Source organism: Gilliamella sp. Choc5-1, from assembly GCF_001690595.1.
GTDB lineage: Bacteria > Pseudomonadota > Gammaproteobacteria > Enterobacterales > Orbaceae > Gilliamella > Gilliamella apicola_M.
The window spans coordinates 1-53256 of record NZ_LZHH01000029.1 but is presented as its reverse complement, the minus strand read 5'-3'; the positions used below and the strand labels follow the sequence as shown (position 1 = coordinate 53256).

At 33.4% G+C, this 53256-nt stretch carries 40 protein-coding genes and 1 pseudogene; 33 read left to right on the top strand and 8 right to left on the bottom strand.

Annotation, left to right across the window (positions count from 1 at the left end):
* Positions 1 to 262, top strand: a 262-nt coding sequence (locus tag A9G35_RS02920; protein ID WP_141672645.1) for an integrase core domain-containing protein, incomplete at its 5' end; no start/stop codon positions are given.
* A gap of 35 nt (positions 263 to 297) precedes the next feature.
* Positions 298 to 587: pseudogene (locus A9G35_RS14065) on the top strand (IS3 family transposase); the annotation flags it as partial.
* Positions 588 to 767: 180 nt separating this feature from the next.
* Here A9G35_RS14065 and plsB read toward each other — a convergent pair.
* Entirely contained in the window at positions 768 to 3188 is a 2421-nt protein-coding gene (gene plsB / locus A9G35_RS02915) for a glycerol-3-phosphate 1-O-acyltransferase PlsB (protein WP_065635608.1), read from the bottom strand.
* Positions 3189 to 3659: 471 nt separating this feature from the next.
* Here plsB and dauA point away from each other — a divergent pair, with 471 nt between their 5' ends.
* The 11 genes from dauA to relA all read left to right on the top strand — a co-directional run bounded on the left by dauA (position 3660) and on the right by relA (position 18346).
* Positions 3660 to 5339, top strand: a complete 1680-nt coding sequence (dauA, locus tag A9G35_RS02910; protein WP_065635607.1) for a C4-dicarboxylic acid transporter DauA — start codon at positions 3660 to 3662, stop codon at positions 5337 to 5339.
* A gap of 182 nt (positions 5340 to 5521) precedes the next feature.
* A complete protein-coding gene (gene trmB / locus A9G35_RS02905) occupies positions 5522 to 6223 on the top strand; it encodes a tRNA (guanosine(46)-N7)-methyltransferase TrmB (RefSeq protein ID WP_065635606.1) in 702 nt (233 codons plus the stop codon).
* Positions 6224 to 6396: 173 nt separating this feature from the next.
* The gene (locus A9G35_RS02900; RefSeq protein ID WP_081300092.1) at positions 6397 to 7560 is read left to right on the top strand and encodes a histidine-type phosphatase; all 1164 of its coding nucleotides are present in this window, start codon (positions 6397 to 6399) and stop codon (positions 7558 to 7560) included.
* A gap of 476 nt (positions 7561 to 8036) precedes the next feature.
* Positions 8037 to 9311 carry an MFS transporter gene (locus A9G35_RS02895; protein ID WP_065635605.1) on the top strand — a complete coding sequence of 425 codons (1275 nt, stop codon included), beginning with the start codon at positions 8037 to 8039 and terminating at the stop codon, positions 9309 to 9311.
* 45 nt (positions 9312 to 9356) lie between these two features.
* Complete coding sequence (gene galE, locus A9G35_RS02890; protein ID WP_065635604.1) at positions 9357 to 10373, top strand: UDP-glucose 4-epimerase GalE; 1017 nt, start codon at positions 9357 to 9359, stop codon at positions 10371 to 10373.
* A 44-nt stretch (positions 10374 to 10417) separates the two neighbouring features.
* Entirely contained in the window at positions 10418 to 11467 is a 1050-nt protein-coding gene (gene galT, locus A9G35_RS02885; RefSeq protein WP_065635603.1) for a galactose-1-phosphate uridylyltransferase, read from the top strand.
* On the top strand, positions 11468 to 12625 hold the full coding sequence (gene galK, locus A9G35_RS02880) for a galactokinase (RefSeq protein ID WP_065635602.1): 1158 nt from the start codon (positions 11468 to 11470) through the stop codon (positions 12623 to 12625).
* Positions 12616 to 13635, top strand: coding sequence for a galactose-1-epimerase (gene galM / locus A9G35_RS02875; protein ID WP_065635601.1), 1020 nt, complete (start codon positions 12616 to 12618; stop codon positions 13633 to 13635). The genes galK and galM overlap by 10 nt, the downstream gene beginning before the upstream one ends.
* A gap of 609 nt (positions 13636 to 14244) precedes the next feature.
* Positions 14245 to 14733, top strand: a complete 489-nt coding sequence (coaD, locus tag A9G35_RS02870) for a pantetheine-phosphate adenylyltransferase (protein WP_065635600.1) — start codon at positions 14245 to 14247, stop codon at positions 14731 to 14733.
* Positions 14734 to 14746: 13 nt separating this feature from the next.
* Positions 14747 to 16084 (top strand): 23S rRNA (uracil(1939)-C(5))-methyltransferase RlmD, encoded by a 1338-nt coding sequence (gene rlmD, locus A9G35_RS02865; protein ID WP_065635599.1) that lies wholly within the window; start codon positions 14747 to 14749, stop codon positions 16082 to 16084.
* A gap of 3 nt (positions 16085 to 16087) precedes the next feature.
* Positions 16088 to 18346: a GTP diphosphokinase gene (gene relA, locus A9G35_RS02860; RefSeq protein ID WP_065635598.1), complete on the top strand. Its 2259-nt coding sequence runs from the start codon at positions 16088 to 16090 to the stop codon at positions 18344 to 18346.
* 60 nt (positions 18347 to 18406) lie between these two features.
* Here relA and folA read toward each other — a convergent pair whose 3' ends face one another.
* Together folA and A9G35_RS02850 are read right to left on the bottom strand one after the other, a co-directional pair.
* Positions 18407 to 18910, bottom strand: coding sequence for a type 3 dihydrofolate reductase (gene folA / locus A9G35_RS02855; protein WP_065635597.1), 504 nt, complete (start codon positions 18908 to 18910; stop codon positions 18407 to 18409).
* 10 nt (positions 18911 to 18920) lie between these two features.
* Positions 18921 to 20003, bottom strand: a complete 1083-nt coding sequence (locus A9G35_RS02850; protein WP_218057181.1) for an MJ1255/VC2487 family glycosyltransferase — start codon at positions 20001 to 20003, stop codon at positions 18921 to 18923.
* A gap of 201 nt (positions 20004 to 20204) precedes the next feature.
* On the opposite strand from A9G35_RS02850, the gene A9G35_RS02845 reads away from it, so the two are divergent.
* The 5 genes from A9G35_RS02845 to mutT all read left to right on the top strand — a co-directional run bounded on the left by A9G35_RS02845 (position 20205) and on the right by mutT (position 26122).
* A complete protein-coding gene (locus tag A9G35_RS02845; protein ID WP_065635595.1) occupies positions 20205 to 20582 on the top strand; it encodes a hypothetical protein in 378 nt (125 codons plus the stop codon).
* A gap of 121 nt (positions 20583 to 20703) precedes the next feature.
* Complete coding sequence (locus A9G35_RS02840; RefSeq protein ID WP_065635594.1) at positions 20704 to 22248, top strand: multicopper oxidase family protein; 1545 nt, start codon at positions 20704 to 20706, stop codon at positions 22246 to 22248.
* 204 nt (positions 22249 to 22452) lie between these two features.
* Complete coding sequence (locus A9G35_RS02835; RefSeq protein WP_065635593.1) at positions 22453 to 22797, top strand: hypothetical protein; 345 nt, start codon at positions 22453 to 22455, stop codon at positions 22795 to 22797.
* Between the two features lie 77 nt (positions 22798 to 22874).
* Positions 22875 to 25601 carry a preprotein translocase subunit SecA gene (secA, locus tag A9G35_RS02830; RefSeq protein ID WP_065635592.1) on the top strand — a complete coding sequence of 909 codons (2727 nt, stop codon included), beginning with the start codon at positions 22875 to 22877 and terminating at the stop codon, positions 25599 to 25601.
* A 116-nt stretch (positions 25602 to 25717) separates the two neighbouring features.
* The gene (gene mutT, locus A9G35_RS02825; protein ID WP_065635591.1) at positions 25718 to 26122 is read left to right on the top strand and encodes an 8-oxo-dGTP diphosphatase MutT; all 405 of its coding nucleotides are present in this window, start codon (positions 25718 to 25720) and stop codon (positions 26120 to 26122) included.
* A 166-nt stretch (positions 26123 to 26288) separates the two neighbouring features.
* On the opposite strand, the gene A9G35_RS02820 is transcribed toward mutT, so the two are convergent.
* Positions 26289 to 26597 (bottom strand): hypothetical protein, encoded by a 309-nt coding sequence (locus A9G35_RS02820; RefSeq protein ID WP_141673747.1) that lies wholly within the window; start codon positions 26595 to 26597, stop codon positions 26289 to 26291.
* A 941-nt stretch (positions 26598 to 27538) separates the two neighbouring features.
* Between A9G35_RS02820 and tssB the strand changes: the two genes are divergently transcribed.
* The 14 genes from tssB to A9G35_RS02750 all read left to right on the top strand — a co-directional run bounded on the left by tssB (position 27539) and on the right by A9G35_RS02750 (position 46295).
* The gene (gene tssB, locus A9G35_RS02815) at positions 27539 to 28030 is read left to right on the top strand and encodes a type VI secretion system contractile sheath small subunit (RefSeq protein WP_065635589.1); all 492 of its coding nucleotides are present in this window, start codon (positions 27539 to 27541) and stop codon (positions 28028 to 28030) included.
* A 64-nt stretch (positions 28031 to 28094) separates the two neighbouring features.
* On the top strand, positions 28095 to 29576 hold the full coding sequence (tssC, locus tag A9G35_RS02810; protein ID WP_065635588.1) for a type VI secretion system contractile sheath large subunit: 1482 nt from the start codon (positions 28095 to 28097) through the stop codon (positions 29574 to 29576).
* An 11-nt stretch (positions 29577 to 29587) separates the two neighbouring features.
* Positions 29588 to 30016: a type VI secretion system baseplate subunit TssE gene (gene tssE, locus A9G35_RS02805; protein ID WP_065635587.1), complete on the top strand. Its 429-nt coding sequence runs from the start codon at positions 29588 to 29590 to the stop codon at positions 30014 to 30016.
* 15 nt (positions 30017 to 30031) lie between these two features.
* Positions 30032 to 31780 carry a type VI secretion system baseplate subunit TssF gene (gene tssF / locus A9G35_RS02800; RefSeq protein WP_081300091.1) on the top strand — a complete coding sequence of 583 codons (1749 nt, stop codon included), beginning with the start codon at positions 30032 to 30034 and terminating at the stop codon, positions 31778 to 31780.
* The gene (tssG, locus tag A9G35_RS02795; protein ID WP_065635586.1) at positions 31744 to 32727 is read left to right on the top strand and encodes a type VI secretion system baseplate subunit TssG; all 984 of its coding nucleotides are present in this window, start codon (positions 31744 to 31746) and stop codon (positions 32725 to 32727) included. The genes tssF (A9G35_RS02800) and tssG overlap by 37 nt, the downstream gene beginning before the upstream one ends.
* Positions 32728 to 32731: 4 nt before the next feature.
* Positions 32732 to 34009, top strand: coding sequence for a type VI secretion system-associated FHA domain protein TagH (gene tagH, locus A9G35_RS02790; protein WP_065635585.1), 1278 nt, complete (start codon positions 32732 to 32734; stop codon positions 34007 to 34009).
* Between the two features lies 1 nt (position 34010).
* Positions 34011 to 34541 (top strand): type VI secretion system lipoprotein TssJ, encoded by a 531-nt coding sequence (tssJ, locus tag A9G35_RS02785; protein WP_065635584.1) that lies wholly within the window; start codon positions 34011 to 34013, stop codon positions 34539 to 34541.
* Entirely contained in the window at positions 34541 to 35884 is a 1344-nt protein-coding gene (gene tssK, locus A9G35_RS02780) for a type VI secretion system baseplate subunit TssK (protein WP_065635583.1), read from the top strand. Before tssJ ends, tssK begins: the two co-directional genes overlap by 1 nt.
* A 2-nt stretch (positions 35885 to 35886) precedes the next feature.
* Positions 35887 to 36621 carry a type IVB secretion system protein IcmH/DotU gene (gene icmH, locus A9G35_RS02775; RefSeq protein WP_065635582.1) on the top strand — a complete coding sequence of 245 codons (735 nt, stop codon included), beginning with the start codon at positions 35887 to 35889 and terminating at the stop codon, positions 36619 to 36621.
* 15 nt (positions 36622 to 36636) lie between these two features.
* The gene (gene tssH / locus A9G35_RS02770) at positions 36637 to 39252 is read left to right on the top strand and encodes a type VI secretion system ATPase TssH (RefSeq protein WP_065635581.1); all 2616 of its coding nucleotides are present in this window, start codon (positions 36637 to 36639) and stop codon (positions 39250 to 39252) included.
* A 3-nt stretch (positions 39253 to 39255) separates the two neighbouring features.
* Positions 39256 to 39936: a type VI secretion system-associated protein VasI gene (gene vasI, locus A9G35_RS02765; protein ID WP_081300090.1), complete on the top strand. Its 681-nt coding sequence runs from the start codon at positions 39256 to 39258 to the stop codon at positions 39934 to 39936.
* 12 nt (positions 39937 to 39948) lie between these two features.
* On the top strand, positions 39949 to 41355 hold the full coding sequence (gene tssA, locus A9G35_RS02760) for a type VI secretion system protein TssA (protein WP_176701372.1): 1407 nt from the start codon (positions 39949 to 39951) through the stop codon (positions 41353 to 41355).
* Between the two features lie 16 nt (positions 41356 to 41371).
* Positions 41372 to 44884, top strand: coding sequence for a type VI secretion system membrane subunit TssM (tssM, locus tag A9G35_RS02755; protein ID WP_065635578.1), 3513 nt, complete (start codon positions 41372 to 41374; stop codon positions 44882 to 44884).
* 52 nt (positions 44885 to 44936) lie between these two features.
* A complete protein-coding gene (locus A9G35_RS02750) occupies positions 44937 to 46295 on the top strand; it encodes a VasL domain-containing protein (RefSeq protein WP_065635577.1) in 1359 nt (452 codons plus the stop codon).
* Between the two features lie 84 nt (positions 46296 to 46379).
* On the opposite strand, the gene A9G35_RS02745 is transcribed toward A9G35_RS02750, so the two are convergent.
* Complete coding sequence (locus A9G35_RS02745; protein WP_065635576.1) at positions 46380 to 46898, bottom strand: Hcp family type VI secretion system effector; 519 nt, start codon at positions 46896 to 46898, stop codon at positions 46380 to 46382.
* A 197-nt stretch (positions 46899 to 47095) separates the two neighbouring features.
* Between A9G35_RS02745 and A9G35_RS02740 the strand changes: the two genes are divergently transcribed.
* The gene (locus A9G35_RS02740) at positions 47096 to 47359 is read left to right on the top strand and encodes a PAAR domain-containing protein (protein ID WP_065635575.1); all 264 of its coding nucleotides are present in this window, start codon (positions 47096 to 47098) and stop codon (positions 47357 to 47359) included.
* A 205-nt stretch (positions 47360 to 47564) separates the two neighbouring features.
* Here A9G35_RS02740 and tssI read toward each other — a convergent pair whose 3' ends face one another.
* The 3 genes from tssI to A9G35_RS02725 all read right to left on the bottom strand — a co-directional run bounded on the left by tssI (position 47565) and on the right by A9G35_RS02725 (position 52639).
* On the bottom strand, positions 47565 to 49940 hold the full coding sequence (gene tssI / locus A9G35_RS02735; protein ID WP_065635574.1) for a type VI secretion system tip protein TssI/VgrG: 2376 nt from the start codon (positions 49938 to 49940) through the stop codon (positions 47565 to 47567).
* A 9-nt stretch (positions 49941 to 49949) separates the two neighbouring features.
* Complete coding sequence (gene tssF, locus A9G35_RS02730) at positions 49950 to 51716, bottom strand: type VI secretion system baseplate subunit TssF (RefSeq protein WP_065635573.1); 1767 nt, start codon at positions 51714 to 51716, stop codon at positions 49950 to 49952.
* Positions 51717 to 51871: 155 nt separating this feature from the next.
* Entirely contained in the window at positions 51872 to 52639 is a 768-nt protein-coding gene (locus tag A9G35_RS02725) for a hypothetical protein (RefSeq protein ID WP_081300089.1), read from the bottom strand.
* Positions 52640 to 53256 lie beyond the last annotated feature (617 nt).

Sequence of the window (53256 nt, the reverse complement as noted above, 5' to 3'; positions counted from 1 at the left end):
AGCGGATTGTTTTAAGACATTTAATATCACGCATTCATTAAGCAAGAAAGGATGTCCTTATGACAATGCGGTAGCGGAAGCGACATTTAAAACAATTAAAACGGAATTTGTAAAAGGCCAACGTTTTAACTCAACGGCTGAGTTACAACGCGCTTTTTCGGCTTATGCTTATTGGTATAATCATAAACGATTACATTCTTCGTTAGGCTACTTGCCTCCCGTTGAATTTAAAAAACACTTACCCCTTAATTTTTTTGTTTGAAAATGTGTTGCCATTCCAGTAATACATTAAAGTAGGCTTTGTTTCGGCGTCACTTTCCTAAAAATGTACTCATTCATAGTGACCAAGGAATCCGATACTGCAGTGCTGATTTCAATCAATTATTGTTACAATATGAACTAAGACAAAGCATGAGTCGAAGAGGCAACTGCTTTGATGATGCGATTGTTGAAAGTTTCTTTCATACACTCAAAATCCATATTATCCATGACTGTTACTACAAAACGGGAAGTTAGCTGATCAAGCACTATTTGAATATATTGGGATCTATTATAATCGTATACGTCATCATTCAGCCAACGGCTGGTATCGCCGCTGCAATATGAATAAAAATATTACCGAAACAACAAAATGGTAGCGATGGACACTGCCTAATATTTTGGCTAGGATCAACAAGGAAGATGCTCAAAAGGTGGTTAATCTGATTCTTAGTAATAAAAGTAGCTTATTAGCTAAATCAGATATCAGCCAAATTTTAGACTTTACTTTAGTAACTCAAATTAATCTCGTCAATAGTTTGCATTACCCTTGTAGTAATAAGCGGTTTAAGTGTTTCGTTCATTTTTTCAATTTTTGGTATATTTTCATCACCTTGGTCATCTAAATAACCTTGCTCACGTAATGATGCAACTAATATTGAAAACACACCTTTATCAAAAAATTCAGGCGCATTAATGCCGTGTAAGACAGATAATCGTTCAGCAATTAATCGACCTTCTTTTTCTAGCGTCGCACGGCTAATTGTTGGTTCTTTTTGTAATAAAGAAAACGCAATAGCATAACGTTGCAGAGTATCTTTAGATGATGCCGCAATTAATTGTAATCTGGACATTTTTAAATTATTTAATGTTAATTTATCGTGTGAATAGTTGATAAAGTTTAATTCAGCATACGCATTAATAATTTTATTTACATATTCAGTAAGTTGTTCTTCATTATGATAAAGAAATAACTCTGATTTAATTAAAGGGAAAAGTAATTTTACTTGTTGTAAAACTTCATCAGGTGAAATTTGGTTATGTTTGATCATAATTCTGGCTATGATGGCAGGAATAATCAGTAAATGCTGAATATTATTGCGATAATAAGTCATTAACACTGCTTGTTCGTTTGTAAGACCAACCATTTCCCCCGCTTCATCAGTAGTAATAATGAATTTGCCCATATCTTTGGCATGTTCAAATAATTCTTTTGCTGTTTGCTCTGGAATAGTAATTAAATTTGAATAAGGAATGGCATTTAATAATTTTATTAGATAATCAATATGTTCTAAAAGTCTGGCTTTGGTTAAAGCTCGCTGTTCAGCTGCTAATAAGATTGAACAACATAAGTTCATTGCATTAATTGCTGCTGATGAATTGATATGCTCCATAATCTGTTTAGCAAGTAAGTTGGTTGTTGGTGTTAACCATTGTGGACGTTGGGTACCTGTTGCTTCGATAGCATCTCGCCATTCTGGAACATGTTGGTTTAGAAATTGATTTAATGGAATAGGTTGACCAAAGTTAACGTAACCAAACCCTAATTTTTTTAGTTTTAAAAATGCTTTGATAGTTCGCCACAAACTCTCTTTTTCTTTTTTAGCGCCTCGTAGTTCATTGGCATAGGTTGCGACTTCTAGTACATGCTCATAACCAATATAAACAGGAACAACAGTAATTGGTCTTGCATCACCACGCAATAATGTTTGAATGGTCATCATTAACATCCCCGTTTTAGGATCGAGTAACCTACCTGTACGAGAGCGCCCACCTTCAACAAAATACTCAACAGCATAACCACGAATAAATAACTCGGCTAAATATTCACGAAAAACAGATGTGTAGAGTTTATTACCTCGAAATGAACGGCGAATAAAAAACGCGCCTAATCGTCTAAAAATAGGACCTGCAGGCCAAAAGTTTAGGTTAATACCTGCAGCAATATGTGGCGGAACTAAACCTTGTCGATAAAGCACATAAGATAATAATAAGTAGTCCATATGGCTACGGTGACAAGGTGCATAGACAATTTCATGACCATTTTGTGCCAATTCACGAACAGGATCGGCATTGGTCACTTTTAGTCCTTGATAAAGTCGATGCCACGCCCAAGTAAGGACAAAATCAGTCACTCTAAGCATACGATAAGAAAAACTAGCGGCAATTTCGTTCAAATTAGCTAATGCATTTTTTTTCGCTTTATCAAGAGTAATATTCTTACTTTTGGCTTCTTCTTGTATTGCTTCTGAAATTACTTGCTTTTTGAGTAAATTATTGAGCATTGCTTGGCGAACTGGAAGCTTAGGGCCAATTGAAGCCATACGTTGTTTGGCAAAATGAATACGCGCAACTCGTGCCAACTTATGGGCTAACATTGAAAGGTCTTGCTCTGCAACATCGATATCTTTAAACGAAACAGTACGAGAAAAGCGTGTATAACAGTCTCTTCCTGACGTCATTATTTTAAAAAATTTACTGGTTGCACCAAGCACTTGTAGTGATAACTTTTTTTTGCCTTCTTTATCAGGTCGACGCCCAAACATGACCGAAACGGGTAACATTTGAATATCAAGATCATGATTTTGTTGATGTGCTGAAATATAATCTCTTAAAATACCAATTGCTTTATTTTTTTGTTGATTTGATGCAAAAATGCCAGGACCTTTGTCAATATAGATATAAGCAGGAACGTTTTTTCCGTTGATGTCGATACCTATTAATGGATCGGGTAAATTAAATTGTAAACAAAGTGACCGAATTACCATCAAATCGATTTGAGAGTTATAAGGTAATACATATAAAATGGGTTTATCGATATCAAGGTCTAATTCTGTTATCGGATCAGTAGGAATCGGTTTACTTTTAACAAAAAGTTTTACCAGCATTTGGATAAGAAAAAAATAAACTTTACTCCACCAAGAAAACATAAAAAATAAACCTCATACTTTTGTATTATTGACATACTTAACTGATTTTAATTATTTAACTTATTAACTAAACAAAATATTTTACTTGTAAAGCTAGATAGTGTTTTGATAAATTAAAAAGCAATTAAGTATATACTTATTACCATTTGATTGTTAACAAATTTGCACAATCTTTAGACCATATGATTTTAGGTAAATAAAAACTTGATTATAACGTTTTATTTCTAGCAACGCCACGAATCTACTCGGCTTTTATTTTCAATATTAATTTTATAAATAAATTTGTGTATTGTACTTTGCATATAAAAAAATAAAAAAATGAATTATATTTATTAGATAGTAATGTAATTAATCTTTATCTACATAAAGATTCTATAAAAAGAGGTTTATTTTCATAACACACTTTTATTTTCTGTAAAAAAGATTATCTTATTAGACACTTAAGATAATTTTCCCCTAATTGATTAAAAAATGAAATTATATGGCCTTTCTAACACTAAAATTAGCTGTGCATTGATATCTGCATGTATAAGTACCCCTTACAACACTACTCGTTTTATAAAAGATTTAATTGCCGGAATAACTGTTGGTATTATAGCCATACCACTAGCAATGGCACTGGCAATCGCTAGTGGTGTACCTCCTCAGCATGGCCTATATACTGCAATTATAGCGGGATTTGTAATTGCATTAACAGGTGGTTCAAAGTTTAGTGTTTCTGGGCCTACAGCAGCCTTTGTAGTTATTTTATATCCTGTATCATTACAATATGGATTATCGGGGTTATTTATTGCAACATTACTGTCTGGTATATTTCTTGTATTAATGGGATTGATTCGATTAGGTCGATTAATTGAATATATCCCATTACCGGTTGTATTAGGTTTTACTTCAGGCATTGCTATCACTATCGCGACCATGCAAATAAAAGATTTTTTTGGTTTAACGCTTGAACATATGCCAGAAAGTTATATTAGTAAAGTTATTGAACTAATTAAAACGCTACCAACTATTAATATTGCTGACACTATGGTCGGTGTAGTAACACTGACTGTGTTAATCGTATGGCCAAAACTAAGGCTTAAAATATCAGGACATTTACCGGCACTGATTGCTGGCGTTATTGTCATGTTTATTTTTAATCAATTTGGCTATCAAATTGAAACGATTGGTTCACGATTTACCTATACACTAGCTGATAATACGATAGGTCATGGCATACCCTCTGTTCTACCAGAGTTTATTTTACCTTGGCAGCATGCTAAGTTTACTTGGGATTGGTCAACATTTACTGCCTTACTACCAATTTCACTGACCATGGCAATGTTATGCGCAATTGAATCATTACTCTGTGCTGTGGTATTAGATGAAATGACACACACTAAACACCACTCAAATAGTGAACTTATTGGTCAAGGTTTAGGAAATCTTATTGCACCATTCTTTGGTGGAATTTCAGCAACAGCGGCTATTGCACGGTCGGCGGCAAATGTCAAAGCAGGTGCAACTTCGCCTATTGCCGCTGTTTTGCATTCTTTAGTTGTTTTACTTGCTCTTATTTGCTTTGCACCAGCATTATCATTTATCCCACTTTCTGCTATGGCGGCATTATTACTTATCGTGGCATGGAATATGAGCGCGGTTCAACGCGTCATTTATATTATCAAATGCGCGCCTAAAGATGATATTTTGATTATGCTTATTTGCATGTCGTTAACAGTCCTATTTGATATGGTGATTGCCATTACACTTGGGATTGTACTTGCCTCAATTTTATTTATGCGTCGTATTGCTCGCATGACTCGCTTAGTTGAACTTAATCGTAGCGATAATAAAATCTTAGCATTACGCATTAATGGACCACTGTTTTTTGCTGCTGCTGAACGCACATTTTTAGAAATCTATCAAAAGATTAATGGATATAGACATATAGTACTACAATGGGATGCTGTACCTATTCTTGATGCTGGTGGGCTCAATGCTTTAATACATTTTATTGATGAACTACCTGAAGATGTTGATTTATCAATTTGTGAGTTACAATTTCAACCACTAAAGACACTAGCTCGTGCAAAAATAGTTCCTATTTCTAATAAACTGATGTTCTATTCAACATTAGATGAAGCACTGAAAGATAAAACTAAGCCTTAATAACTAATTCACTGTGCAGTGAAAGTTTGAATAAAACTAATTACTGTGCAGTAAATTGAGTCTTGACTATCTTTTTTCATTTCCTAAATTATTTTTGATATGTTGTGAACTTAAAATCGGGTAAACTAACAAATAAACTATCAATTAGCTGTAGAAATTCCATAAGCAAAGTAGATAATGTAATGAATGAACAATTAAAAACTAATAACCCAAATATCAATACCAAAAGAGCCATTCGTAGTTTTGTTTTAAGGCAAGGACGTTTAACCAAAGGGCAAGAGCAAGCATTAATCAATTTATGGCCTATCTTTAGTATTGAATATAATGCAAATTCCCCCATTACTTTTGACACAAACACACCTATAGTGCTAGAAATCGGTTTTGGCATGGGAGCTTCGCTTGTTGAAATGGCAAAACAAGCACCCAATAAAAATTTTTTAGGAATTGAAGTGCACAAGCCCGGTGTTGGTGCTTGTTTAATGGCAATTGAAGAAAACCAATTATCAAACTTAAAAGTAATGTGCCATGATGCTGTAGAAGTATTAGAAAATATGATTCCTAATCATTCACTAGATAAAGTACAAATCTTTTTCCCTGATCCTTGGCATAAGGCAAGACATAACAAACGTAGAATTATTCAGCCTAAATTTGTGCAGTTAATTTGCAAAAAATTAAAATTAGGTGGCATTTTGCATCTTGCAACAGATTGGCAACATTACGCAGAACATATGTTAGAAGTTTTAACCCAAGCGGAAGGATTTGAAAATTTATCACCAACGGGAGATTACATTCCTAGACCAGATGATAGGCCAATTACAAAATTTGAAAAACGAGGGAAAAATCTTGGTCATGGTGTTTGGGATTTGCAATTTATGAAAAAATAATGGATAACTAGCAATCCATTAAGGAACCATTATACAAAATGAAATAATTGATTTATTACCGTCGCCCTGTTGAAGCTTATAACTCAACCCCATTAACACAGGTAAAAATAATCGATTATTCAAGTAGCGTAGTTTTATTTTAGATTATCTACATAAATAAGGTTGATTCAAAAATGATAAACAAGCACTACCAATTAGATAAAGTTGTTATATTAAGCCGTCATGGTATTCGTACACCGTTACAAAATACACTTGAATTTCTTGAACAAGTAACACCATTTAAATGGCCTAAATGGCAACATCCTTATGGTTATTTAACAACCCGAGGAGGTGCTTTAGAAGTCTATTTTGGACACTATTTATCACAATGGCTTGAAACCCATGACATAAAACTTTCGGTAACTGCTCCAAAAATATTTGTTTATGCTAATAGCCTACAAAGAACTGTCGCAACCGCACAATTTATTATCGCTGGTGCTTATGCAGGTTATGATATTGCAATTAACCATAAATACCCAATCGAAAAGATGGATCCTATTTTTGATCCAAGCCTAAGAGATGATTCACCAGAATTAAAACAAGCAGTATTACATGACATTGAACAAACCAATCAAGCCGAGTCCATTTTTAAAAATTTAGCTCCCGCTTATGAAGTTTTATCTGATATTTTAGATTATCGACATTCAACATTATATGCTAAACACCAATGCCCATTAGCTGATATTCCGCTTAAGCTTCATCTGGAAAAAAATGAAGAGCCAGCATTACTTGGCGCACTAGCGATAGGGGCATCAGCGGTTGATGCCTTTGTATTACAATATTATTCAGCATTTCCTAAAGAACATATTGCATGGGGAAGAATAAATGACTTAGCCCAGTGGCAACAAATCGTTCAGCTTCGTAATCAATATATTAATTTAATATGCCACACTAAAACACTGGCAAAACATTCTGCTACGCCCATCATCAATACTATAGACAATCTTATGCAACAAGATAATACAGTAAACTTACTTGTAGGGCACGATAGTACAATTGTATCATTGCTAGGGGCATTAGAGTTTGAAACTTATCAACTACCAAAGCAATTTGAAAGCACACCAATAGGTGGAAAAGTCGCTTTACAACGTTTTCGTCACCTATCTACCGGAGAATACTTTTTTAAAGCTGAATATATTTATCAAAGCTTTGAACAACTCCATAATGGACAAGTACTGAATGCGGATAATCCACCACAGCATTATCAACTTCAACTAAAAAATGCAGCGATTAATAATGAGGGTTATTATAGTTGGTCAGATTTTGAGGAACGAATAAAATCTTTCAAAATTAACTAATTATCGTTAAATTATTCAATGTCGCCTAAAATTAAATAAGCTAATAACGATAAACAAACAAAGATTATAATAACAAAAATTTTGTTAAAAACTTTCAGGAAAGGTATCCGTTTCAGTATAAAACAAACACGAAATGTAATCGATTTTAAGAAAGATTGCGTTTTATTGGCTAAAATCTATTCTAATTAATTAACCTAAATCTTCTTTTTAAGTAAACCACTCATAAATCATGATGGTTATTATCATAAAAAGATTAAGATTATACATAAACACATACCTTTCCTGAAAGTTTTTGACAGAATCAATTATAACACTTAATGTAAACGATTTCATAAAATGTTATCTAGATCACTTTTTACAACCTTCTTTAATGTTATTATCGCTTTTAACAAATAACTTTCCTATTCTTAAAAAGAATGTAATCGATTTCTAAATGAGTGTGTTAATCATTTAAAGCCTAACAAAGGAAGTTCATTATGAATCAAAAAATAAAATTATCACTAAGTAATAAGAATTATTGGGTATTTAGTATCTACTTCTTTCTTTACTTTTTTATTATGGGCGCATATTTCCCATTTTTTCCTGTTTGGTTAAAAATGAATGGTCTAGATGAAGCAAATACTGGATACGTTTTTTCATTTATTTCATTATTTGCGCTTTTTTTTCAACCTTTGTTTGGATTGATTTCTGACAAATTAGGATTAAAAAAACATCTTCTTTGGATCATCACTCTACTTCTTGTGTTATTTGGACCATTTTTTATATTCGTTTTAGGACCTTTACTTCAATTTAATGTCACTTTAGGCGCCATTGCTGGTGGGCTTTATCTTGGTATGGTGTTTAGTGGGGGGGCTCCAGCTATTGAAGCACTTGTCGAAAAAATAAGTCGACGTAGTGGTTTTGAATTTGGTCGTTGTCGTATGTTTGGCTGTTTTGGTTGGGCCATATGTGCCTCGTTTGTTGGAATTATGATTTCTAAAGATGTCAATGCCGTTTTTTGGTTATGTTCTGGATTTGCATTGATTCTTCTATTTCTAGTCAAAATTGCCGATCCTGCCAAAACGTCAACGACCGAAGTTGTTGAGCAAATGGGATTAAACAAACCTGAACCATTTAATCTAAAACTTGCTATTAATTTACTTAAAATGCGTAAAACTTGGTTTTTTATGCTTTACATAATTGGTGTTGCTTGTACTTATGATGTATTTGATCAACAGTTTGCTAACTTTTTTACTTCATTTTTTTCTAGTGAACAAGTGGGTCGAGAAGCATTTGGCTATGTCACAACACTTGGCGAATTCTTAAATGCAACAGTAATGTTTTTTGCACCACTGATTGTCATGAAAATAGGCAGTAAAAATACCCTACTCATAGCTGGTACTATTATGTCTATTCGTATCACAGGCTCAGCATTTGCTAGCTCTGCAGTCGAAGTTGTTATATTAAAAACATTACATATGTTTGAAGCGCCTTTACTACTTGTTGGTGCATTTAAATATATTACCACGCACTTCCCTATTCGTTTATCCGCAACTGTTTACTTAATTGCATTTTGTTTTGCAAAACAACTATCGATTATGTTTATGTCCATATTTGCCGGCCTAATGTATGTTAAAATAGGTTTTGAAGGAGCATATTTAGTCCTTGGTTTTATCGCATTCAGTTTTACTCTGATTTCTTCCTTTACATTATCAGGGCGTGGACCATGGGATCTGTGGAAACATAAAAGCAGTGAAAGGTCTGAAGATTAGCAGACACTCACTATAACTATTATTGAATTAGATGAAGGTTTTATTATGAAAATATTAGTAACTGGTGGTTGTGGATATATAGGTAGTCACACATGTGTTCAATTAATTCAATCTGGTTATACGCCAATTGTGCTTGATAATTTATTCAACAGCAAGGCTTCGGTATTAGATAGAATACAAACAATCACAGGAAAAAAAGTCGATTTTTATCAAGGTGATGTTTGTGATGCACAATTATTAGCAAAAATATTTGCTGAACATAGCATTAGTGCAGTTATTCACTTTGCGGGTCTTAAAGCAGTCGGCGAATCAGTACACAAACCACTTGAATATTATGAAAATAATGTTTACGGCAGTATTGTACTAATGAAGGCAATGCGTAATGCTGGAGTTAAACAGTTAGTATTTAGCTCATCAGCAACGGTTTATGGTGAGCTTGCGCCAGTTCCTTATGTGGAAACTTTACCACAAGGTTTACCTACTAGTCCGTATGGAAAGAGTAAATTAATGGTTGAGCAATGTATTATGGACTTAGCCGTTGCTGAACCTGATTGGTCATTAACTTTACTTCGTTATTTTAATCCTGTTGGCGCTCACCCAAGTGGTTTAATGGGTGAAGATCCACTAGGTATTCCTAATAATCTTATGCCATATATCACTCAAGTTGCTGTTGGCAAACGTGAATCATTAGCCGTTTTTGGTAATGACTACCCAACAACGGATGGTACTTGTGTGCGTGATTTTATCCATGTTGTTGATTTGGCTGATGGACATATTGCGGCACTCAAAGCCGATCATAACCAACATGGCGTACATATTTACAATTTAGGTTCAGGTGTTGGTTACAGTGTATTACAAGTTATCACCGCTTTTGAAAAAGCATCAGGAAAACCACTCAATTGGCACTTTGCACCAAGACGTGCAGGGGATTTACCCGCTTTTTGGGCTGATGCAAAAAAAGCGGAACAAAAATTGGGGTGGAAAACCAAACTCACGCTTGATGACATGGTAAAAGATTCTTGGAATTGGCAATCAAATAACCCTCAAGGCTATCCTGATTAACAATACATTTTATAAAACATACAAAATTAACAGAAGAGGCAAAAATGGATATTTTTAACCCAGTTGACCATCCTCATCGTCGTTACAACCCATTGACCAATCAATGGGTACTTGTTTCACCACATAGGGCAAAACGCCCATGGCAAGGGCAACAAGAAGTATTAAACGAAGAGCAAAAACCAAGTTATGATCCGACTTGCTTTTTGTGCCCAGGAAATAAACGGGTAACAGGTGATATCAATCCCAATTACACTGGAACGTTTGTTTTTACCAATGATTTTGCTGCATTAATAGAAGATACACCTGAATCACCACAAAGTGCAGATCCACTATTTCAAATGCAAAGTGCAAAAGGAACGAGCCGAGTTATCTGTTTTTCACCTGATCACAGTAAAACGTTGCCAGAACTTGATTTAGCCGCTATTGAAGGAGTTATTAAAACTTGGATCGAGCAACTGCAAGAACTTAGTCAACGTTATCCTTGGGTACAAATATTTGAAAACAAAGGATCAGCAATGGGATGCTCTAACCCCCATCCACATGGACAAGTTTGGGCTAATAGCTTTTTACCGAATGAAATTGCGCGTGAAGATCTAAATATGCGTAATTACTTTGAAAAATACCATCGCAATTTATTGGTTGATTATGCCCAAAAGGAACTTATTAATCGTGAGCGAATCGTTGTAGAAACTAAGTATTGGCTTGCCATTGTTCCTTTTTGGGCAATATGGCCATTTGAAACCTTATTATTACCAAAAATTCACATTCCACAATTAACCCAATTAAATGACGAACAACAAAGTGATTTAGCTATTGCGCTCAAAAAATTAACGAGTCGCTACGATAATTTATTTCATTGCTCTTTCCCATACTCTATGGGTTGGCATGGTGCGCCATTTATGCAAGATAAAAATGATTATTGGCAAGTACATGCACATTTTTATCCCCCTTTATTACGTTCCGCCACAGTAAAAAAATTTATGGTAGGTTACGAAATGTTAGCCGAAGTACAAAGAGATTTAACCCCAGAGCAAGCAGCTGAAAGATTACGTAACGTTAGTGATGTGCATTATAAAGACAAAAAGGATAAATAGATGAACGCATTAATCAGAGCAACTACACAAGCATTTGAATCTAAATTTGATTATAAACCCGATACACTTATACAAGCCCCCGGTCGTGTAAATTTGATTGGCGAGCATACCGATTATAATGATGGTTTTGTTTTACCTTGTGCTATCGATTATCAAACGATAATAAGTTGTCACAAACGTTCAGATAATCTTGTTCGAGTTATTGCGGTTGATTATGATGATCAACAAGATGAATTTTCGTTAGACTTACCTTTTGAAAAACACACCAAATATCAATGGGCAAACTATGTGCGTGGCGTAGTAAAACACCTAAAAAAATATGCTAATAATATTTGCGGCGTTGATTTGGCAATCAGTGGTAATGTGCCTCAAGGTGCAGGATTAAGCTCATCAGCATCACTTGAAGTTGCTGTAGCAAAGATGTTTCAAGTTTTATATAATTTGCAATTAGATGGCACTAAATTAGCATTGATCGGTCAAGAAGCTGAAAACCAATTCGTTGGTTGCAATTGCGGTATTATGGATCAACTGATCTCCGCCCTTGGGCAAGCTCAACATGCATTGCTAATCGACTGCCGATCATTAGAAGTTAAACCAGTTTCAATTCCTACAGATTTCGCAGTTGTGATTATTAACTCTAATATCAAACGCGGATTGGTTGATAGCGAATATAATACCCGACGCAAGCAATGCGAGACAGCAGCTAAGGCGCTCGGCGTAAAAGCACTACGTGATGCATCGTTAGATGATTTAAAACATATTGAAAGTACGCTCGATCCAATTGCTTATAAACGTGCTCGCCATGTGATAACTGAAAACGAACGGACTATAAAAGCAGCTCAAGCTCTAGCTAATGGTGACTACAAATTGTTATCAAATCTAATGGCTCAAAGCCACAACTCTATGCGCGATGATTTCGAAATTACTGTACCTGCTATTGATTATCTAGTTGAAATAATTCACGGTGTAATTGGTGAACAAGGCGGTGTTCGCATGACCGGCGGTGGCTTTGGTGGTTGTGTGGTGGCTTTAGTGCCAAAAGCTAAAGTTGACGATGTTAAAACGATAGTTAACCACAATTATGTTAAAAAGTTTGGTATTAAAGAAGACTTCTATATCTGCCACCCAATTGAAGGAGCTAACGTGATATGCCTATAAAACAGATAATCACACTTTCAAACAAGCACGGTATGCAAATTAAACTATCTAACTGGGGAGCCACGTGGCTCTCTTGTATATTGCCTGTCGATGAACAAAACCGTGAAGTATTACTGGGTTGCCAAACTTTCGAACAATATGAAAAGCAAGATGCTTATTTAGGTGCTACAATTGGCCGATACGCTAACCGTATTGCCAATGCGACAATTGATATTGACAATAGACACTACCCACTTGTGGCTAATCAAGGTGTAAACCAGTTACATGGAGGCAAGTTAGGTTTTGATAAACAACTATGGCACATTCAATCTCAATCTGATCAACAAATCACATTTACTTTAACATCACCTGATGGTGATCAAGGTTTCCCTGGTGAACTTAATGTTGAAGCTACCTATCAATTGACTGATGACAATAAAGTCGTTATCAAATTTAAAGCAACAACTACCAAAACAACACCTGTTAACTTAACCAATCATGCTTACTTTAATCTAGATGGAGAAACTAGCAAAGATATTCTTAACCACACCTTGCAAGTTAATGCTAACTTATACTTACCTGTTGATAGCAATGGCATACCAAGTAATGATTTAGTTTGTGTCACCAAAAACGATATGGATTTACGTAAACCAAGGCTAATATCTGATAGATTATTAGCAAGTCTTGATCGACAAATTACAGGTGGTTACGATCATGCTTATTTATTGGATAAAAATCAAGCTATAGCCGCTAAGCTCGTTTCATCTGATAAAAAAGTGACAATGAATATCACAACGACCAAACCATCTTTACAAGTATATACAGGGAATTTTTTACAACATACGCCAAATCGCCATAACGGCGAATATGATAACTTTGCAGGGATCGCGTTAGAAACGCAGTTTTTACCTGATAGCCCTCATCATCCTAAATGGCCACAAGAAAGTTGTTGGTTGCAACCAAATCAGATTTATAGCCATCAAACAACTTATCAATTTACCTGTAGAAATTCCTCACATTGTTTACCGTAATTTGAGAAATTACGGTAATAAATATCCATAAAAAACAAAATTAACGCCCTATCACAGACACACGATAAGGGCTGATATCATAAAGAAAGCTAGAAAATATTTACCTTCCCACATTCATTTGATTTTTTTAGTTTTTTTACATAAACGTAGTGCACTCCTGAAACTTTTTGACAAAATGACGCTGTCTTTATTTATTTAAATAAAATATCTGTTTAGATAAACTGAGTAATAACCAGCATATCAACTAAAAATCGACAAAAATCACCTGTCCACAAACCAATGGAAAAACCGAAAGCGTGATGCGAGTTTGAATTGAGATGTGGTATAAGCAGCCAATATTAGCGATTGAAAAGAGATAAAACAGAAGCTTAAACACTTTATTAATTGTTGTAATACCGTTAAAACCTATAAAGCAATTTTAGGAAAAACACCTTATGCGTTTTTAGAAGGGTATTTTAATCATGAAATGTAACAACTCGATGTTTTCCTGAACCTGCAAAAAAGTAAGCATTTAAGAGCAAAACAATGCGGAATTTATAAGGTTAAACTAACATTCATTTATAAAATTAGGTATCATATAAGAATCAAACCTACTGGATAACATCACTCATGAAAAGTAAAGCTTTAACTGCAATATTCCCTGGCACGTTCGATCCGATCACTAATGGGCATATCGACCTTATTACTCGGGCTTCGTTACTCTTTCCTAGATTAATTATTGCCGTTGCTGAAAATCCTAATAAAAATACACTTTTCACATTAGAAAAACGTGTTAACTTAGCTTCAACCGCTGTTGAGCATTTACTTAATGTTGAAGTTATCGGTTTTAACAATTTAATGGCTAACTTTGCGTTAGCGCATAATGCCACGGTTATCGTTCGTGGAGTACGCACCACAAATGATTTTGAATATGAACGACAACTGGCTGAAATGAATCGGGCGTTAAAATCAGATTTAGATACAATATTTTTAATGCCATCAATCGCAATGGGATTTATTTCATCAACAATAGTTAAGGATGTCGCTTACCATGGTGGTGAAGTTTCAAACTTAGTTCCTTTGCATGTTCAAACAGAATTATTAAAGCGCTTAACATAAGTTAAAAACGGATATGGTTAATTTTTACACTCCACAGAAAAAGAAGCTCAAACCACAAAAATTGACAGTAACAGTATCATCCTTAGATACTTTTGGGCAAGGTGTTGCTAATCATAATGGTAAAACAATTTTTGTTAAATCTGCCTTGCCTAATGAAACCGTTGATGTTGAAGTAACTGAAAATAAAAAAAATTATGCTAAAGCCAAAGTTATTAAATATCATAATTTGAGTAAAGACCGTGTCAAACCACAATGTGAATATTATCAAAAATGTGGTGGTTGTGAATTGCAACATATTTCACCCCATTTACAACAACAAGCAAAGTATGATGCATTAATCAAACTGTTACAAAAAGAAACAGGACAACCATTAACCCATATTACTCAAAATCCCACACACATTATTGCCGATCAGCCTTATTATTATCGTCGACGGGCAAGACTGTCGATTAATATTGTAAAAGGCGAATTAGTGATTGGGTTTCGTCAAGCTGAATCAAACCAAATAACCAATATTAAACATTGTCCTATATTAGTTGTTGAGTTAGATTCCTTGCTAACACCTTTACAAAGCGTACTAAACCACATCAAACAGAAAAAAGCGCTTGGTCATATTGAATTAATTTCAGTCGATAGTGGCATAATTATCGTCTTAAGACACACCATGCCATTAACTGAACATGATAGTAAATTATTAAAACAATTTGCCGAAGATAACAATATTTCACTTTATTTTCATGGCAAAGAATTAGTGCATATTACAGGTAATACTGAACATTTTTATTTAATTAATAACCTAAAATTAACGTTTAGCCCTCTCGATTTTATTCAAGTAAATTGTAAAATAAATCAAAAAATGATTAATCAAGCGCTTGAGTGGCTAACGTTAAAGCCAACAGATCGGGTTTTAGATCTGTTTTGTGGAATGGGTAATTTTTCGTTACCTATAGCAAAATTAAGTAAAACTGTAACGGGAGTTGAAGGTGTTGATGCTCTAGTTGAAAAAGCAAAATTTAACACTATATTAAATAATACTGAGATTTGTGCGGAAACCAATTTTTTAACTAGCAATTTAGATGATACTCAACAATTTTCGATATGGAGTCAATCACAATATAATAAAGTATTATTAGATCCAGCAAGAGCTGGTGCATTTAATGCAACAATTAAAATCGCAAAATTAGCCCCTTCAAAAATTGTTTATATATCGTGTAATCCTGCTACACTTGCACGAGATAGCAAAGAACTTATCGATGCAGGATATCAAATTGCTCAAGTTGCTATTTTAGATATGTTTCCGCAAACCAAACACATTGAATCAATGTTGTTGTTAATAAAATCAGGGACATAAGTTATGGTATCGATTAGAGGCGCACACCAACATAGCGAAGAACATTATCCACTTACCCAGTTTGATGTTGAACGATGGGCAAAACAAGAGTTATTACTAACTAACCCCGCATCTTATACAAAATTTAGAGAAATCTGGGACTTTTGTTTTGAAAGTAGCGCAGGCGCACCTGAGCAAGTCTATTGTTTTCAAAACTCAATAGAAATGGTTGAAATATTAGCAACACTTAATATGGACATCAATAGCTTATGTGCTGCTTTATTACTTCCTTTTGTTGATAGCAAAATAATTCGTCGAGAAGATATTCCTGAAGATTTCGATCGTGAAATTTCTCATATTATTTCAAGCATTGTCAGAATGAAAGAAATTCGCCAACTACGCGCAATTCGTAGCGTCAGTGCAACCACTGAACAAATTGATAGTATTCGCCGCATGTTACTGGCAATGGCAAATGACTTTCGCAGTGTTATTATAAAATTGGCAGAACGCATTACCTATTTGCGCAATTTAATCAATGCACCGCAAGAAGAACAAGTGCTTGCGGCTAAAGAGTGTTTTAATATCTATGCACCTTTAGCTAATCGCTTAGGCATAGGACAATTAAAATGGGAGCTAGAGGATTTTTGCTTCCGCTATTTACATCCTAATGAATATCATTTTATTGCTAAAAAATTACATGAAAAACGATTAGATCGTGAATTATATATCAACCAATTTGTTAATCATTTACAAGATCTAATGAACCAAGATCACGTTCGTGCTGAAGTTTATGGTCGCCCAAAACATATTTATAGTATATGGCGAAAAATGGAACATAAACATCTTAAGTTCGAAGATCTCTATGATATTAGAGCTGTGCGTATTATCAGCGATAGTATCGAAGATTGTTATAATGCATTAGGCATTGTACACAGTCATTACAAACATATCGCCAAAGAATTTGATGATTATGTTGCCAACCCTAAACCGAATGGTTATCAATCAATTCATACGGTTGTTTATGGTCCACAAGATAAAACAATTGAAATTCAAATCCGTACTGAACAAATGCACAACGATGCAGAACTAGGCGTTGCCGCTCATTGGAAGTATAAAGAAGGCAGTACGGATAAAATGACCGCTTATGATCAGCGAATTTCTTGGCTGCGTAAATTATTAACATGGCAACAAGAAATGTCAGAAAGCGGCGAAATCCAAGAAGCGGTCCGTAGTCAAATTTTTGATGACCGAATTTATGTATTTACGCCTAAAGGTGATGTGGTTGACTTACCAGCAGGTTCAACTCCGCTTGATTTTGCTTACCATATTCACAGTGATGTTGGACACCGTTGTATTGGTGCAAAAGTTAGTGGACGAATTGTACCATTTACCTACCGCTTAAAAATGGGTGATCAAATCGAAGTTATTACTCAAAAACATCCTAACCCAAGCCGTGATTGGCTAAATCCTAACACAGGATTTATTAACAGTAGCCGAGCCAGAGCTAAAATTCAAACTTGGTTTAAAAAACAAGATCGACATAAAAATATTGCTGCTGGTCAACAAATTTTAGAGCATGAGCTTGAACCTTTAAATATTAGTATAAAAAGTGTTGAAAAAATCCTAATCAACAAATATAACGCACATTCATTTGACGAAGTGCTTGCTGGTATTGGTAGTGGTGATGTAAGAATTAACCAATTAGTTAACTTCATCAATGCACAATTTAATAAACCCACTGCTGAAGAAGCCGACGAAGCTGTATTAAAACAAATTGCTCAAAAATCAAATATACAAACTAAAAATACCAATAAAACTAATAATAAAAAAGGAAGTGAAATTATTATTGAGGGTGTGGGTAATTTAATGTACACCATAGCAAATTGCTGTCGCCCTATTCCTGGTGATCCCATTGTAGGATTTGTTACCCAAGGACGAGGAATCTCAATTCATCGTGCTGATTGTGAACAGTTGCAAGAGCTTAAAAATCATGCGCCTGAACGTATTACCCAGGCTGTTTGGAGTGATAATACCCTTTCAAGCTACACCATGGTCGTGCAAATTGTTGCAAACGATCGAAGTGGTTTATTACGAGATATTACTACTGTTTTAGCTAACGAAAAGGTAAATGTTCTAGGACTAATTAGTCGCTCAGATATGAAACAACAACTAGCAACAATCGATGTCGATATGGAAATATTTGACCAAGACTCGTTAAATCGAGTACTCAATAAAATCAAACAACTACCCGATGTTGTTGAAGCAAAACGTTTTCAAGGCTAACTAACATGAAAATCGCCACTTTTATAATATTAGTGGCAATTGAATGGTAATACTTAATCTTTATGACTTTCTTTCTAAAATTTCAAATCGGCATAAATAACGATTTTTATCATCAGGTTGATGGATTTCTTGATGAATAACTTGCCACTGTTCAGGTAAATAATCAGGGAAATAAGTATCACCCTGCAATTTAGCATCAATATGAGTCAAATACAGCCGATCGACTAAAGGTAATGCTTGATGATAAATATTACCACCACCAATAATAAATGCCTCATCAACATTCTGTTTTTGGGCTAACAGTATGGCGGCATCAATTGATTGAACCCAACTTACATTTTGAATTGAATTAAGTTCACTTGGTGCTTGCTTTGAAATAATAATATTATGACGATTTGGTAGTGGACGGCCAATAGACTCAAATGTCTTTCTTCCCATAATAACAGGTTTATTAAGTGTATTTTTTTTAAACCATGCCAAATCTGCAGGTAAATGCCAAGGCATTTGATTATTTAAGCCAATTACACGATTATTAGCCATGGCTACAATAATACTTAATATCATATTCAATCCTTTACACATACCCTAAAGATTTTATTTGCTGATTAACATTTTCAGGAAAAATAGTTTGACTCCAAAGTCGCTCACTTAAAGAAAGTAACGACTCTTTTTGTCCTGCAACGATCCAATTGGCTAGTTCGGTAGCAACATCAGGATAGATTATTGGCTTTGGCGAAGGTAACTCTAACCAATACTTAACTTTGGTACAATTTAAATGTTCCATAATTGTTGCCATATCAAGAGATCGTAAACATTGAGCATTATAAATTTGCTCAAATTGACCTGAAACGGGTTTAGTAAGAATCTTTTTACCTAGCGCTAATGCTTCAGATATCAATGCAAAACCTGTATTTGAAATAATGCCAGAGCAACTCACTAACGCTTTGGTGAAATTATCACGACCAAGGGGCTGAAAATGAATATTGCCTTGTTGTGATTCTAATTTTATATCAGGGTGAAAACAAATAAATTGATGATTTTGAAATTGTTTTAACATCACAGTGATTTCATCCAAGCCTTCAAAGGGTAAATAAACCACAATATTGCCATCTTCTGTTGGTGCAGCTTGAAATGAATCAATCATTGGCGGTAATAACTTATGCCCAAAATGAAACCAATGTAGACCAATTGGTTTAGTAACTGGTGCATAATATTTCATAATGACATTAGCGACTAATCCATATTCTTTAGGCTTAAGATATTGACATACAGCTTGATTGCTTATTCCTAAACATTCACGGTGTTGATGATGTGCGGCCCAAGCAGTGACTGGCTCAAAATCACTAATAATACAATCATACTTTGATAAATCGAGTTCCCGCACGTCTTTAATCAGCCTGAAAGCGCGAATTCGTTGTATGGTTTTACGAAAATTAATTTTACCGTTTAGTGTTGCAAAGGTGACACCTCGATAAGTCTTATAATCACCAAAAACTTGCATATCAAAATAGTCTTTAGGATCACGTCCACTAAAAATATAATCAACATCAGCTCCAGCTTTTTTTAATGCTTTAGCTAAAGTTCTACAACGACTGACATGGCCATTTCCTGTTCCTTGAACACCAAAAAGAATCTTCATATCAATATTATTTGCCAATTATTATTGTTAAATATCATACCAGAACACGTCATAATTATCTTATTTTTTTACACATTAACTTAAAATTTTAGTATTTTTAATATATTAATAGACAAGTCGACAAATCAATACAATTAAATTAAACTAGTTATATCAAGGTGATATTTAAACTTTAAGTAGGGCTATTATTTATTTTACAAAAAATAGCGAGATATCAAGATGCCTATAACACCCCAAAATAAACCAATTTGCCAAATAATTGTATTAGCATCAATACTATTTTTGTTTAGTTATTCTTCATGGCATTTATCTAACTTATTATTATCACCAGCTTTAACTTGTCATTCTGCTCATTCCGCATTTGAATTAACAACTAAACACGAACCTATTTCTCAAAAGCAAGTTTTGATTTTACCAAAAAAACCAGTTATGTCAGCTTGTGCTTTATTTCATCAGTGTTTAAATTACAATATTTTAGCTTCTAATTTTCCTATAAAACTTTATATTTCGTCTAGCAGTGAACGATATCTGCCCATTAAGCCTATTCTACAATATAACGAATTTATTCCAGAGTTAAGACCGCCGCAAGCTGTTTAATTGATTTATGTAAATAAAAGCAGTAAGTAACACAACACGTAATAACTGAATTATATTGATATTTGTTTTATCAGTATAACCAGCAGGTTATTGTTAAACTTAACTATTTTTGAGGAACATCATGAAACGTCGAAATTTTTTGATAAATATTACCACAGCTATCGGTGGATTAGTCGCAACTAAAGCTATAGCCCAAATGGGGCACAATAATATGCATGACACAATGTGTGATACTCATTCTGATGAATGTCAAAAGGGGGATAATATGCACCAACACATGAATATGGACATGAATCACAATCAAATGCCGCAAAAACTTTTATCAACTTCAGCACTACCACAAGGAATGAATTTACCAACTTTGGCTAACTTAAAAAATGAAAGTAACCAAGAAGGTGTTTTTGAAGCAACATTACATCTAAAATCAACCAAAATTACCTTAACGCCAGATTTAACCACAGAATTTTGGACCTATAATGGAATGATACCCGGCCCTAAAATCGAAGTATTTGAAGAAGACCATGTCAAAATCACTGTAAAAAATGAACTTACTCAACCAACGACGGTTCATTGGCACGGATTGCTCATTCCATCTGATCAAGACGGCAATCCACAAAACGAAATTCCAGCAGGAGGCAGTCGAACTTATGAATTTACCATTCCTAAAGGCACTGCTGGCACTTATTGGTACCATCCTCACGGACACAATACAGTAGCCGAACAAGTTTATCGCGGTTTAGCAGGTACATTTATTGTTCGCAGCAAACACGATCCACTAGCATCACTCCCTGAACAACATTGGTTCTTTTCAGACTTGAAATTAACTGATAAAGGCCAAATTGCTGATAACTCAATGCTTGATTGGATGAATGGACGTGAAGGCCAATTTGTATTGATAAATGGCTGTTACCGCCCAAAAATCAAAATAGACTCGGCCACACGAATCCGAGTATGGAATTCATGTTCAGGTCGATATCTTAATCTTTCTATCCCTAACTGTGACGTCTATTTAGTTGGCACTGATGGCGGATTATTAGCTAAACCTTATTTGCTTACTAAACCCTTATTATTAACCCCAGCTGAACGTGCTGAATTAATCATAATGCCAAAACAAACTAGTACCGTCTATTTACAATCAATCGGATACGATCGCAATAAAATGGGCAATGTACCACCAGAACAAGATATAATACTGGGCGAGTTAACACTCACTAAATCTGAACCAATTACCTTACCAAACACACTAAACCACCTACCTAACATGGGGCCTGCTGTCGCCCATAAATTACTGGAATATACCGAAGTAATGGACATGAAAGAGCCACGCGGGGGTGTGTTATTTTTAATTAATGGTAAACGTCATGACATGTCGCGAATTGATCTAAAAAGCAAAATTCATGATATTGAAGAATGGACAATATTCAACAACTCCCATATGGATCACAACTTCCACATCCATGGAGCACAATTTATTGTACAATCGCACGAATTAAATGGTAAAAAAACTCAGCCTGAGTACATAGCCTTAAAAGACACCATTAATTTGCGACCACACGAAAAACTCACCATCAAAATACAGCAAAACCTTCCTGGGCTTCGCATGTATCACTGTCATATTATTGAACATGAAACAACTGGCATGATGGGGCAATTAATGGTGGAATAGCCTCCTTCTTTATATTTCTTTCCTTAATTCAATTTTTTCGTATGGTTGGATTAAGGAAGATAAATTAACAAAAACTCGCTTATTACTACCGAAAAAAAGCGAGTTTTTATAAACCTATCATCTTATTAAAATTCCTTTTATCACATTATTCCCTTTGTAATAAGGGTTTTTTCTTTTGCTAAAAAATGCTAAAATGCACGGATTATGATCGTCATTAACTACTGGCAAAAACTCAGCAAACGGTTGATTATCAAAACCGCTTTATCGCACTTATTATTAGGTGTGATTGCTGCTGGATTTGGTTTATGTCAAAACGAAGCGCTTCCATCGGAATCTGACGTTTCGCATAGTGGAATTAGTGCCATTGCATCTTTTGAACAAGATCACCAAGAAACAACAAAAAGAACGTCACAAACGCTATCATCTTCCAAAAAACAGCATACTGTAGCATTTTTAATAACGCCTAATTATGATGATCTTTCCCCTAGCAAGGCGATCCGACTATCCCCTTATAACGGCATACGAGCTGGGCCAAAGACTACCTCTTAGAATTTACACTCAAATAAAACTAATTTTTATACAAGGCAAATGCCTTAAAATCCGTATTGAAAAATAAGAGAACAGTTATGTTATTAAAATTATTAACAAAAGTATTTGGTAGCCGTAATGAGCGTGTATTAAAAAACATGCGTAAACGAGTAGAAAGAATCAATGCCCTTGAACCTGCAATGGAAGCATTATCAGATGCCGAGCTTAAAGCCAAAACCATAGAATTTAAGGAAAAACTTGCCACTGGAACCCAATTAGACGATCTTTTAGAAGAAGCTTTTGCCGTAGTGCGTGAAGCAAGCAAACGTGTGTTTGGTATGCGTCATTTTGATGTACAGTTAATTGGCGGTATGGTATTAAACGAACGTTGCATTGCCGAAATGCGCACTGGTGAAGGTAAAACTTTAACAGCAACACTACCTGCTTATTTAAATGCTTTAACAGGCAAAGGGGTACATGTCATTACCGTCAATGACTATTTAGCACAGCGTGATGCTGAAAATAACCGCCCATTATTTGAATTTTTAGGGTTAACCGTTGGCATCAACCTACCAAACATGCCGCCACACGAAAAACGTGATGCCTACAATGCTGATATCACCTATGGTACCAACAATGAATATGGCTTTGATTATCTGCGTGATAACATGGTATTTAACAAAGAATCACGCGTACAGCGCCCACTGCATTACGCTTTAGTCGATGAAGTTGACTCAATCCTTATTGACGAAGCCAGAACGCCCCTGATTATTTCAGGACAAGCAGAAGACAGCTCAGACAAATACATTAGTGTCGACAAAATAATTCCACACCTAGTTCGACAAGAAAAAGAAGATTCTGAACAATTCCAAGGCGATGGAGACTTTTCGATTGATGAAAAATCTCGCCAAGTTAACTTAACCGAGCGTGGATTAATTAAAGTTGAAGAATTGCTCATAAAACAAGGCATCATGAAAGGTGAAGAATCACTTTACGCACCAAGCAACATCGTATTAATGCATCATGTTAATGCTGCTTTACGCGCCCATCACCTATTCCACCGCGACGTTGATTACATTGTTAAAGACAATGAAATCATCATCGTTGACGAACATACAGGTCGTACCATGGATGGCCGTCGTTGGTCTGATGGCTTACACCAAGCGGTTGAAGCCAAAGAGCACGTTAAAATCCAAAACGAAAACCAAACACTGGCTTCAATCACTTTCCAAAACTATTTCCGCTTATACGAAAAACTTGCTGGAATGACTGGTACGGCAGATACTGAAGCATTTGAATTTAATCAAATTTATGGTTTAGATACCATTGTTATCCCAACCAATCGCCCAATGCAACGAAAAGATCAATCCGATCTTGTCTATATGACTGAAAAAGAAAAGATAAACGCAATTGTGGCTGATGTACAAGAATGTGTAAAACGCGGACAACCTGTTTTAGTTGGAACAGCATCAATCGAAAAATCAGAGCTTGTTTCACAAGCATTTAAAAAAGCGGGTATTAAACACAATGTTTTAAATGCCAAATTCCACGCTCAAGAAGCTGAAATTATTGCTAATGCCGGTAGCAAAGGCGCAGTGACCATTGCCACCAATATGGCGGGGCGTGGTACCGATATTATGCTTGGTGGAAATTGGCAAAGCGAAATAGCCAAAATAGAAAACCCAACGCCAGAAGACATTGAAAAAGCCAAACAAGCTTGGCAAACAAAACACGAAGAAGTGATTGCGTTAGGAGGGCTGTATATTTTAGGTACTGAGCGTCATGAATCACGTCGTATCGACAATCAGTTGCGTGGTCGTGCCGGCCGTCAAGGTGATCCGGGAGCCTCACGTTTTTACCTATCGCTTGAAGATCCATTAATGCGAATCTTTGCATCAGACCGCATTGGAGGCATGATGCGCAAACTAGGCATGAAAGAAGGCGAAGCCATTGAACACCCATGGGTAACCAAAGCCATAGCCAACGCACAAAAGAAAGTCGAAAGTCGTAATTTTGATATTCGTAAACAACTTCTAGAATATGACGATGTTGCCAACGATCAACGTAAAGTTATCTATCGTGAACGAAACGGCTTACTTGATAATAACGACATAAAAGACACCATAGACTCAATCCGTGGTGATGTATTTAACACCCTAATCGACCAATACATTCCACCACAATCGATAGAGGAAATGTGGGACATTCCGAGGCTTGAATCGGCACTAAAAACAGACTTTGACTTAGATTTACCTATAGCAAAATGGCTAGATGAAGAACAAAATCTACATGAAGAAACCTTGCGTGAACGTATCTTACAAATGGCGCAAGACAGATATCTAGAAAAGGAAAACATCGCAGGTGCTGAAGCATTTAGACATTTTGAAAAAAGCGTCATGCTACAAACCCTTGATACACTTTGGAAAGAGCATTTAGCCTCGATGGATTACTTACGCCAAGGCATCCATTTACGTGGTTATGCGCAAAAAGATCCAAAACAAGAATATAAACGAGAGTCATTTAATATGTTTGCTAGCATGTTAGAATCGTTAAAATATGATGTTATTGGTATTTTAAGCCGTGTACAAATTCGCTCACAAGAAGAAGTAGACGAAGCCGAACGCCAACGTCTTGCCGAAATGGAAAAATTAATGGCTAAACAACAAGCTAATCACGAATCACTAGCTGATATAAGTGGTGAGCAATCCCAACTAGCAGGCACATCACAACCAATGGTACGTGCACAGGCCAAAGTAGGACGTAATGATCCATGTCATTGTGGTTCAGGTAAAAAATATAAACATTGTCATGGTGCTGTTAATTAAGACAAAAATTTAGTATTATCTAATAAATTGATGCTTAAATCACCGATTAAGGTCGGTGATAAAATAAAAAAGAAAGCATCAATTTTCCCTAAATTTACTAATAAACAGACAGGATTATGAAAAAACATACTGAAATTGCTGTAGGTATTATTCGTTCACAAAATTGTCAAATTTTTATTACCCAACGCGGTGAAGATTCTCATCTTGCTGGTTTTTGGGAATTTCCAGGGGGGAAAATAGAAGCCCACGAAACCCCATATCAAACCTTACAACGTGAAATCGCCGAAGAAGTTGACATCCATATTCATCAAGCCCAGTTTTTAAAAGTTTTTGAGCACAGCTATGAAGATCGTGACATTACCATTCATGCGTATTTAGTTGAAGAATGGGATGGTGTCCCTTTTGCTAAAGAAGGGCAGCCAAGCCGTTGGGTTGATCAAGAGGAGCTAAATGCCGATGAGTTTCCAGATGCCAATAGACCAATTATTGAGATGCTAAAGAATTTAGACAAACAAATCTAGTTTGTAGCAATTGCTCGCCGCGTTGTTTGTCGTAATTTGACAAGACTCCCATTGAATATAAAACACTAAAACAGGCAACATAATTTTCTGTGCGATTTTTGCACTAACAATGGGGCATTTGCAACTATTGATTCGACCAAAATACATATGTGAAATCCTACTTAAATCAAAAAAAAGCACATCCATTTCTTTCAATAGATGCATTCACTTCAGCTATGCATTTAATATATGCTTTCCTTGTTAGCGTATAAAACATATATTGATATTGTATTTCTCTAATCAAAAAATGTTCTTTATGAAGATAATTATTTTCATGAAAAATTGATTCCAATTTTACACGCAATTGAATCGTAAATTTATCAACTAACATATTAAGATTAGAAAAACTTAAATCTTCCATAATGAACTTTTCACTAAATTTATTTTTTTCAAAAAATTCGAACCAATCAGCACTATAATTAAAAACTTCTGGCATTTTAAAATGTTTACTGAATCTATTTCTTAACATAGTTAATAATGGGGGTTTTAATTTTATCGGTTTCATAATCATTTAATCTCAAGCTGAGTTTGTATTATGCCTAAATTATCTTGACTGTAGAAAAACGCCGAGCTATTTATACTTCATGATTGAATTAATTCACTAAAAACGCATAAGACGTTTTGCCTGAAATCATTTTATGGATTTTAACAGTATTATGAAAATCAATAAAACGATTAAACTTATTTTTTCTATCTTTTTTATTTTTAAATAATTACTAGCTAGTGATTTTGCAACATTCATTAACATAAACATATGCATCACGCACATCTCTATTTCGACTTTCCCATTGGTTTATGGCGGAGGGTTTGTTGAATTGTTGATTGATATGATGGTTATTACGCAGTTTATCTAAACAAATAAAGACAGTAGAATTTTTTGTCAAAAACTTTCAGGAGTGCACTACGTTTATGTATAAATATTAAAAAAAATCATATAAATAAATTAATAATATTTTCTAATTTGCTGCTTCGTTTGATTTTTAAGTAAAAGCAAATCTTTGGTATCAGCCCTTATCGCGTGTCTGTGATAGGACGTTAATTTTGTTTTTTATGGATATTTATTACAGTAATTTCTCAAATTACGGTAAACAACACGAGGAATTGCTACAAATAACCGATTCTACAAACCTCAATACTTATCGTGTTTCGATTAAAAGGCTCAAATATAGTAATTATTACTATATCTTCCCTCAAACGAACAACTTTTAGAAGTAAATTACGGTTACATTAATCAATAACAAAAACAATAGAATGAAAAAGTTAATCTATATTGTATATTTTTATGTTTGAACTGTAGAAAAATTAACATATAATAGAAATAGTAAATAATTAGTTAAAATTTTGTTGTATTTTTTAATCCATTGAAGGAAGGTATCTATGAGTAAAAGTGCAAGCGTTGCCCCAAAAGAAAGAATTAATATTAAGTATGTACCAGCCACAGGTGATCAAGTTGAAGAAAAAGAACTTCCATTAAATCTCGTTATAGTAGGTGACCATAAAGGTAGAACTGAAGATACTTCAATTGAAGAACGTCAATTAGTTTCTATTGATAAAAATAATTTTAACGATGTAATGGAAAAATCGAATATAAAATTAACTTTTAACGTACCAAATAAGTTACAAGAAGATAATGATGAAGAGCTATCAATCAATCTTGATATTAAAAATCTTCATTCATTTAATCCTGATCAAATAGCAAAACAAGTACCAGAGATTAATAATTTAATTCAATTACGTGAAGCTCTCACAGCTTTAAAAAACCCGATGGGCAATATTAAGGCTTTCAGAGAAGCGATTGCGCATGTATTATCAGATGATAAAGCAAGAAAAAATTTATTAAATGAACTACAAATCTCTGATAAAGATTAATATCTTTATTGGTACCTCTAGTTATTAAATTATTAATAGTCAATTAAATAAGGAATTTAGGTATATGTCTAAAGCAGAATATAATGCTCTTCAAGAACCTAGTACTATTCACGAAAGCAGTTTGCTTGATCAAATTATGTCAAAATCAAGGTTAACGCCTGCAGAAGAAGGGTATGAAACAGCTAAAAAAGGAGTAGCAGCTTTTATTGCTAAAATGTTAGAGAATGATAGTAAAGAAGAGCCTATCAATAAGATACTTGTTGATCAAATGATCGCTGAACTAGATAAAAAGATCTCAGTACAAATGGATGAGATTTTACATCATAAGAAATTACAACAAGTTGAAAGTGCATGGCGTGGAATAAAATTACTCGTTGATCGAACTGATTTTCGTGAAAATATCAAAATTCAGTTAATGCATGCAACAAAAGAAGAATTATTAGAAGATTTTGAATATGCCCCAGAAATTGTTCAAAGTGGATTTTATAAACATATCTATACAGCAGGATATGGCCAGTTCGGTGGTGAACCTGTTGGAGCTGTAATTGGAAACTATGCATTCACTCCAGGTAGCCAAGATATTAAGTTAATGCAATATGTCACTGCTGTTGGTGCAATGGCTCACGCGCCATTTATTTCATCTGTTTCTCCTAAATTTTTTGGAATCGATAGCTATACTGAAATGTCATCAATTAAAGAGCTTAGTTCAATTTTTGAAAGCCCTGCATATACTAAATGGCGTTCATTTAGAGAGTCTGAAGATGCTAGATATTGTAGTTTGCTAGCTGGTAATTATCTTGCTCGTCTACCTTATTCAACTTCAGATAACCCTGTAAAAACATTTAATTATAATGAACAAGTCAACGATAATCATAACCATTTTTTGTGGGCTAATTCAGCATTTACGTTTGCAACTCGTATTACTAATAGTTTTGCAAAATACCGTTTTTGTGCCAACATCATTGGTCCACAAAGTGGTGGTGCCGTTGAAGATTTACCTGTACATCTTTATGAGTCAATGGGTGAACTTCAAGCGAAAATTCCAACAGAAACACTTATTTCAGATCGTCGAGAACTTGAGCTAGCTGAACAAGGTTTTATTACATTAACAATGAGAAAAGGATCGGATAATGCTGCATTTTTCTCGGCTAACTCAGTTCAAATACCTAAACGTTTTCCTAATACCAAAGAAGGTAAAGAAGCTGAAACTAATTACAAATTAGGTACGCAGTTGCCTTATATGTTTATTATTAATCGATTGGCACACTACATTAAGGTATTACAACGAGAGCAAATTGGTTCTTGGAAAGAAAGAGCTGACTTAGAGCGTGAGCTAAATGTTTGGCTTAAACAGTATGTTGCAGATCAAGAAAATCCGCCTGCTGATGTTCGCAGTCGAAAACCATTGCGAGCAGCTAGTGTAACTGTTTCTGATGTTGAAGGTGATCCAGGTTGGTATCAAGTTGGATTATTAGTTCGACCTCATTTTAAATATATGGGTGCTAATTTTGAGTTATCACTTGTTGGTCGTTTAGATAAAGAATAATACCTAATATTATGGCAGCATTATTAAAGTGGCAAAAAAATCATCAACAAAGCTTATTTGATCGAATTCATACGGAGTCGGATCAAAATGATTATCAATTTGATAAAACTTGTTTGGATTCGATTAAATTTAATTTATCTAGGATTCTTAATAGTCGTCCTGGTGGCTGCCAAAGTTCCTATTCAATGGGGGTTGTTGATTTGAATGATGCAACGATGAACTCTTCGGAAATTAAAGCTGAAATTTGCCGAGAAATTAAAAATTGTATAGAAAAATATGAACCACGTATTATGCAAGTTACCGTAATTGCTCGGGCAAATGATAGCAATCTGCTTACAATGCAATTTACAATTCAAGCAATTGTAAAGGACGAGTTTGGTACAAATAACATAGAGTTTAAAGTTTATTTTAATGATAGACAACGTTATTTTTTTGAATAATTGGGAACTGAGCTTATGTCATTAATTACGGAACAGTTCCATGATGAAATTGTATTTATTCGAGATATTGCACATGACTTTGCAAAAGTGCATCCTCAATTGTTACAGTTTATCATTGAAGATGAAAAAGATCCTGATGTTGAAAGACTGATTGAAGGTCTTGCTTATATCACCAGCCAACTTAAATTAAAATTAAAATATGATTTACCGGAGTTAATTCAGTCACTTTTAGTCTTATTATGGCCAAATTATTTAAAACCTATTCCAAGTTTAACTATTCTAGAGGCATCCATTCACGATAAAACGACAAACGCCATGTTACTAAAAGGAAGTGAAATCAAGCATCAAGCTACAAGTACAGCTTCGTATACATTTCAAACTTGCCGTGATTTGTTGGTTACACCATTAGTTATTAAAGATATAAAACTATCGCATCAATTGCAACAAAACTCTCTTATTATTGATTTTGCATTGGATCCACATTTAAAACTAAATAATCTGAATGCTCTTCAATTTTATCTTGGTGATGATAGCTATGTCGGTAGTATTTTATATATGATGTTATTAAATTATGTAACATCAGGCTGTATCATTGTTAATGGTGTAGAATTACCTTTAACTAATTTACGGTTCAATCCTATCGGTTTTAATCATGAACAAACTCTATTACCATATGCAGATAATACCAATAAGGGATTTAGAACACTGCATGAATATTTTGCCTTTCCTGAGGGATTTCTTTTTTTACAAATTTTACATGATGATAATAACTTATTTCCCACAAGCATTAATTGTACTCATTTTCAATTAAAAATTAATTTTAATTGCGATATTGATCCTAAAATTAAACTACGTAAACATATGATAAAAATTAATTGTGTACCAGCAATAAATTTATTTTATCATGATGCGGAACCAATTCTCTTAGATGGAAAAAAAGAAAAATATCCTTTAGAAGCTAATTACCAGTATAGAGATAACTTTGAAATTTACTCAGTAGTACGGGTTGAAAGTAGAACAAAAAATGAGATAGCAGAGTATTACGATTTTAATAGTTTTGAACATAAAAATCAATTATATAAAGATAAAAACAAGCGTTTTTACAATATCACACAAACACAAGACAAGCGAACATTAACTATTCGTCACTGGATTTCTTTTGTGCGTAGTGATGAAAAGGATTGGATTAATAATATCGAAACCATATCAGTTAAATTACTTTGTTCAAACAAAGATAAACCATCTGAATTAAAAATTGGAGATTTAAAACAAGTTATTTCTATAGATGATAAAAGTCAAATTACACTCAAAAATATTATTCGCCCAACCTTGCAATTAGTCCCAATGATTGATGAAAGTCAATATTGGACAACCATCTCCAATTTGGCAAAAAATTACAAATCATTACTACAACAAGATATCTTAAAACAGATTTTTCAAAGTTATCATTTTCCAGCGATGCATAATCCGCAGCAAGAAAGAACATTATTAAAAATTCTTAGTGGTATTGTCAAAATTGAATCTTGTCAAGTTAAACGTAAATTAGCAAATAAAATGGTTGTTCAAGGTGTAAAGACGTATATACATTTAAGTCAATCAGTTTTTAAATCAGAAGGAGATCTTTACCTTTGGGGGACAGTACTCGCTCATTTTTTAGCTCAACAAGCTGCATTAAACTCATTTCATCTATTAGTTATAGTGAACATTGATAATCAGGAGCATTATACATGGCCAGTAAAAGTCGGTCAGCACTTGCTGATATAAATGCCAAAACATATAACTTTAATCAACTGATTGAGTTAATTTATAAAACACATAATAAGCAGAATGATTTAAATAAAGATGGTTTTCCTGAGGATGAATTAGTTCGTTTTAAAGCAAATGGAACTCTAGCTTTCCCTACAAGTGATATATCAAATTTAAAAGAAACTGATGATGGAAAATATTTATTAGAAACAACATTTTTAGGATTGCAAGGAAGTCAGTCACCTTTGCCAACTTTTTATTTAGAAAAATTTGCTTGGAGTTATACTCAAGATGAATCTGGTTTAAATCATTTTCTTGATCTGTTTAATCATCGATTTATTACCCTATTTCATCGTATTTGGCGTAAATATCGCTATTATATATCTTACAATAATGGATTAGATAGCTTTTCACAGCGTATGTTTGCTTTTGTTGGTTTAGAAAATCCCAATTTAAGGAAAACATTACAAATTAATCATAGCAAAATGCTTTCATATGTAGGTTTACTTTCAGGTACAGCTCGCTCTCCAGAAGTAATTAGCGGATTAATTGCACACTGTTTTGATTTAGATGATGTTTCTATTATGCCATGGCAAGAACGAATAGTACCAATCCAACCTGATCAGCAAACTTTTTTAGGTAAAATCAATTCTGAATTAGGTGAAAATTTTGTCATTGGTGATAATATTGATGACTGCAATGGCAAATTTCTTTTATGTTTAAATCAGTTAACTGTTAAACGCTATCTTTCATTTTTACCTTCTGGGGAACTATTTGAACCACTAAAGACATTGGTCACGTTTATTTTGCGAGATCAACTTGCATTTGATGTGAGACTCTCGTTAGCTAAAGATCAATTGGATGAAATGAATTTAGGTAATGAAATAAGTTGTTTATTAGGATGGACTACATTTATTGGTGAAATGCCAGATTATCCAAGTATCACTATTTGTATGCGAGAATAAAATCATGGATCAAATCAATCATCAAATTTTACAATTAAAAATAAGAAATACTGAAGCACTTCATAGTGGTAATACAAGGGAGCATGTATTTAATCTTAACGGAGGTATAATTGGCAGTCATCAGAATGTTGAATGGCAGATACAAGATTTCTATAACAGTGTTTCAGGTATTCATGCTCAAATAAATAATAAAGATGGTTATTATTTTATTCAGCCAATAGAAAATAAATTATTCATTAATCAGTCTGAAATATCATCACAAACTGGTTCTGTTAAGTTACAGCATGGAGATGAAATAAGAATTGGTAACCTAATTATTCATGCCAGAATTGGAACTGATCTTCATCAGTTATTAGATGATCCTTTAGATAAATCACCCTCACAAATTATATCAATCAATGAGATATCATTGAATGACATGTTTGATACCGAAGATAAAAACACTATTTCACATCTATATAGTAATGATACAGAGCAAAAAAGTGAAATTGTTGATCCATTTAAAGCAATAGAAAAAGACTCTAGCGATGTATTATCTGATTTTTATAAAAATATATCAGAACATGAAAATAATCCATCAGAACAAAACAAATCATTAGTAGACTATAATGTAAAACAAGGAAGCCTAATGAACAATAATTTTATCGAAGTTCCCAATTGTGATTCAACGTTACATGATGATAATACATATACCATCGAAAATGTAAATTTAAGTTTGGTTCCTTTTCTTCGAGGATTAGGAGTTAGTTTAAATATTCATAATACAGATGAAGCAAATGCTCTTTTAGAAGAATTGGGGGAAACCCTTAAAGCTACCGTTGAAGGTTTATTAAAATTAAACCTGTCAAAAGATGTTTTAAAAAATAAAAATTTAAGGCCAATAGAAGATAACCCGCTACGATTGAATCAAAACTATTCTGACACAATGGCATTACTATTTTCTGAACAGCTTTGTACTGTTTATTTATCAGCGCCAGCAGCAGTAAAAGAATCATTGGAAAATGTCGCAATCCATAATAAAGCCAGTGAAATTGCAACTAAATACGCACTTTCTGCCATGTTAGATGCTTTTTCACCCGACCAGCTATCAAGTCGCTTTGAAATCTATCGTAATAGTCGAAAAGTGAAGGAGCATGATGGAACATGGTCTTGGAATATGTATTGTAGCTATTACAAGGAGCTGTCATCGAATCGACAACAAGGCTTCGAAAAATTGTTCTGGGAACATTATGATCAAGAATATGACAAGCAATTGCGACGGCTTAACCAGGAGCGTATTTGAAATGCATAACCGTTTGTTGAGAATATCTTTTTGTTTTCTTATATCGTTGAACCTTTTTGGCTGTGAAACAACAAAAAAAATTTTTGATGTAATCAGCGATCCCAATGTTCCTGTTGGCTATCCATCGGAGAACCCAACTGAAGTAACCCTGACTTTTTTATCTGGTGAAGATATCAATCAAAATCAGGAAGGGGAAGCCTCACCAATAGAATTACAAGTTATTTACCTTAACGAAGACTCACACTTTTTAAGCGCTAATTATGATCAGCTGTTGATCGAAGGACCTGAAAAAGCACTCGGCAAGAATTATGTTGATCATCAAGATTACACACTATTACCAGACCAATATAAAATTTTACCACCACTGAAAATCAATGAAAAAACACGATTTATTGGCGTAATAGCACATTATGGTGATATTAACAATTCTTATTGGGCTGACATTGCCGAAGTAGAAGCTATAGGCAAAAAAGCAACCTATCTAATACACATAAAAGCCAATGAAGTTTTAATTAAGAAGGAAGAAAAATAATGGGTACTCATAGCAATGTTATTTGGGTAAATGGGGCGGTTCGCCCACAGAATTTTCAGCAACAACAGCGTTATTATGACTATTTATTAAGTCACCATTTAAACCTTATCAATAACTATTTTTATGGGTTTAGTACCTTAGAACTCAATCGCGAATTTCTACGATTAGGACGCGTGGGATTATCTTCTGCACTTGGATTAATGCCAGATGGCACATTATTCGATATTCCCTTTCAAGATCAATTACCTGATCCCATTGAAATAAAGAAATTAGATACAGCTGAAAGTCATAATATCTATCTTGTATTACCAAATCGAAATGAGTCAGTCACTGCGATAGATATTGCAAAAGATAATAAAATGAGAGACACAAGATATGTTCATGATGAGATAAATGTTCGCGATATTTTCAGTAAAAATGGCGAGATCCGTGAAGTTCCTATTGCTAAATTATCGCCACGCTTAATGCAAGGTTCAGACGACCTTAGTGCTTATACCGTATTACCAGTTTGTCGAATTAAAGAAAAAAAAGCGGATGGTACACTTGTTTTAGATGAATATTTTATTCCAACGTGTAATTCAATTAGTGTTTCGTATTTGCTATATGATTTTTTAAGTGAAGTTGCTGGATTAATCACCGAACGAGGTAAGCAGATATCACAAAGGATTAGTGCGCCAAATCAACAAGGGGTTGCTGATGTAGCTGAGTTTCTAATGTTACAACTATTTAATCGGGCAAAACCTATTTTTATCCATTTAGCAAAGCGTACCAGTGTACATCCAGAAGATCTTTATCGCCAATTAGTTTTAATCTGTGGTGAACTGATGACATTTACAGATGAGTCACGTATTAGCCCATTTTTTGAGCATTATAATCATGATGATCTTACAACTACTTTTTATGACTTAATGTTAATTACTCGACGTGCATTAAGCACCGTATTAATGCCTAGAGCGGTTTCTATTCAATTATCAAAACGATCTCATGGTGTATATGATGGCGTTATTCATGATAAGACCTTATTACGTACTGCAGATTTTATTCTGGCGGTAAAAGCTCGTGTACCACAAGAATCTTTATTACGATTATTTGTACAACAAACGAAAGTATCAACACCAAATAAAATTCGAGAGATTGTAAGTATACAAGTTTTAGGTATTCCTCTTAAAGCACTCAGTGCGGCTCCTTCACAATTACCACACCATTCTGGTTATACCTACTTTCAGTTAGATACTAATGCACCGGCTTGGGAAGATATCATTACTAATGGTGCTATTGCTTTCCACGTAGCAGGAGATTTTCCTGAACTTGATTTGCAATTTTGGGCTATTCGAGGTAAATAATAATGCAAAATACGATTTTTCATCATGAAGATACAATACAGCAAACGTTTATTCTAAGAGGTAACAGTATCAACCCAATGATTGATGCTGCAACCCCATTACTTGGTATGACCCAACGTTTAAGAGACATGACAAACTTGGATAATGCTGAAGAAGTTTATAAACAGGTTGTAAACGATATTTTGGCCATTGAGCATATTTTACAAACTAAAGGGTATGAATCAAGTGCAGTTATTTCTTTCCGTTATGTACTTTGCACCTTTATTGATGAACTTGCGATGCAACATCCATGGAACACTCAAAATAATTGGGGAGCTCATTCATTACTAGTCCGATTTCATAACGAATCATGGGGAGGAGAGAGGGTTTATTTATTACTTGAACGTTTAATAAGTGAACCACAAAAATATAAAGACTTACTTGAGTTCATATATATCTGTTTTTGCCTTGGTTTTCGCGGTCGTTACAAAGTCGGTATTGGACATACAGAAGAATTTAACAAAATTTTTCGACGATTACATGATTTGCTTTACTCAATGCAGGGGCAATCTAGCAATATAGTATTATCACAAGGGGAAAGCATAAAAAGCCCTTACAAGTTGCAGAAAAAAATTTCTATTACAACGCTTTCAATATTTTTAATTATAGGTTTATCTGTAGTTTACTTAATTTATACCTTGAAATTAAATAATCAAACGCAAGAAATTATTAATCAATTAAATCTATTGTTACATTAATATTAGGCAAGTTATATGATTAAAATCGATTTACCAAAATTAGTTGCTCAATTTCATCCTATAAGCAAACAAATTTTAGAAACAACAGCAACGTTATGTGTTAGTAAAAAACAACCTGAAATTACAGTATCACATTATTTATTTCAATGTTTAGACACACCATTAAATGACATAAGAATAATTTTAGACAAAGCTAAAATTGATTATCAGCTATTAAAGCAATTATTAGATGAAAGTGCTTTTATGCATACTCAATGGGATGAGACGCCACCATTTTCACCTTTATTAATTCAATGGTTTCAAGAAGCCTTATTAATTTCTCAAATTGAATTAAAACAACCTCAAATTAGAACAGGTGCTTTATTACTTGCTCTACTTCAAAATCCTACCAGATATGTCTCAATACCGCTTTCTCAGCATCTTAAAGTAATTAATCAAGAATTATTAAAAGATCAATTTGAGCAGTGGACGCAAGGTTCAGCTGAAAATATTTCAGATGATGAAAAAGGTAAGTCATCATCAACCTCCTTTGGTGAACTCACCTTACTAGATCGTTATGCAACTAATGTTACTAAACTTGCAAGGCAACACAAATTAGATCCTGTACTATGTCGTGATGAAGAAATAGATTTAATGATCGACATATTGTGTCGCAGGCGTAAAAATAACCCTATTATTGTAGGTGAAGCAGGTGTTGGGAAAAGTGCATTAATTGAAGGGTTAGCATTACGCATTATTAATGAGCAAGTTCCTGATAAACTTAAAGGCACTGAGCTAATGAATCTTGATCTTGGTGCATTGCAAGCTGGCGCATCAGTTAAAGGAGAATTTGAAAAAAGATTCAAAGGAATCATGTCAGAGGTGATCGAATCTGCAATACCAATTATTTTATTTATTGATGAAGCACATACACTAATAGGTGCAGGAAATAGTGCTGGAGGTTTAGATGTATCTAATTTATTAAAACCGGCTTTAGCTCGAGGTGAATTAAAAACCATAGCAGCAACGACTTGGAGTGAGTATAAAAAATATTTTGAAAAAGATGCAGCTTTATCTAGACGATTTCAACTTGTACAGGTTAATGAACCTAGTGCAGAAGAAGCAATTGTTATTCTTAGAGGTTTAAGAGCTATTTATGAAAATGCACATGGTGTTTTAATAGATGATGATGCTTTGAAAGCGGCCGCTATATTAAGTGATCGCTACCTATCTGGTAGACAATTACCAGATAAGGCTATTGATGTATTGGACACAGCCTGTGCGCGTATTGCAATTAATCTAACAACCCCACCAAAACGTGTTTGTGCATTACAAAATAGGTTGCATCAGAATAACACTGAAATCCAGTTGTTAACACGTCAACAGTATTTAGGATTAGATAATTACGATGAACGTTTGTCGGAGTTAAAGACACAAAATATATCATTAACGGAAGAACTACAACAACTTGAAGCTCAATGGCAGCAACAGCAACAATTAGTTGAAAAAATAATTAGTATACGTACACAACTATTACAACTTGAAGATAGTAGTTGTGAAACAGTAGATGATACAAAAGAAGTAGAAATAATAAAACTGACTTCTCAACTAAAACAACTAACAAAACAACTAAATGAGGCTCAAGTTCATCTAGTCTCTCCTCATGTTGATAAATCACAAATTGCAAATGTTATTGCTGAATGGACAGGTGTCCCCATTAGGCAGATCTCTCAAGATGAATTAAAGATTATTACTGATCTCCCTACTTATTTAAATCAGATCATAAAAGGACAAGATCTTGCTATCGCTCATTTACATAAGCATTTGTTAACTTCAAGGGCTGATTTAAGAAGGCCTGGTAGACCACTAGGTGCTTTTTTACTAGTGGGGCCAAGTGGTGTTGGTAAAACGGAAACTGTATTACAAATTGCTAATTTATTATTTGGTGGAACTCAGTATCTAACAACAATAAATATGTCTGAGTTTCAAGAAAAACATACTGTTTCTCGTTTAATTGGTTCACCACCTGGTTATATTGGCTATGGAGAAGGTGGCGTATTAACTGAAGCAATCCGAAAAAAACCTTATTCTGTTGTATTATTAGATGAGGTTGAAAAAGCTCATCCAGATGTATTAAATTTATTTTATCAAGCTTTTGATAAAGGTGAAATAGCTGATGGCGAAGGGCGAATAATTGATTGTAAAAATGTGGTTTTCTTTTTAACTTCAAATCTAGGGTATCAAAGCATTGTTCAGAATGCTAATAAACCCGAAAACATTGTAGATAAGTTATATCCAGAGTTAGCTAATTTCTTTAAACCTGCATTACTTGCAAGGATGGAAATTGTTCCCTACTTACCATTATCAGAAGATATACTCAAATCAATCATTGTCGATAAGTTAACTCGATTACACAACGTTCTCCATACTCGTTTTAAGGCTGATGTTATATTCGATACAGAGGTGGCTGAAGAAATAATTAACCGAGCAAACCGAAGCGAAAATGGAGCTAGAATGCTTGAATCAATCATTGATGGTTTTTTATTACCACCTGTTTCGTTACAATTACTCAAAAAAGTATCCGCAAACGAAAAAATAGCACTTATTCACTTTAGTGTTAATAATAATCAATTCACAGCAGAGATTAATTAACTGATGCGTAAAAATTATCATTTTGATCTTAGTTATATTCGGTATTTCTTTTTTATGGTATTAGGCATTCATTTGATGAATGTAGCTAATGCGACATTAAATGATAAAGAAACACTTAATTTATTAGCTCAATGCGCCAAAGAAACATCGGCACTTACACGATTAGAATGTTACGATAAAATCTTATATCCAAATAGTAAAACTCCTTTACAAAAAGAAGAAGTGCCGCAACATAGTCCCCTTTGGTTTTCGATTGTTGAACAAGAAAAAACACGTAAGGAAGATAGTCCTTATTTTATTCTAAATACTTCAAATAATGACTCTCAGATTTTATTAACGACCTATGCGATTGGTCTTCAACCGCCAAGGCCGATTTTAGCTTTTAGTTGCATTGATAATATTACACGTATGCAAATCGTTTTATTTAATCCAATAAACCATAAAAATACAAAACTAAAATTAGTTACTGAGAACGATGTGGTAAAAGCCAATTGGTTTGTCAGAGACAATGGTTTTATTTTTGAATCAAGTAGAGGATTACTTGGTATAGAACAAATTAAACGTATTCTTAATGCTAAATCATTAACACTAAAATCAGACGATCCTATGTTAAACGACTTAGTGTTTAATGTATCAACATTAAATTCCTCAATAAAAGTATTAAGAACAGCATGTCATTGGTAAGGAGTAATGACCGTGAAAGAATTAGAAAATCATCCTTGGGTTGAGCCTATATTGAGTGAAATAGAAGATCCCACATTACCCATTGATGAGAATAACCCTGTTTGGGAATATATTGATAGTGCAATTGCAAGCATGGGAACCATTAGCCATGGGCAAATTGATATCGGACAGGTGCAACAAAATGCATTAATATTATTAAAAGATAGTAAAGATACACGCATCATAGTGCACTTATTAAGAACTTTACAACATGCCAAAAAACCTCAAAATATTTTGTTGGCTATTTATTTATTGTCAATTTATATTGCAAAATATTGGCTAATTTCCGCACCGCAACCTAAACTAAAAGCAAGGTTATTTAAGCAAATTATTCAACGATTTTCACAAGCTAATAAAATCTTTGATGAAGAAGCAACCGCAATAGAAAAACAGTTAGCATATAATTACTTATTATCAATTAAACAATTTTTTGATACAAATGAACTGGCTTGTGATGAAGAATTTAAGCAGTTATTGACAACATATCAACGCTTTTCTTTGCAGTCATCTAATCCTAAAGATGAAAGTAAAATACCTTCATCAAATAATAAATCAGTCAATAAGAAAGTAGTTGTTAATAACATTGAAAATAAATCAAATTCAGTGGTTCAAGAACCGCTTCAATCAGTGAATATCAATCATGAAACACAAGTTGAATGGAAGCGGACATTAATAAAAGTTGCAGAAATATTATTTGAAAAACATCCAGAGAACCCAATAAGTATTCGTTTAAGGCGACATGCTATATTTTATTCGCTCACTGAACCACTCAATAATAATGATATAACAGATTTAATGCCTGTTCCCATAGATCGTATTAATGAATATAAAGCGAATATAGCTACATCAACAATACAACAGTGGGCAAAAATAGAAAATGAGTTGACTCTTATGCCATTTTGGCTAGAAGGGCATTTTATTTCAGCCAATATGGCACACCATTTAGGTTTTAATAACGTAGCTGAAGCTATTCGTGATGAATTACAGACTTTATTAAATCGGTTACCTAAATTATATGATTTAAAATACAGTGATCACACATCATTTATTAGTGACAGTATGAAAAAATGGTTGATATCAAAAAATTCACTTTCTCAAAATTCACAAACCGATTTAGAACAAGCTATTTTTGAGTGTTATAAGGAAAAGGGGTTAGAAGCTGCAATCCAATTGCTTGAAGAAAATAACTATTCTAAAGATTTAAGAGATAATTATTATTATCAAAAAATTAATGCACAACTTCTAAAACATGCTGGATTTGAAACTACCGCAAAACAACAGGCATTAAGTATCTTAACCGCATGCAAAAATATAACGTTAACGGAATGGGAACCTTCTTTCATTGAAACGTTAATTCAATTAACAAAGACTAATAACTAAAAAATAGGACGATGCAATGAAATTACCACTAATATTTCAATTAATCGGCTCAAAGTTACCTCGGCTTAAACCGTCAGTAACATTACTCGTTATCCTTATAGCTGTTGTATCATTGATTTGGCTTTGGATATCAGGAGCAGAATGGACTATTGCCGAATATCAACCCTTTTTATCACTGGAAATTCGGTTATTAATTACAGCATTATACATTATTGCTTTTTTCTGTTGGGGATTTTATATCGTTATCAGAAAATTACAACAATACGAAAACAGACAAAAAGATCGTAAAGAAAAAGTAAAAGATCCTCTTAAAGAGGATATTAGTATACAAATACGTTATTTAAAACATTGGATAATTAAATTAAAAGAACATTTTAATAATAACCGAGATAGTGTTTATCAATTACCGTGGTATCTCATGATTGGTGAATCACAGAGTGGAAAAAGCTTATTTTTAGAGGAAAGCTATTCTACAACTTCACTTTACCAACCAGATTTAAATGAAAAGGACAAACCGCTAATTAAGCCACTATTAGGTGAACAAGCTGTTATTTTTGATGTAAATGGATTACTAATTAGTCAACCTAATACTGATGAATTGGGAAAACCAAAATTATATAACCGATTATGGTTTTCAATTTTAAATTGGTTATTACAAGAACGTAGTAATCAACCGTTAAACGGTATTATTTTAACTATTGATTTATATGATTTCGTCTCTTCGAATAAAGGACGACAAGATGAAATCTTATCTAATTTACATCAACGAGTATTTGATATTTATAAAACTTTACAGTGTAAATTACCAGTATATATAGTTTTCACAAAACTAGATCTGTTTTACGGTTTTGAAGCCATGTACCAAAAATTAGATAAACACCAACGAGATAGTATTTTAGGTGTCACTTTTGATGATGAAAAAACATGGGATGAAGAATTTAGCATGTTTTGGCTAAATTGGGGCAAACAGATGAATCAGGCAATACCTGATATGATGTTAAATAGTGTTGATATTCAGCAACGTAGTGCATTATTTTCTTTTAGTCGCCAGATGCATGGCATACATGATTACTTACGCTATATCATCAATTATTTATTGCTAAATCAAGATAAAGAGATGCTTATTCTTCGTGGTTTATATTTAGTTTCTTCAACGCAAAAAGGACAAATGGGTGATATCTTTGTCAAAACGACAGCATCACAATATCATTTAAATGTACAACCTTATCCAACATGGCCAATATCACAAACTCAATCTTATTTTTCAACACGATTATTTAAAGATGTTTTATTAGCAGAACCAAATATTGCTGGTTATAACTTAAAATCTAAGCAGCATTATCGACGTAAAATTAAATTATTTTCAGCTGTAGCAACATTGTGCTCAATAAGTCTAATTGCAACATTTCACTATTATTATAAGAAAAACTATGATGCTGGCGATCTTGTTTTAGCTCAAATGAAACAGTATATACAAATTCCTACTATGGCTCAAAAAGATATTTACGGCGATTCGGAATTACCAAAGCTTAATCCTCTGCGTGAGGCGATGTTTGCTTATGGTAATTATCATGAATATAATCGTTATTTATCTAATTTTGGATTTTATCAAGGCTATAAAATAGCGCCATCTATAGAATCTATGTATTTAAAACTGCTTCAACAGCGATATCTGCCAGATATTATGCATGGATTAACTAATGAGCTCCAACAGGCGCCTAAAGAAAGTGAACAAAAATTAGGTGTGCTACGTATTATGCGAATGATTGAAGATGAATCGGGACGTGATAAAGAGCTAGTCCTGAATTACATGCGTAATCGCTGGAGTGATCTCTTTATTGGACAGCAAGATAAACAAGATAAACTAATACAGCATTTGGATTATGCATTAATCCATAACCAATGGAAAAAAGAGAGAAATAGTAATGATAAAATGGCCATAGATGCCTTTATGGCATTTAAACAACCTATTCAACAGGCACAGATTGAACTAAAAAAACTTTCTGTTTATCAACGTATATATCAAAATTTGCGACTAAAATCAGCTAATATATTACCAACAGACTTGAATGTTAAAACTGAAATTGGTGCATCGTTTGATTCGGTGTATAAAGTAAACAATGAAAAACTATTAGTTATTCCTCAATTTTTGACGTATGAAAGTTTAATTAATTATTTTCTTAAACAAGATGAACGCTTTATAGACTTAACAGCACTAGACAGTTGGGTATTAGGTATAGCTAAAAGTACTAAATATACCCATGCTGATAGGGAAAATATTAAGCATTATATAATTGATCTATATATGAATGATTATATAAATACTTGGCATAAAGCTTATGATAATTTAATCATAAAGGATTTTGATAGTATTGCTAATGCTATAGAAACATTGGAGAGCATTAATAGTAGTGAACAACCGTTGAAAAAAGCAATTATGCTTATAAAAAATAATTCCGAAGCCTTACCTGTATCTGATTTAAATAACAAAAAAACTAATAAAACGGAATTTACTAATGAAGAGCGAACACTAATCAATAGTATTCATCGTGAATTTTCAAAAGCTGTTTCAGTATTACAAGATAATAATCAACAATTAAGCACTATTCAAAATGCTTCTCAAAAATTAGGTGATCTACATCGTTATTTGCTGATGATACAGAATTCACCTTCTCCAGGTAAGGCCGCACTAAAAGCAGTACAACTGCATATGAATCAGAATAGTAGTGATCCTATCATTGAGATTCAACAATTAGCTAAAACAGCTCCTGAACCGTTGGGACGATGGCTAAATGAGTTATCTAAACAAATTTGGGATGTTATTATTACTGAAGCTATACGTTCATTGGAAGTTGAATGGAACGAGAAAGTAGTCAAAGATTTTAATTTAAACCTTGCTAACCGTTATCCATTTAACACTGCATCTAATCATGATGTTTCACTCAGTGAGTTTCAACGTTTCTTCAAAAATGGAGGAGTGATTGATAGTTTTTATCAAGAAAATTTAAAAATTTTTGTTGATAATAATTTATTAAAAGATGCTAATGATAAAAGACTAATTAGAGCTGATGTATTAGCGCAACTAAAAGTGGCAGATAAGATTAGAAGGACATTTTTTGATGCACAAAATGCCTTGAATGTTCAATATACCATTAAACCTATTTCTATGTCAGCGAATAAACGTCGTAGTATTTTAAATCTTGATGGACAGTTGGTTGATTATAGCCATGGTAAAAGTATTCAAACTCAAATAATTTGGCCAAACACAATGCGAGAGGAAATTGAAAGCAAATTAACACTAATTTCAAACACGAATCAAAGTTCTAGAACTTTAATTCGTTCTGGGTTTTGGGGACAATTTAGATTATTTGATATTGGTAAATTAACTAATATAACTGATTCATCTTTTGATATACGTTACGATATTGATGGAGGTTCTGTTATTTATCGTATTCAAGTTGATAGTGCAGAAAATCCATTTGCTGGTGGGTTATTTAGCCAATTTAAACTTTCTGATACGCTTTATTAAAAAATGACACAGATCCTAATTTTATTATGGATCTGTTTATTGAGATTGTGCGATGGAACAAAATAATATTCACATTATTAAAATGGGAAAAGATCCCTCTCATTTTGATGAGTTCGAAACTATAAAATCAGAAATTAATAAATTAAGTCATCCTAAACATCCAATTATTGATTGGGCATTGATAGAAAATAATGCTCTAATACTATTTGAAAAAAATGGAATTGATTTATTATCGATTAGTTATTATACCCTTGCAAGATACCACCGTTATGGTTTGAGCGGCTTTGTTGAAGGTTGTGAACTTCTTAAATCACTTATTTGTTATCAATGGGAAGAATTATGGCCTACTAACCCTGTTTTTCGAGTAGATGCATTAAATTGGTTTAATTCCCGGCTCGGTTCTTTGATTCGCCAACAAGACTTCACTATCAAAGATATAGCCTTATTGCAACGTGCTTGCGATGCTCTTCAAAAAGTAATAGATAAATTATATCAAGTACCATTTGAAAAATCCCCTCTAATTGATAACCTGTTATTTTATATAGAAAATAAAATAAAAATTTTAGAAAAAAAACATATCATTTTTCCGAAAAAAGAACCAAAAAAATCAATCAAAAAAATACTACTTTATCTTCCGGAAACTTCTAATAGGCAAGATTTATCTGATAAAGATATAGAACAAGATCAATACCAAACAAATAAAATAACAGAAATATCCCCAAATGTATCGACTATATCATTAGAATATCATAGTAAAAAGCGATTTTCATGGTGGAGTTTTGCGTTTGGCGTTATTTTAGCTTCTGTTTGTAGTTTTTGTGTAATGGAATTTTTTAATTGCCAACATGCACAAATGTTAGATTTAATGGGGCCAAATTTGTCTTGGTTTGATAGGGATTCATCTAAACAACCAAATATTTCTTTGATAAATAATGAAAAAACACGCTCCTTTATATTGACACATTATGAAAAACAAATTCATGATATTTCATCATTATCGCCTATTAGTTCTTATTATTATATCAATAATTTATTGAAAAATGTTCAACGGCTATGGCCAGAAGAGGAAAAATATAAGCAGTTGGATAATTATTGGCAGAATCAATTGCAAGCTAATGTTGCTTATAAGATTAACACCTTAAACTATCATAATGCGAAAATGCAATTACAAAGCTTAATAAATAAAGTAGATAATGCAATATCAGAAGATCGCTATATTACAATTAATCAATTACGTACAATGCTCGATAATATTCAAAAAGAACTAGATAGTGAGCCTCCTATTGAAGAAGTGCTACGTCAAATTGAAGAGCTTCAGCAAAATGGAAAAGAGGTCACAACTGAACTTAAACAAAAATTTAATCGACAACTGAAAGCTATTATGACCAGATTTTACCAAACCGGTGGATAATTAAATAATAATTATTAGGTTGAAAAACTCACATAGATAAAGGTTAAAAGCCGAATTTCACTTTTAACCTTTAATTTATGTTAATTAAGATTCTATTGGTGCTCTCCAATCATCAGATCCGGATGTGCCAGCAACTGTATGTTCCCAAATGATTTTACGATAAGCTAAAGATACTTTTAACAATTGAGTATACTCTTTATCGCTCGGTGATTGACAATGGGGCATATGTAAATCCATATCCACAATAGTAGCATCTTCAAGAGTTGTAGTAAAAAAGTGTTCTTGCTTGCCTTCTATAGAAGTTCTATACCATTTTAATTGTACTTTTGGTAGCATCTCGCCAGATGCTAGCGCATTATAAAGCAAAGGAACAGCTTTATTTAAAGCAACAACAAATTGGAATGGCTTGTGAGCACGTTGACCAGATGGTTGTCCTGATTGAGGATCAGTAGGTACAGTAACATTATGTAAAAACTCTTGTACTAACATCTCATCTTCATGACCATTAACATAGATATTCCCCACTGATTCAGCAGTAAAAGCACCAGCAGTGATGTTTCCTTGTGTTTTCCCTTCAATAGAAATATAACATGGAGTTGGCATAATAATCCCCTTTTTTATAATGAATTTAGTTATAAAGAATAATTTAAATAATGTGCTTATATTATTTATGTTATCTATTTTACATTATTTATAATAAAATGGATCAAAAAATTTATAAAAAATAAATAAATTAGTATATCTTATTTTTTTCATATAGTAATCATGTGTAACAATATCTTACTTTAAGGGGGGAAACTATGCGCGGAGTAATTCGACTTGGCGATCCAACAAGTCATGGTGGAAGAGTCATAACGGCATCAACAAAAACTATAATACAAGGAAAACCTGTCGCTCGTGTTGGTGATTTGGTGTCATGTCCTATACCAGAACACGGTAATAATCCTATAGTTGAAGGCGAAGCTAATTTTAAAGATGAAGGAAAACCTGTCGCCTTAGATGGTCATAAAAGCGCTTGTGGTTGCACATTAATTTCAACCACAAGTGATGTTAGTGTAGGGTAAAATATTATTTAATTAGGGCAATCTCTTACCAATTTAACGTAAGTTATTGCCATATTTTGATAAAGTTTTATTTTAGCAAATGTATTTTCAAACAAATGATGATATCTATATAAATACTAATCAATATTAAATAAAGAAAATAGTTTTATTCAGTTTGCTAATTATTGTACATTATTTAGTAATAATTTAGTTCATATCAATCATATCAGAATGTTTTTTTTAACATATCATTATAATTAGTTCCAGATGAACTCATTGGTGTAGATGCATTACCAAGTATATTCTTAGCTACTCCATTGATACCTTGTGGCATTTTAAGCATTTGTTCAACATTTTTTATATTATTACTAAGTTGTGATGCACTATCAAATGCTCCTGATAAAAATTGGAATTGATTATTGAATCCAAGTTTATTGACTATATTATTTAATATTGATGTTTTATCAAATATATCCATATTTGGCATTGTGCCACCAGTAAATCCACCATTCATTATCATATTAGGATTACTTAAACCACCAGCAACCCCCCCCCCCGAAATTATATTTTGTACTTTTGCTGAATTATCAGGCATATCTGATGGTGTAACACCTATATCACATTGACCTTGTTTACATTTTTCACATTCTTCGCAAAAAGGTGCATTTTTTTTAATTGTTCCTTGCTGAACAAGACTAGGAGCAACTAAAGTAGCGATAAATCCTGGAATTTTTAAATTAAGTTTTTTGCCTTTACCAGGAGAACCAGCTCCAATATTAAATGGAGAAGAAGTAAATATACCTGATGGTTTTAATACAATAAATTGCCCACCAGCTTTAATGGTTAGTTCTGTCCCAGCATCTAATGTTATTTTTGAGTTTGCCTTAGCTGATATTTCACTACCAGAATTAATTACGTAATCTGTGCCAACTTTGAGATGAAATTCATTGCTAATTTTTTCTGATTTACTCGACTCACGTTTTATCCGAGTTTCTCCTTTGACTGAAACATCACTATTACCAATGATTTCAATAGTGCTATTATTGGCTATTTTGCTTTTATGATCATTACGAATATCCCATGTTGTATTATTATTGATAAGGGCATTAAAATCCTTCTGCCCATGAATGAAAATCTCCTCTTGACCACTTTCATCTTCAAATGAAATTTCGTTATAACCTTCTGCTTTATGTGACTTAGAGCGCCAAACCATTTTGGTTTTATGGGTAGGCAATTTATAAGGTGGTTTATTAAGAGCATTATAATATCGACCACTAATAATAGGGCGATCAATATCGCCATCAATATAGGTAATTATCACTTCTTGACCTATACGCGGTAATGTAACACTACCAAAACCATTGCCAGCCCATTGATTGGCTGTTCTTACCCAAGCAGAAGCTTTATCATCAGCGGGATCATAACGATTCCAGTGAAAATGAACTTTAACACATCCATATTCATTCGTATGTATTTCTTCGCCAGCAGGACCAACAACTTCGGCTATTTCATTGGCATCAGGGACTGGTTTATGAATATAAGCAGGTCGCCACTCTTTTTCAGCTGAAATAAATTCAATGTGATTACTGACAACTGTTACACCACCATCAGCTTCTTCTTCTAATGCTTGAGGACAATAACCTTGATGATTAACCCTAACAACTTGCCATTTGGCGTTTAATTTATTATCTGAATGTTCACTTAACGTAAAAATTGTCCCTGGCATCAATTTTATACAATTTGTCGTTGCACACCCTAATTCAGATTCAGCCTGTAGTGCATCTAAACGATATTGCGTAAAGTTTTTTCCAGGTTTATCATCTTCAAAGCGTCCATAACTTTCAAAAAAAGCAAAATGCTCATTACCTTGTTGAGTCGATGACTGATGCATTAATTCATAAGCGGGTTTTGTGTAATTTCTATCTTTATGAATCGCCATATTTGGTTTCATGGTTACCGAAAAGGTTAAATCACTCATCAAATCACCCGTTTCGGCCGTTTGAGGATGCGTATTATAGATCAAACTGGCACCTGATTTTTGCCCTAACCGACTATCTGAATAAAACAGTTTCTGATTTTTATCATCAATTTGCTCAAACCAAAAAGTTATTCCTTCTTCTGCGGCGATACGTTCAAAAAATTGATAATCTGTTTCTCGTTTTTGTGTTACATATTCCCGAATTAGATGTTCGTCATTAAGTTGACTATCAAATTGAATATTATGATATAAAAACATACTTTCTATAATTTCAGGAATACTTTTAAAATGAAAAATACGACTATCTTTGCGTAGCGTAAGTAACCATGCTGAAGGTCGCACTACAATTTTATAATGAGTACGTCTGAACCCAGACTTTCCCTGTTCAATAGTTTCTATCAAGCCAGAAATGGTTCGTTGTTCTTCACCACTGGCATTAACTTTAAATGTTACCTGCTGTAAAATTAAACTACTCAGATCGGATAATGGTTCTTTGGTTGCGACATATAGAGTAAGTGTAAATAGCTCTGATAGTGCCTCTTCATGGGTAAATTTATACACTGAAAAAGTATCATCAGAAAGCTCACCAACTTTGCACGTAAAATGAAGCCCATTATTATTCATAGCTAATTCCTATATTTGTTTTTTACTGCCACTAATTTGGGGTAATGTCCAACATTCTTTAGTTTGTGTATTGATTATTTTAGTTAATAAAAAGCTATTATTAGTAATACAATAAGCAAAAAAATTTCCTAGTAACGATCCTAACCTAAACATTTCTCCTTTATCTGGGTAAAAATCAGGATCTAAATAAAATTCTAGTTGAACACCTCTTAAAGGTAATCCATTAACAAGTCTGTCAACAGGATGACTTATTACATTTTCTATACCAAGTAAAAATTGTTTTAAACGATTATGAGCAGGACGATTAGACTTACTATGAATATCAAAATCTTGTACTACTTGGCGAATAACATTAATATCATTTAAAAAAATAGGGCTTAATGATAAGTGTGAAATTAATGGCCAATGGACATGGCTTGATATTATAGGTAAAAAAGGCTTACTGACTTTAGTAATATTGGTAAATGCAACACCACTCGGTACCTCGCCTGTGGATGTTGAAATTTCATTTATGTTCAGCCCTGTAATTTCTTGACGATTAATACACTCAAGCTCACAAATAAAATAATTTATATCGGTCACATCAGTAGGTTTACCTTGGTGATCAAAAAAAGAGAGTTTATAAATGACATTACCAATAACATCATGTTCTCGCTCTATTTTATAAAAAATATCAGCGTCATTAAATGTAAACCGTGTAGGAGAAAATTTAGTAATCGGTTTATATTCAATGGAGACTCCACGACCTAATCGATGTGCCTCTGCTGGTGAATAGACTCTCAAAATACGATAAATTTCATGCAAAGGATTGGTTGGTTTAATAACAAAGCCTGTTGGGGTTCTTTGTGCGCTATCAAAGGAAATAGGATAACTTACTGTTGAAAATTTATTAATTGCAGGCACGCAATATAAACGAAACACATGCTCATCAATAAGATTGTCGAAAGGAAATGCTTGGTTAAAATCAAAAACCACATCAAAACAGGCATTCTCACCTTGAAGAATGTATGGTTTTATATAACTAATATCTAATTCAATAAAATCATTAACATGATCGGTATAGAGATATTCTTGCAATAGTTGCAAACGCCAATAAGGAGAACCATTACATGGTAAAAGTAAATTTTCTTCCGTAGAGGGTTTAATATTAACCAAGTTGTTGGAGCACGAATATTCCTCTCCTGCCACTCTAATTTGGATATTTTCTAAATAATGTGAAAACCATAACAATAATAATCCGGCTGTCTGTTTATTTTCCCCTAAAAATAGCGGTAATAATTTAAACTCCCAATCAATTTGATTTGAATTGCCATACCATTCAAACGTTAAAGTAAGCTGAGAGCCTTTATTACTATGTACAATTTTACGATTAATGATTTGTAGTGGTAATATTCTAACATCTCGTCTTGTTTGAAAAATATAATGGTCCTTAGTTCCTGGATTTTTCGAACTTTGTACATGTATTTCAGGAGGAATATAAATTATCTCACCATTTCTTTCTGGAATAAACTCAAAAACCGTTGTTGCAGGAATAGGATTAATTGGCGTTGACCAAACTTCATCAAGTAAGGCATGGGTTATTTCAGGAAAAGCATCATCAATTTTCTGGCGCAAACGCGCAATTAAAAGAGCATTACCTTCTAATATTCGTTCAACATCAGCATCGTCAGTTGATGCTGAAAAAAATGCATCTAACTCAGGATGTTTTTCAGCAAAATGACGAGCTAATAGTTTAATGTATGAAATTTCATCTTGATAAAAATCTTTTAACTCCATTCCCTTCAAACCCTTTTGACTTAGATTAACTAAGACATTTCAAATACAGTTAACATCTTTAAGTGTTATTTATATATAATTATGTTATTGATGTTAACATAAAACCACAATTAATTATATTACAAAAGATAAATAGTTATTTGATTTAAAGAAAGTTATTTTACTGATTTACCTTTATATCTTTCAGCTAATAATAAAGCTGCGTTAGCATATGATTTATGGATAAGTTGATCAATCTGAGCTATATCCGTTACATTATTACGGAACTTAGGAGGAATATAATCTACCTCAACATTAATAGGTGAATATGTTGACCAATTACCAGTTACAACATCAACTAATGTAAATTTTAGTAAATAACGTAATGATTTGGTATTACTCGGTAATTTACCACCAGAATACAAACGCCAATTTACAATGTTTGTTTTTTCGTCAAGAACACCGTTTTCAAGCTCTCCCCAATAAACAACAATGGTGCGTTGACCTCCTTTGGCAGCGATAAGACGCAGTTGTTTCATGTAATTATTATAAATGACATGATCTGAATCTTTGCTTTTTCGGCGGTTTGATAATGTTTTTGTTTTTGGAAAACCATTATAAACCGAAACCTGATAGTACTTTGACATTTCTAACTGCATTGTGGCATCTGGTACACTTTCCCCAGACTGCACAAGAATAATAGAAGATTTAAGAGGAACATGGAATCCTTTTTTAGCCAAATAGGCGGCCTCTTGAATGTCATAATCCGTAATCTCTTTATCCAACTCTTCATCAAAAATATCTTTATCTGTTAACTGTACTTTAGCCACTTTTGCTGCGCTATAAGCTGGATTTTTTACCATTTGAGAGGATGAACAATTTATCAAGAAAAAGCTTAAAAATGAAATAATTATAAAATTTACTAATTTGGCTATTTTTTGCATGATGTTATTTGCCCTTATTTGAATAGATGACAAAATTTTTTCTAATACTTTACATTCTATTACATAAATAAGATAATCCTAACGTAATAAAACAAACATTACCATAAAAATTCATTATTAATTTTGTTCGATTTATAACAATAAAAAATAAACCTAAAGATAAATATTAAAATTATTTATAATTTAGTTAGTTAAGCAATAAACTAATAAATTATATCAATAATACCGATGTTAAATAAACGAAATAATTTATACAACAATAAGTGCTAAAAAAAGATTATTGAAATAATATCGTTCAAAAATATTGTTTCAATAACAAAAATAACGTATTTTAAATAAGAAAATGCATTTATTTTCGATTTCTTAACGGCTCTATGGTGGGGATGTTGTTGGTGATATTGATAAATCATAATGTTAATTATTATTTTGTTTTATTTCATGGAGTAAGCATATTATGTTAGATATGCCACTAGCTAACTGGCGCACCATTACCGCCACCTCGTCTATGCCTTTATATGCGGTGCTTTCTAACGTCAGTGATGCGCAAGCCGTTAAAAACTACTATATTACCGATGGCTCGCAAACGCCTTATGGCCTTTATACTGGCACCCCTTACG

Bases quoted from the DNA above. Each gene is read 5' to 3' on its own strand.
- plsB (WP_065635608.1), bottom strand. From the start codon at position 3,188: ATGTTTTCTTGGTGGAGTAAAGTTTATTTTTTTCTTATCCAAATGCTG.
- dauA (WP_065635607.1), top strand. From the start codon at position 3,660: ATGAAATTATATGGCCTTTCTAACACTAAAATTAGCTGTGCATTGATA.
- trmB (WP_065635606.1), top strand. From the start codon at position 5,522: ATGAATGAACAATTAAAAACTAATAACCCAAATATCAATACCAAAAGA.
- A9G35_RS02900 (WP_081300092.1), top strand. From the start codon at position 6,397: ATGATAAACAAGCACTACCAATTAGATAAAGTTGTTATATTAAGCCGT.
- A9G35_RS02895 (WP_065635605.1), top strand. From the start codon at position 8,037: ATGAATCAAAAAATAAAATTATCACTAAGTAATAAGAATTATTGGGTA.
- galE (WP_065635604.1), top strand. From the start codon at position 9,357: ATGAAAATATTAGTAACTGGTGGTTGTGGATATATAGGTAGTCACACA.
- galT (WP_065635603.1), top strand. From the start codon at position 10,418: ATGGATATTTTTAACCCAGTTGACCATCCTCATCGTCGTTACAACCCA.
- galK (WP_065635602.1), top strand. From the start codon at position 11,468: ATGAACGCATTAATCAGAGCAACTACACAAGCATTTGAATCTAAATTT.
- galM (WP_065635601.1), top strand. From the start codon at position 12,616: ATGCCTATAAAACAGATAATCACACTTTCAAACAAGCACGGTATGCAA.
- coaD (WP_065635600.1), top strand. From the start codon at position 14,245: ATGAAAAGTAAAGCTTTAACTGCAATATTCCCTGGCACGTTCGATCCG.
- rlmD (WP_065635599.1), top strand. From the start codon at position 14,747: ATGGTTAATTTTTACACTCCACAGAAAAAGAAGCTCAAACCACAAAAA.
- relA (WP_065635598.1), top strand. From the start codon at position 16,088: ATGGTATCGATTAGAGGCGCACACCAACATAGCGAAGAACATTATCCA.
- folA (WP_065635597.1), bottom strand. From the start codon at position 18,910: ATGATATTAAGTATTATTGTAGCCATGGCTAATAATCGTGTAATTGGC.
- A9G35_RS02845 (WP_065635595.1), top strand. From the start codon at position 20,205: ATGCCTATAACACCCCAAAATAAACCAATTTGCCAAATAATTGTATTA.
- A9G35_RS02840 (WP_065635594.1), top strand. From the start codon at position 20,704: ATGAAACGTCGAAATTTTTTGATAAATATTACCACAGCTATCGGTGGA.
- A9G35_RS02835 (WP_065635593.1), top strand. From the start codon at position 22,453: ATGATCGTCATTAACTACTGGCAAAAACTCAGCAAACGGTTGATTATC.
- secA (WP_065635592.1), top strand. From the start codon at position 22,875: ATGTTATTAAAATTATTAACAAAAGTATTTGGTAGCCGTAATGAGCGT.
- mutT (WP_065635591.1), top strand. From the start codon at position 25,718: ATGAAAAAACATACTGAAATTGCTGTAGGTATTATTCGTTCACAAAAT.
- A9G35_RS02820 (WP_141673747.1), bottom strand. From the start codon at position 26,597: ATGCCAGAAGTTTTTAATTATAGTGCTGATTGGTTCGAATTTTTTGAA.
- tssB (WP_065635589.1), top strand. From the start codon at position 27,539: ATGAGTAAAAGTGCAAGCGTTGCCCCAAAAGAAAGAATTAATATTAAG.
- tssC (WP_065635588.1), top strand. From the start codon at position 28,095: ATGTCTAAAGCAGAATATAATGCTCTTCAAGAACCTAGTACTATTCAC.
- tssE (WP_065635587.1), top strand. From the start codon at position 29,588: ATGGCAGCATTATTAAAGTGGCAAAAAAATCATCAACAAAGCTTATTT.
- tssF (WP_081300091.1), top strand. From the start codon at position 30,032: ATGTCATTAATTACGGAACAGTTCCATGATGAAATTGTATTTATTCGA.
- tssG (WP_065635586.1), top strand. From the start codon at position 31,744: ATGGCCAGTAAAAGTCGGTCAGCACTTGCTGATATAAATGCCAAAACA.
- tagH (WP_065635585.1), top strand. From the start codon at position 32,732: ATGGATCAAATCAATCATCAAATTTTACAATTAAAAATAAGAAATACT.
- tssJ (WP_065635584.1), top strand. From the start codon at position 34,011: ATGCATAACCGTTTGTTGAGAATATCTTTTTGTTTTCTTATATCGTTG.
- tssK (WP_065635583.1), top strand. From the start codon at position 34,541: ATGGGTACTCATAGCAATGTTATTTGGGTAAATGGGGCGGTTCGCCCA.
- icmH (WP_065635582.1), top strand. From the start codon at position 35,887: ATGCAAAATACGATTTTTCATCATGAAGATACAATACAGCAAACGTTT.
- tssH (WP_065635581.1), top strand. From the start codon at position 36,637: ATGATTAAAATCGATTTACCAAAATTAGTTGCTCAATTTCATCCTATA.
- vasI (WP_081300090.1), top strand. From the start codon at position 39,256: ATGCGTAAAAATTATCATTTTGATCTTAGTTATATTCGGTATTTCTTT.
- tssM (WP_065635578.1), top strand. From the start codon at position 41,372: ATGAAATTACCACTAATATTTCAATTAATCGGCTCAAAGTTACCTCGG.
- A9G35_RS02750 (WP_065635577.1), top strand. From the start codon at position 44,937: ATGGAACAAAATAATATTCACATTATTAAAATGGGAAAAGATCCCTCT.
- A9G35_RS02745 (WP_065635576.1), bottom strand. From the start codon at position 46,898: ATGCCAACTCCATGTTATATTTCTATTGAAGGGAAAACACAAGGAAAC.
- A9G35_RS02740 (WP_065635575.1), top strand. From the start codon at position 47,096: ATGCGCGGAGTAATTCGACTTGGCGATCCAACAAGTCATGGTGGAAGA.
- tssI (WP_065635574.1), bottom strand. From the start codon at position 49,940: ATGAATAATAATGGGCTTCATTTTACGTGCAAAGTTGGTGAGCTTTCT.
- tssF (WP_065635573.1), bottom strand. From the start codon at position 51,716: ATGGAGTTAAAAGATTTTTATCAAGATGAAATTTCATACATTAAACTA.
- A9G35_RS02725 (WP_081300089.1), bottom strand. From the start codon at position 52,639: ATGCAAAAAATAGCCAAATTAGTAAATTTTATAATTATTTCATTTTTA.